Raw genomic sequence first — 55653 nt, 5'->3', positions numbered from 1 at the left:
GAAACCAGCCAGCGAACGTTGGAAAGGTCGACCGCCGAAGCGTCGGCACGGTTCGAGTCGAGTGCCTGGAATACGTTGGCCTGGGTGTCGATCTGCATCACCTCAGCTTCCGGCAGCACCTTGTGCACGGTCGTTTCGGCATCGACGTTTTGCAGGATGGCGATCCGAGCGCCGCTGCCCTTGGCTTTCAGCTCGTCATAGGTCTTTGCCGGCGAATCCGGCTGCGTCATGAGAGCGACGCCTTCGACGTAATAGGGGCGCGTGAAGTTGATCAGCTGAGCCCGGGCACCGGAAATCGTCATGAACTGGAGCGTGATATCCACTTTCCCGGTGACGATGTTGGGGATGCGCTGCTGAGCGTCCTGCTTGACGAACTCCACCTTGGTCGGATCGTCGAACAGGGCCTGCGCAATGATACGCCCCATGGTGATGTCCATGCCAACGAGCTCGCCGGCATCGTTCTCGAAATGCCACGGCGCATTCGTGCTGCCCGTGCCGACGATCAGGTGTCCCCTGTCCAGCACGGTCCGCAAGAGGCTGTCGCCAGCCGCCTGCGCGGCTGCCTCTTTCGGGTTCAGCGCAACCGAGGCGACTGCTGCGCCAAGCGCCGCTCCACCCAGTCCCAACTTCAGGAAATCGCGACGTTCTGTGCCTGCTGTCATTGATACCTCCGCATTGTCAACAAGTTCCCTCATAGCCTTTCCGGCTTGCCAAGTCTTATATACTGGACTAGACTCTTATATTTAGGACGATACATCACTGCAGGTGTATTGGCAACGGGCATTGGGGAGCAGGCATGGATGGTCGCGTGGCTAAAACCCGCGTTGCCCGAGGGCCGCGAGAGCGTGGAATCGACAGGGTCCTGAAGCTGTTCTCGTTCCTGCAGGCCAATGGCGGCCCAGCACGGCTTGCCGAATTGCCGCAAGCCTTGGCTGCTCCGAAGTCGACGATCTATGACCTGGTCAACATCCTGGTCGAATCAGGACTGCTCGAACTTAGGGGCAAGGACGGCCAGGTCTATTTCGGCAAACTGATGCATCTCTATGGGGCGAGTTACCTGCGGGCCAACGATATCATGGCTCGCGGCCGGGAGATGGTGGACGGGCTCGCGAAAGAAACCGGCGAGACAAGCGAATTCTGCACAAGGCTGCGCGGCAAGCAGGTCATCGTCCATGCCCGCCCCGGCTCGCGCCCGCTGCGGATCAGTTCGGAGATCGGATCTCAGATCCCGATCCCGTGGACGGCATCAGGCCGACTGATGCTGTCGCATATGTCGCTGGCGGAGATCGATGCGATTCTCGATCCGGAGGACCGCAGGATGCCGAACGGCGCACCGGTCGATCTGGACGCTTTTGTCGCTGAATGCCATGCTTGCCGGGATCGTCCCATTGCGAGGACGATTGGCACGATCAACAGCTTCACCCAGTGTCTGGCAGCGCCGATCATCAATCACTCGGGCTCTGTGGAGGCGACGATCTGCTTCGTGCTGCCGATCGACATTCCGGAAGAAAAGAAGAACGATTTGGAAGCAAGGCTGATCGAGGCATCGAAGACATTGTCCTTGGCGGGCCTCAAAGATCCTTCGGAAGCCGGCTAGCCTGCGCGTTGGCGAGGCATGAGAAGGACGCGAGAGCGTACGAGCCAGCTGATTTTCTTCATTGATCCTTTGACGACCTTGCCTCATGACGTGCATGTCTAAGGCATCGATGCGGCTCGCCACCATCCACGAGACAGGGATGGCGCTGAACCGCACCGCTGCCGAAGCCATCATCGGACGCGAAAACGCCTGAGTGCCGGCGCATTGGGACGCAAGCAAGGGATGAACAGGAAATGACCAGCGGGACCGGCGAGGCTGACCTGCAATTTCCGATTCTGATCGGCGATATCGGCGGCACCAATGCCCGCTTCGCGATTCTGCCCGATGTTGGCTCCCCGTCGATCGAGTTCCCCAATGTGCGGACGGCCGATCACCCGACGATCGACAATGCGATCCGCGATGCGATCCTGACTGCAACCACTGTCAGGCCGCGTTCGACCGTGCTTGCGGTGGCGGGGCCGGTCAATGGCGACCATATTCCGCTCACAAACTGCCCCTGGGTCGTGAAGCCGCGCGAAATGCTGGCAACGACAGGCGTGTCCGACGTCGTCGTGCTCAATGATTTCGAGGCGCAGGCACTCGCTGTCGTGGCGCTCGGCCCCGAACACATGGAGAAAATCGGCGGCGGCGAAGCCGTGCCGGAAGCGGGCCGTGTGGTGCTGGGCCCCGGGACCGGCCTGGGCGTCGCCGGGCTGATCCGAGCCTGCGGCCGCTGGATTCCTGTCCCCGGCGAGGGCGGTCATATGGATATCGGCCCGCGCAGTCCTCGCGACCTCGAGATATTTCCGCATCTGGAGAAGATCGACGGCCGCATCTCCGGCGAGCAGATTCTGAGCGGGCGCGGGCTCGTCAACGCTTACCGGGCCGTCGCCGCGGCAAGCAATGCGACGGCCCGCTTCACGCTCCCCGCGGAGATCACGGCGGCTGCGCTCGCCAAATCCGACCCGATTGCGGAGGAAGCCTTGTCCTTCTTCGTGACCTGCCTCGGACGAACGGCTGGCGACCTTGCTCTGGTATTCAAGAGCCATGGCGGCGTCTTCCTGACCGGCGGCATCGCCCAGAAGATCGTGCCGGCGCTGAAGGCCAACAATTTCCGCATCGCCTTCGAGGACAAGGCGCCCCACGCGGCCATGATGCGCGCCATGCCGATCTACGTGATCACCCACCCGCTGGCGGCACTTGCCGGCCTTGCCGAGTTCGCGCGCCGGCCCGAGGAGTTCAGCATTCAGACCAAGGGCAGGCACTGGTCGTCGCAATAATGCAACGGGGCAAGCCTATTCCGCCAGCGGGACAGAGCATGATTCCGAAAAAGCTGCAGAGTTTTTGGATGAAAAAACAAATAGCTAGCGCAGAATGAACGACTCCGGTCCAATTCATCCCGCTCTAGGCAAGACAGAACGATCCCGCTAATAGAAGCCGCAACAGGAGCGCCGATCGGTCTCCCGAGTTGCAACGCCTTGAAGGGCCGAGCCCGCATTTGAATTCCGCAAGACCAAAAAGACCGGGCAGGGACCCCGGCGAGATCATCTCGGTGATCCGGCGCGTGCTCGCCGAGAATGGCCGCGAATATATCCCGCACTACCTTTTCGCCATCGGCTGCCTTCTGGCGATTGCCGCAACCACGGCCTTCAGCGCCTGGATCATGCGCGACGTGGTCGACGAGATCTTCTACCGCCGCCGGGCAGATCTCATCGCACTCATTTGCGGCGCGATCGTCGTCGCCTTCGTCATTCGCGGGCTCGCCACCTACGGCCAGTCGGTGGTGCTCGCGAAGGTCGGCAACAACCTCGTCGCGCGCTATCAGCAGCGACTGTTCGACCACCTGATGAAGCTCGGCGTCGGCTTCTTCAACGAGCATCGCTCCGCCCATCTCGCGGCGCAGATCAACCAGAACGTCACCGGCATACGCGACCTGCTCGGCATGACGATCACCTCGGTCGCGCGCGACCTCGTGTCGCTCGTCTCGCTGATCGTGGTCATGGTGGTGCAGGACTGGCTGCTCTCGATTATCGCCTTCATGATCGGCCCGCCGCTTGTCTTCACCGTCAACTACCTGATGCGGCGGCTGAGGCGGATTACGCGTGAATCGGTCGAAGTGAACTCGCGGCTGATCGGCGCCATGCAGGAAGCCACGCAAGGCATCACTATCGTGAAAGCCTTCACAATGGAGAACGAGCTGTCGGCCAAGATGGCTGGGCTGATTTCGCACGCCGAGCACCAGGCCAACAAGATGGCGCGGGTCGCCGAGCGTGTGTCGCCGATCGCCGAGGTGCTGGCCGGCTTTGCCGTCGCAGGCGTCGTCGCCTATGCGGGCTACCGGGCGCTCTATGGCGACCAGCCGCCCGGCGCGGTGTTCGCCTTCATTACCGCGCTGCTTCTGGCCTACGACCCGGCCCGGCGGCTGGCGCGCGTTCAGGTCGGCCTCGAGCGTTCGCTGGTCAATGCCCGCATGATCTACGAGATCCTCGATCTGCAGCCGCATCAGCGCGACATGCCCGGCGCCAGGCCGCTCGCGGTCAGCGCCGCGGAAGTCCGTTTCGACCATGTGACCTTCGCCTATCACCAGGGCACGCCTGTGCTCGAGGATGTGAGCTTCACGGCGGCAGCCGGAAAGACGACGGCGATCGTCGGCGGCTCGGGCGCCGGCAAGACCACGCTGGTTGCTCTGCTGCAGCGCTTCTACGACCTCTCCGGCGGCAGCATATTGGTCGACGGGCAGGCCATCGCGGAGGTCAGCAAGGACTCGCTCCGCCGCTCCATCGCCTATGTCTCGCAGCAGCCCTATTTGTTCGAAGGCACGATCCGCGACAATATCCGCTACGGCCGCCCCGACGCGAGCGACGCCGAAGTGGAGGAAGCGGCGCGGATCGCGCAGGCTGACGAGTTCATCCGCGGCCAGCCGCGCGGCTACGAGACCATGGTTGGCGAAAACGGCGTCACGCTTTCCGGGGGGCAGCGCCAGCGCCTTTCGATCGCCCGGGCCATCGTGCGCAACGCGCCGATCCTCGTGCTCGACGAAGCGACCTCTGCCCTCGACAATGAATCGGAAGCGCGGGTGCAGGCTGCGCTCGCCGAAGTGATGAAGGGCCGCACGACGATCGTGATCGCACATCGCCTTTCCACCGTCATCAATGCGGACCACATCGTCGTGCTTGCCCATGGCAAGCTTGTCGAGGAGGGCACGCATCACGAGCTGATCGCCAACCCGCAAGGCACCTATGCCCGGTTCCACGGCGTGCAGAGCGACAAGGGCCTGGGGCTCGTCGACGACCTCAAGGTCGCACCCATCGCCGCCGCGGGGAGCGCCAGGAGGAACAAGAGATGACCGACATGCGTCTCGTGGTGGTCGGAGCGGCCGGCCGCATGGGCCAGGCGCTGGTCCGCACCATCCATACCACCCACGGCGTCACCGTTGCAGCCGCGATCGAGCGGCCCGGCTCGCCACATCTCGGCAAGGATGCCGGCGAGATCGCCGGCGTCGGCGCGATCGACGTGCCGATTTCAGACGATCCGCTGCCGGCCTTCGCCAAGGCCGAGGGGGTGCTCGACTTCAGCACGCCGGCTGCCACCGTCGAGTTCGCCGGCTATGCCGCGCAGGCCCGCATCGTCCATGTCATCGGCACGACCGGCTGCACGGCAGATGACGACGCGAAGATCGCTGCCGCGGCGCGCCACGCCACGATCGTAAAATCAGGCAATATGAGCCTCGGCGTTAACCTGCTCGCCGCGCTCGTCGAGCAGGCGGCGAAGGCGCTCGACCCGCGCGATTTCGACATCGAGATCCTCGAAATGCACCACCGCCACAAGGTCGATGCGCCCTCGGGCACGGCATTGCTACTCGGCGAGGCCGCAGCGGCCGGGCGCGCTGTCGCGCTTGCCGAGAACAGCGTGCGGTCGCGCGACGGCCATACCGGGGTGCGCCCGACCGGCGCGATCGGCTTCGCCACGCTGCGTGGCGGTTCGGTGGTCGGCGAGCATGAGGTGATCTTCGCCGGGACCGGCGAGCGCATCACTCTGTCCCACCAGGCCGAGGATCGCGGCATCTTCGCCCGCGGCGCGGTGAAGGCCGCGCTCTGGGCGCGCGGCAAGAAGCCCGGCCTCTATTCGATGCGCGACGTGCTCGGGCTGACCGGAAGGTGAGGCAAGAGGCTTTGACGGCTCACAGCTAGAGCCTTCCATTTCCAGGTCGGCGCCGCCCCTCACCTGTATCCTCTCCCCGTGAACGACGGGGAGAGGGGTCACCAGCGTAGCGAATTGTTTTCCTGGCCAGTCAGATTTTTAGTTCCAAGGGGCGAAGCGCCAACGTCGCCGCCCCCTCCTCGTCCTTACGGGGAGAGGGTAAGGGTAAGGGTGAGGGGCAGCGCCGGCGTCAAGCGATTTGCAGAACGCGCCAGGCTGAGCCGAGTCCAGGCTCGACAGTCGCAGCACTGGCCATTATGCGTTGGCGCGCTATCCTCCCAAACCCACTCCAAGCGCAGAGATCAGGAAAATGTCCGGCACCCTCGTCCTCGTCCGCCATGGCCAGAGCGAATGGAACCTCAAGAACCTGTTCACCGGCTGGCGCGATGTCGGGCTCTCCGAGCAAGGCATCAAGGAAGCGAATGACGCCGGCAAGAAGCTCGCCGAGCGCGGCTTCAAATTCGACATCGCCTATACTTCGGCGCTCTCCAGGGCGCAGGTGACCTGCCAGCGGATTCTGGATGCGGTCGGGCAGAGCGGGCTCACCACCATCAAGGACCAGGCGCTCAACGAGCGCGACTATGGCGATCTCGTCGGCCTCAACAAGGATGACGCGCGAGAGAAGTGGGGCGAGGAGCAGGTCCATGTCTGGCGCCGCTCCTACGACGTCCAGCCGCCGGGCGGCGAGAGCCTCAGGGACACCGGCGCACGGGTCTGGCCCTATTACATGCACGAGATCCAGCCGCATGCATTGCGCGGCGAGACCGTGCTGATCGCCGCTCATGGCAATTCGCTGCGCGCGCTGATCATGGCGCTGGAGGGCATGTCGGGCGAGGAGATCGTCAAGCTCGAGCTCGGCACCGGCGTGCCGATGATTTACCAGCTCAATTCCGACTCGACGCTGAAGTCGAAGGAAATCCTCTAAAATCAACTAAAGTCGGGTGTTCTGCGCAGTGCAGCAAAAACCGCGTTGACACCCGCAGCCCGCCCGCCTACATCAGCGCCCGTCGGCCCAGATGGCGGAATTGGTAGACGCGCAGGTTTCAGGTACCTGTGCCGCGAGGCGTGGAGGTTCGAGTCCTCTTCTGGGCACCATCAACTTGGCGATACGCCAGGTTTCCCAAAACGGCCTCGGTATCATACGGGTCCCTTCTGTACATCCCGATATACACGTAGGAGCCACTGCCCGTGGCAATCCAGGTGAAGCGCACGCTGGAGCCGGCGGGCTGACAATGCCTTCGCCGACCGCGCGAACTGTCCTTCGCTGCCACAGTCCTCCGCTAAATCAGGTCGGCGAGCGTCTTGATGAAATCTGTGTACTGGAAGGGTTTCGTGAGATGAGGAAGGGTCCGGTACTCCCGACGGAGGCCCGACCTTTCGTACCCGGTCAAGAACAACACCGGTATGTCCGCGGCTTGCAGCGCATCAACAACCGGATACGCGTCGCCATCCTGCAGCGCCACGTCAACCACCGCAATGTCGAACCCATTCTCGCGGACAAGGGTGGCTGCCTTGATGATGGTACCGGCCGGTCCCACGACCTGGGCACCAGCGTTCTCCAGTGCTTCGCCGATGTCGAGGGCAATCAGGTACTCGTCCTCGACAACCAGCACACGGCGGCCCGCAAGTTCACGGCGAAGCGGCTGGTTCGACAACACGAACAACTCCCCTGCTCTGGCGGGTCCACCGCCTTTCAATTCAGGCGCGCGCTGACACGCGCTGGCTCCAGCCTGCTCTCTTGCGCGACCACCTCGCCCACAGCGAGACGAGCTTTTCGCCGGCCGGCCGCAGGTGTGCTACACTTTCCAGGCAAAGGCGCTAGCCAAATGGCTTTGCGTGCCGCAGCCCGAGCCCGTCTTTGCCACAAAGTGCTGCCGCCAAATCCTCGGTCTCAACAACGCCGTTGTTGAACAGCGCCATTATTCGTCGGCCCACCTGCTCATAAGCTGGCGTTCCAGGTTCGATGTCGGCAGCACCGCAATGCTCTTCGAGCATCGTGGTCAGAACTTGAAGTTGCTCCGGGGTGGCGATGCCAATGAGTTCTTGGAGCAAGATCTCGGCCGCCATTCCCGGGGGTTCGATCGCCGGAGCGCTGTCGACAATGATCGTCAGGCCGTCCAACGCGCAGTGCAGTCCACGTTGCTGGGCGTGGTGAAGCACCATGCTCTCGATGTCTTCGAGGGCAATATTCTCGTGGACGTTTCGACAGCGCACCTCCTCGGCTACCGCCGCGATACGAACCACACCATGCAGCCTGGCAGCCTCTGCCACGCCGTTGGAGATGTCTGAAATCAGTTTGGATGAAGGCGGGAGCATAGCTGCCTCCCTATAGCAGTGAGGAACATCACCATCATTCATGATGAACTCGTTTCCTCCGGTTGGCAAGAGGATATCGAAAAAATAATAGCAAAATCAAATAGTTAGTAGAATAACCCTTTTGCGGCCTCTGCTACGTCATAGTCTAGTCAGCGTCAGCAGCACTCCACGCTTTCGCCTCTCTTGAAGTGAAATATGCCGTTCACTAGGTTTACTCATACGGCGTCTACTACTCATTCGACGCCTTGGAGGGCTGCAATGGCTGACCTCGAACGCCCAGAGCGCTTGCAGATCATGCTCAGTGCTGATGAATTGCAGGCGGTTGAGAACTGGCGGTTCAGCAGACATATGCCGAGCCGTGCCGCTGCAGTTCGGGAGTTGCTGAGACGCGGGTTGGCTGCAGAAGGCTTTCTGACGGCTGGAATTGGCTCCAAGTCTCAGGAGTTTGGGGTGATTAGCGACGAGAGCAGATCGGACCAGAGCTGACTTTGCCTTCCGGCCCATCCCTGAGACGCGCCAACGCAAGATCGTGGGGTTGGCCAGCTTCGAGAAATCTTTAGCGCGAGTTTTCCTCAGAGACTGATCGACGTCGAATGAGCCGGGCACCCCGTCCCTGTAGCTTGAACCTTCAGGCTGTAAGAGCTGACATCGTTCAACGGACGATCTGGTCAACGGACATAACCATTCTGTGAGACGGGAGCAGCCAGTTTCCCAGACCGTCATTGTCCCGCATCCGATCCTGCGGCCGCTGTTGGTTGGGGGCAGTGATACTTGGTTTGTCGAAAAGGGGAACCTTTTGCGACCCCAAGCAGTTGGGACGGTTGGGGATGGAGAGGTGTATGCCCAAAATTTCGGCTGCGGGGAGCCCGGCAGCAGACCGCTTGGCGCCCTCCGTTCTCCTCGTGGAAGACGAGTTCCTGATCCGCTTGGACCTGGCCGATGCGTTTCGACGCGCTGGCTGGACGGTCTATGAGGCCGCGTCCGGGGAAGAGGCGATCCATTTTCTCCGCTCCACCATTGTGGTCGGCCTGGTCCTTACTGACGTCAGGATGCCGGGGGCGGTGGACGGCACAACATTGGCAGGTTGGGTCAGGCGAGAACGACCGGCTGTGAGAGTTGCCGTGATGTCGGGCCACTACGAGCCGAGCGTTGAGGAGCTATCTCTCTGGGACGCCTTCTTTACGAAGCCGGCTGCCCCGGAGCTGCTGGTGAAGCAACTGGACGAGCTGGTCGACGGAACCGGGCAAGACGCTCAGCGTTCCCCCAACGATGGAGGCACCCAACCAGCAGCCTGAGACAATTCTGGTCGTAGACGGTGATGTGATCACCCGGACGGTCATTGCGGACTACCTGCGCCAGTGCGGCTACCGGGTCATAGAAGCGGTAAACGCGTGGGAGGCAGAGCAAGCATTGAACCAGGAAGGTTTCGACGTCGACATTATCCTCTCTGACGTCGACCTGCCGGGGGAAATGAATGGTTTCCAGCTAGCGAGTTGGGTTCGTCAAAACATGCCTGACGTGAAGGTGATACTCTCTTCGGCTGTCGAGCGGACGGCGAGCGCCGCAGGTGATCTTTGCGAGGAGGGGCCCCATCTGGCGAAACCATATGATCCCGCCACGGTCGTGGACCATATCAAGCGGCTGAGAGGTGGATCGGATCGCTCGTAGATCTTGGAGGAGAACGCCAAGTCGGCATACGCGTCGTTCGGCCCGTCGCTTCTTCGAGGGCAGGCCCCCTCAAAGCATATCAAGCTCCAGTGGTTGCTCCTTCCCCGTAGCGTGCGGAGAGGACATGCGGCGGCTCCGAGGGATCGCTCGCCGCCAGCCGGCCAGACGGTGCACGGCTGGGGTCGAGCGCATAGCCGTTCGAGACGAGCTGTGGCGGAGATCGATCTGGTTCGACAGGCACCGATGTTGGCACGCAGCCCCTCCCCTCACTGCTTAGCTTGTTGCACTACCCTTTCACGAACCAGCGAGGCTGTCACGCGTCAGCCGCCGCTGCGGCCCGTTCCGGCATGACGCTGCCGCGTCGGTAGGGCTTCAGTGTGCGACCCTTCGGATCGAAGGCGAGGTGCAGCTTGCGTTTGAAGAAATGGCTGTGGTCGACCCGGCCGATATTGACGAGCGCGGAATCCGGCATCTCCTCATCGAGCGCAGAGAAGATCAGACTGCATGTGTCGGCCTCGAGCGTATCGAATGCCTCGTCGATGACCACCCATCGCGGTTTGTGCAGAAGAAGCTGGGCAAATGCCAGCAGCCGCTGATCGTCGTCGCTGAGCTCGCGATCCCAGCGCGCCAGGTGATCGAGATTGGCGGCGAGGCGGCTGAGGCCGACTTTGGCGAGCGCGGCGGTGAGATCGGCCTCGGCAAAGGCCTCCATTCCGCGCGGATAGGAGAGCACTTCCCGCAGCGTTCCGCGCGGGAAATAGGGTGTGCGCGGGATGAAGGTCACCGGCTCGCCGGTCGGCAGGCCTATGGTTCCGCTTCCCCACGGCCAGAGGCGGGCGATCGCTCTGAAGAAGAGCGTTTTTCCCGCTCCGGGCGCGCCGGTCACGCAAACGCGTTCGGTCGGAGCTATCTCGACATGGGCTTCGGTGAGCCTGGTGCATCCGGATTGGGACGCGACCTCGACGTGATCGAAGACCAGGCTGTCGGCCGCTTCCGTGAAAGCGATCCGCTTCTCGACCTCGTGCAGCTCATCGATCTTCACGATGGCCGAACGGAAGGCCGTCACGCGCAAAAGGGTCGCGCGCCAGTCGGCGATGCTGCTGATATTATCGACGAACCAGCGGAGTGCGGCGTGCACCTGATTGAATGCACCGACCGCCATCATCAGGCCACCGAAGGTCAGGTCGCCGGCAAAATAGATCGGCGCGGCGATGATGAAGGGTGCGACGACGGTGATCCAGCCATAGCTCGCCGTGACCCAGGTCAGCCTTACCGTTGCGATCAGTATTTGCCGGGTCGCCAGCAGAACCGAGCCCAGATCGAGCTCGAGCCGGCGCCTTTCATCCTGTTCGCCTCCGGCGAGCGAGATCGCATCGACGTGCTCGTTGACGCGCATCAGCGAGAAGCGCAGGTCGGCTTCGCGGCCATATCGGTCGCTGTTCAGCCTGACCAATGGTCGCCCGACCAGCCAGGAGAGCCACGAGGCCGTGCCGGCATAGATAAAGGCTGCCCAGACCATGTAGCCCGGTATTTCGAACGCGCGGCCGGAAATGTGGAACACGAAGCCTGACGACAGCGACCATAGCACGCCGACGAAGCTGACGAGCAGGATGGTGGCCTGCAGCAGCCCTACCCCGAGGTCGGTCGACAACTCGGTGAGATGACGCGCATCCTCATGCAGGCGCTGGTCGGGATTGACGCCGATCGCGCCGGCATTGGCGAGCCGGAACGCGCGCCGCGGCTGCATCCACACGCTTATCAGGTCGCCAACCAGACCCTCGCGCAGCTTGATGCGGAGCATCTGGTTCAGCCAGGTCTGGGTGACGTTGAGGATCAGCAAGCAGCCCGCGATCCAGGCGAAGATCATAAGCTGGTGGAAAAACGCGTGAAGATCGCGCCTTTCAAGCGCATCGTAGAAGGGCTGGTTCCAGCGGTTGAGCATGACCTGCCCGACCGCCGTCGCTATTACGATGACGAGGATCCCCAAGCCGAGCCCAATCAGGACGTTGCGGACAGGGGAAGCCATGAAGGCGCGGCGCATCATCATCAGCTGATCGAAGAAACTGTCTTCTCCCATGGCGCGGGGATCCAAGGCCTTCGCCTGGGGATCGGCCTTGGCGTTCATCTTGTCCGCCATCGATGCGGATCCTTTCCTGGGTTGGACTGACCGGCACCCGGGCGGAGTCCGACGGGCGGAGTCCGGCAGGAGCGATCACCCTCGATATGGAATGCCCGCGAAGCCCGGGCAACCTGTTCCGATCGCCAGCGCCATCAATCCTGCCGCGAACGAATGACGGGGAAAACGAACCGAGGGCGGACATGGCAAGCTCCGACATGGCGGGGCCGAGCAAGCTCGCCGGGGGTGAAGCTGGCCTCCCCTCAACCGGGATCGCTGTAATCACCAGAGAGCCCGAGCGCGCAAAAGATAATCTGTGCAATAGTTCGCGCGTCCTGCGATACGGGCGAGAATCCGACGACCAATCGCTAATAAAATGTTAAAACAATTTGTAGACGATCTTCCCCAAGATCACCTTACGAACTGTTTCGTCTTGTCACGAAACGTGTCGGCTCCGCCACGGAACCGCCGCTGGTCTGTCACATCCACTGCCACAATTCGCCCTACCCGCTCTAATTGTCAAACGGAGAGTGGGACACCCAATGTCGAACAAAGCCCTCGCGGCTTCAGGCCTCGCGCTTGCGTCGGGCCTGGTGCTTGCTGCCTCCGCGCTGCCTGCTTCAGCCCAGTGCGGCCGCGCCTCCTGGTATGCGCTGCATTCCCGGACTGCTTCCGGCGAACGCATGAACCCATCCGCCATGACAGCGGCTCATCGGAGCTTGCCGCTCGGCACAAAGGTCAAGGTCACCAATCAGAGCAACGGTCGTACCGTCGTCGTTCGCATCAACGACCGCGGCCCGTTCGTGAGGGGTCGCATCCTCGATGTTTCACGCGGCGCTGCTCAGCAGCTCGGCTTCGTCTCGTCGGGCCACACCAGCGTCTGCATGATCAGGTTTTAGGGGGAAGCCTCGCCGCAGCGGCCGCGGCGATCGCAGCGGCGAGGCTCAGGCCCCATTCGGCGCGGCAATAGGCGCGGAAGTCGAAGCAGGGCAGGCCGGGGCAGACCTCGAATTCGATGAGGTGCACCGTGTCGTCACCTTCGACGCGGAAGTCGGCCGAGAACACGTCCTTCAGGCCGAGACCGTTCATCAGCACGGCGGCGATCTGTCTGATCCGCTCGGCTGCGGCCGGTTGGGCCTCGCAGACTGCGACCAGCGTCGGCTCGGTGTAGCGCCCTCCGGCCTTGGCGGCCGCACCCGTCTCGCCGTAGAGCGCGAGACTGTCTTCCATCGTCTGGAAGTCGCTGCCGGAATCGACGAAGAAGATGCCGAGCCGGTCGACACCCGCATCAGGCTGCGCCGCAAGGAAGCTGGCTCGAACGTTGCGGCCGGCGACATAGGGCTGCACGACCACGGCATCCCGGTAGCCGTTGAACACCCGACGGCTGAGTTCCAGCGCGTAATCCGGTTCGGCGCATCTGGAGTCCGGCCAGATGCCGATCTTCGAACCGAGGCGGTTCGGCTTCACGAACCACCCTGCACGCGAAGGCGGCGGCGGCGCGATCCATTTCCCGTTCAGTGCCAGGCCGCATTCGGGCGAGGGCAGGCCAAGCGCGCTCAGCACCGCGCCGGACCGGAACTTGTCCTGGCACAGCGCGAACAGCGTGTCGTCGGAGCCGATCGTGCGGAAGCCGCCCAGCCGGGCTAGCGCAGGTGCGGCGCCGCCGCGGAAATAGGCAATGCCGTCAGTCAGCGTCCATACCAGCGTGTGCGCCGGGTCGCGTCTGGCGAGGGCGGCGGCTTGGTCCAGCTCGACCGGCGTGAAGGCCATGCCAAGCTTACTGCATTCGTCGGCAATCTCGGCGAATTCCAGCGCGAGATCGGTCGATTGCGCGAGGTAGGAGGTTATCTCCAGCGCACGCTGAGGCGGATAGCCGTCGGCTACAAGGCGCGCCTGGCAGGCTGCCTCGGGCTCGTAGACGAGAAGGAGTTCGCCTCGCTGCTCGGCCATGGTTATTTGCCCCCCTTTAAAGCCTTCTGCTTTCAGGTTGGCGCTGCCCCTCACCCTTACCCTCTCCCCGTAAGGACGGGGAGAGGGGGGCGCCAACGTCGATCACCCCCTCTCCCCGTCCTTAACGGGGAGAGGGTAAGGGTGAGGGGCAGCGCCTGCGTCCCGCGATTTGCAGAACCCGCTAGCCACGCCGAGAATGGCCTTCTGTTCAATCAAAGCTAGCGCGAATTCGACCTCGGCAAGACGCCGATGCGATAGGCGCAGCTCAAATCTGCACGTTCGGCTCGAAGCGGCCGCGCACCTCTATGTCGAGCAGGAATGTCTTGCCGGCTTCGGGGTCGATGGCGCGTGCCGCGGCGTCCTTGCCCTTCCAGGCGGATGTGACGGCGATCCGCGACGCGTCCGGCCCGACGAAGGCCGGGCAGGAGGATTGCTGCGCCGGCACCGGAATGGAGCGGACGAGCTGGCCGGCCGGCGAATAGGCGTCGACGCGCGCGCCGCCCCAGCGGGCGTTCCACAACGCCCCGTCGGCATCGACGACGGAACCGTCCACCCAGCCATCGGCATCCTTGCTGTCCACGAACACGTTCGGCTCGCCGATCGGGAAGCCAGTCGAGGGATCGCAATCCACACGATGGATGATGTTGGGGCGCTTGCCGGTGAAATAGGCGGTCGCGCCACCCGGCGAGAAGCAGATCGAGTTCGGCACCGTGATCTTGTCATAGAGCCGGCGGATCTCGCCCCTCGAGAACCAGTAGATCGCACCGGCCGGCGAACCCTCGTCCTTGGCCATTGTGCCGATCCAGAAGGAACCCGAGGGATGCACGCGCGCATCATTCGAGCGGTTGAGCGGATTGTCGGCTTCGAGCGCAGTGTGCAGCGTGAGCCGGCCCGTTTTGATGTCGCGCACATAGAGGCCGTCCTCGGCGACGAGCAGCTGGCGTTCCGCGTCGATCGTCGCGATGGCGCTGCCCATCACCGGCAGATCGTGAACGATGGTCGGCCCGTCCGGAAACTTCTTCTCGAGCAGCTTCTTGCCGACGATGTCGAACCAGAAGAGCTTGCCGGTTGCCGGATCGTAAGCCGGGCCTTCGCCAAGCTCGCAGACCACATCCGAGAAAATCGTTGCCCCTTCGGCTGCCATGTTCATCCCTCTCCGAAAACGCTGTCCCAAGCCGCGACTGCCGCCTTTGCCCGGTTGCCCACATCGGCCGCGCTCATGCCGGGCTTGTAAAGGCTCGAGCCGAGGCCGAAGGTCCTGACGCCGATCCTGGCAAAGTCGGCGAAATCGGCTTCCGAGACGCCGCCGACCACGCCGACCACCACGTCTTTCGGAAGCACCGCGCCGATTGCGGCAATGCCTTTCGGTCCGAGCACGCTCGCCGGAAAGAATTTCAGCGCCGACGCCTGCGCCTTGATTGCGGTAAAAGCCTCAGTCGGCGTGAAGACGCCGGGCATGGTGACGATCGACAGCTCGGCGGCGCGGGCAAGGACGTCGGCATCCACATTCGGCGCAACCAGAAGCCTGCCGCCGGCATCTGCCAGCCGGCTGACGTCGGCAACCGTCAGAACCGTGCCGGCGCCGACCAATGCGGTCCCGGGCAATTCCTCTATGATCGTCTCGATCGAACGGAACGGGTCGGGCGAGTTGAGCGGCACCTCGATCGCCTCGATGCCGGCTTCGAACACGGCGCGGCCGACGGCCTTCGCCTCATGCGGCTGAAGGCCTCGCAGGATGGCGACGATGTCGCGTTTCAGCTTAGGCCAGGACGCGCTCATGCTTCTTTCCTTCGCGTGCCGTCGAGGAAGTTGCGCCGCGCGGCCTCGGCCAGTCCGCGGCGCGCGGCCGTATCGGCATCGACCAGCGTCGCCGAGAAGCCGGCGCGCTTCAAGGCTTCCGAATAGAGGTCGCCAAGCGGGCCGGATACGACGAGGACCAGTTTCTTCTGCTCACCGAACATGCCCTTCGCCGAGGCGACCTCGCTGCCGATCAGCAGGCCCGACAGAGCTGCCGAGGCCTCGGCAGGCCGCATGTCGAGGAGCAGCGTCGACGCGCGGATACGAAAGAGCCGCGAGGCGGCATCGCCCGGATTGGCCAGTCCGTCGTCGAGCCAGGCGCCGAAGACGGCGTCGCCGGGCGCTACGCGGGCAGGCTCTGCGCCGACGGAATGGCGCAGGATCGAATGCCCGGCCAAGACGGAGAAAAGTTCGCCCGTCATCCATGTCGAGAAGCGCTTGATTGCTCCGCTCTCGAGCTCGACCCATTTCGAATGGGTGCCGGGCATGCAGACGATGAGATCATCGCCCTTATGAAGTCCGGCGACGCCGGCAAGCTGCGTCTCCTCGCCGCGCATCACGTCGGGCCGGGCGGGGTCGCGTTGCGCCACTCCCGGCACCATGCGGACGTCCCGTCTGGTTCCCGGCACCGCAACGGCGCTCGTGAAGATCTCTGCAAGCGACGCAGGGGTCGGCACATAGGGCGCCTCGATCCAGCCCTGCCGCGATCCCGCCATGCCGCAGATCACCACCGGCAGAGAGGAATCTGCGCCCATCGCCTCGAGATGACCTTCGAGCACCTCCGCGAAACGGTCGCGCGACAGAGAGAGAAGACCCTCTTCGCTGCGCCGTTCCGCAATGACTTCGCCGGCTTCATCGAGCAGCCAGGCACGAAAGCGCGTGGTGCCCCAGTCGACCGCTGCGAAAGCCGGCGCGGGTTGCGTCACAGATAGCCTCCGTCCACGATCAGCGTCTGCGCCGTCAGCATGCGCGAGGCGTCGGAGGCGAGGAACAGCACCGGTCCGACGAGATCGTCGGCCCGCATCACTTCCTTGATGCTCTGCTTGGCGACATGGGCGGCAAGCGCCTCCTCGGTCACCCAAAGCGCCTGCTGCCGCTCGGTGATCACCCAGCCCGGCGCGATGGCATTCACCCTGATGCCGTCGCGGCCGAGCCGCCCGGCAAGGCCTTTGGTGAGGCCGATGACACCGGCCTTGGCCGCCGTGTAGGACGGCAAGTCCGGGTGATTGATGAGAAACGAGGTCGAGGTGAAGTTGACGATCGAGCCGCGGCCCGCCTTCTTCATACCCGGCGCCACAGCCTGCGCGGTGAAGAATTGCGGGCGCAGGTTGATCGCCTGGTTGTTGTCCCAGAACTCGACGGAAACGTCTTCCACCGCGTGGCGGTCGTCGAGCGCCGCATTGTTGACGAGGACGGTGACGTCCCCATGTGCGGCGGCCGCCTTTGCCACGGCCGCACGCAGGGCCTCGATGTCGCGCAGGTCGGCCTTGATGAAGAGCGCCCGAGCGCCCAGCTCGTTTTCGAGCCGGTCGGCGAGCGCGTTGCTCGGCCCTTCAGCGATGTCGATGAAGGCTACCTTTGCTTTCTGGCGCATGAAGCCTTCCGTAAGCGCCGCGCCGATGCCCGACCCGCCGCCGGTGATCAGCACCGAGGCCCCTTCGAGGTCAGCAAATTTCGCGGATGGCATCATGCCGGCATCTCCCCAATCCTCTATTTCGGTGCGCAGCCCTTGAACGAGAAAGGCCGCGACGTAAAGCCCCGTCGATGGACCCGGTCAGACTGCGGCTTTTCTGCGGGTTTTCGGGCGCAGCCACTCGGGAAGCCAGTCGCCATGCGCGGCGACGAGCTGATCCACCAAGTCCCATATCTGGCCGAGATCGAGCTCGGCCGCCGTGTGCGGGTCGAGCATGGCCGCGTGATAAACGTGCTCCGGGTTCTCCGTCACAAGCGCCGCTACAGTGAGCTCCTGCAAGTTGATGTTGGTGCGGATGAGTGCCGTGAGCTGCGGCGGCAGCGCGCCGACATGGGTCGGCTGAATGCCGTTGTGGTCGACGAGGCAGGGCACCTCCGCCGCACAGGCGGCAGGCAGCGAGGTGATGCACTGGTTGTTGCGCACATTGCCGTAGATGACGGACGGCTCGCCGGTCCACACCGAGTTCATGATCGATGACGCATATTCGCGCGAGGACTTCACCTCGATCGTGTCGGTGTTGCGATACTCCTCGGCCTGGGTCTTCCACCGCTCGATCTGCTCGATGCAGCGCTTGGGATATTCGTCGAGCGGGATGCCGAACTTCTCAATCAGGTCCTCGCGGCCGTCCTTGATGAAATAGGGCGTGTATTCGGCGAAATGCTCGGAGCTCTCGGTGACGAAATAGCCGAGCCGCATCAGCATCTCGTAGCGCACCTTGTTGGGGCAGCGCGGGTTCCAGCTGCTCGGCTTCGGGAATCGCCCTTCGAGATAGCCGCGGCGCAGCGCCGGATAGAGATCGCTGTACGAGCCATCCGGCTGGCGATGCTCGAAATTCAAATAGAAAGCCATATGGTTGATGCCCGCCGCGCGATAGCGGATTTCCTCGATCGGGATGTCGAGATCGCGGGCAAGCTCCTCGGCCGTGCCTTGCACCGAGTGGCACAGTCCGACCTGCTTGATCTCTGGGTATTTCTCGGCGATCGCCCAGGTGTTGATCGCCATCGGGTTGACGTATTGCAGCATCACCGCATCCGGACAGACCTCGAGCATGTCCTCGCAGATCTTCCAAAGATGCGGCACGGTGCGCAGCCCGCGCATGATGCCGCCGACGCCGAGCGTATCGGCGATGGTGTGCCTCAGGCCGAAGCGTTTGGGCACCTCAAAGTCGATGACGGTTGCCGGCTCATAGCCGCCGATCTGGAAGGCGACCACTACGAAATCGGCGCCGGCGAGCGCCTTCTTCTGATCAGTATGGGTCTCGACCTTTGCCGACGCACCGAGCGATTTCACCAGCTTGCGGGCGACAATCTCCGATTCCTCCAGCCGCGCGGGGTTGATGTCCATCAGTGCGATAGTCGCGCCGGAAAGAGCCGGGCGCTGCAAAGTGTCGCCGATGATGTTCTTCATGAAGACGGTCGAACCGGCGCCGATGAAGGCAAGCTTGGGATCGCTTTTCATGTCGGGCTCCAGCTAGTTCCATTATTTGGAACGCAATTTGACTATTCAGAATTATTCCGATCAAGTAGTTTCACTGTCAAGAACGGACACCGTCAAGCGCCGGGCACAACCGGAGGAGAAATGACGAAATCCGGCGGGGAGAACGCAACGCGAACAAATGCTACCGGAACTCTGGGCAAGGCAATCGACGTGCTCGAAGCGGTTGCCGCTTCACCGACGCCACTTCGCTTCACCGACCTGCTCGGCCTCGTCGACCAGCCGCGCGGCACGCTCCACCGGCAAGTTTCGAACCTCATCGAGGAGGAGCTGCTCACGGTGCGGGCCGATCATTCCTACGAGCTCGGCATCAAGCTCCTGAAACTTGCTTCGCTCGCGTGGTCCGCCAACCAGTTCCGCGCCATCGCCGAGCCGCATTTGCGCCACCTCCACGAGGCGACCGGCGAGACCGTCCATCTCGGCGTCCTTCAGGGAGTCGAGGTGATCTATCTCGACAAGGTGGAGGGCCGCCAGGCGGTGCGCATGCACTCGCAGATCGGCAATGCCTCGCCGGTCTACTGCACCGGGGTCGGCAAGGCCGCGCTTTCGGCGCTGCCGGATGCCGAGCTCGAAAAGCGCATCGCGACGATGATCTTCCATCGCCATACCGAAAGCACGTTGGCCGACCGGGCGGCCCTTCGCGCCGAAATAGACGAAATCCGCCGCACCGGCATCGCATTTGACCGCCAGGAGCACGAGCCCGGCATCCACTGTGTCGCCGCCCCCATCCATTCGCGTGACCGCAGCTTCGTCGCCGGCGTGTCGGTGACCGCGCCTTCCTACCGCATCGGGCTCGCGCGGCTCGCAGAATGGGCACCGCTGGTCACGCAAGCGGGACACGCAGTCATGGAAGACATGGCTGCCCGGCTCGGCCCCAAAGCTTGAAGCAAACGAAGACCCGCCACTTATCCCTAAGCGGTTCTTGTCTGCCAGGCAGGCTCGTCTGCGCGGTAGAGCGTCTCGCGCAAAAAGCCCAGCGTGGCATCGGCGTCGGCCGGCTTGCCGAAGAGATAGCCCTGGCCTCCGCTGCAACCGAACTGGATCAATCTCTCGGCCTGCGCCTCCTCCTCGATGCCCTCGGCGACGACCTCCATGCCGAGACCAGCGCACATGGCGAGGATGGCACGAATGATATGCTCCGAGGGCCGATCGTCGAGGATCGAGGAGACGAAGGCGCGGTCGATCTTCAGCTTGTCGAAGCGGAAGTCGCGCAGCCGTCCGAGACTTGACTGGCCGGTGCCGAAATCATCGAGCGAAACCCTGATCCCGACACGGCGGAGGTCGTTGACGATCTTCTCGGCCGAAGCCGGATCGGTCATCAGGCCGGTCTCGGTGATCTCGATCTCGAGCCGGGCCGGATCGAAGCCGGTGCGATTGAGGATCGCCAATATGTGCAGGCCGGTGTTCTGGTCGACGAGTTGCGACGGCGACAGGTTGAAGGAGAGAAACAGTTCGTGCGGCCAGCTCCGAGCCGCCTCTGTCGCCTTGCGCAGCACCAGTTGCGACAGCGGCCCGATGATGCCGCGCTCCTCCGCGATCGGGATAAAGACCGAGGGCGGCACGTGGCCGAGGTCGGGGTCAGTCCAGCGCGCGAGCGTCTCGAAGCCGACCACCCGGCGGTCATGCAGGTCGACGATGGGCTGGAAGTGCGGCTCGACCTCGCCGGACGATACGGCACGGCGCAACGCCTGCTCGATGCGGGTGACGCGTTTTGCCGCCTCCTCCATCTCGCGCGTATAGACCACGACGCGGCCGCGGCCGGAACGCTTGGCCTGGTAGAGTGCGGTCTCGGCCTTGTTGACCAGGATCTCCGTCGTCTCGTCGCCGGAATAGAAGAGCGAGCAGCCGACAGAGGCGGAAAGGCGCGCGGTGCGCTCGCCGACGTCATAGGGCGCCGACAGGATCTCGATCAGCATCCTGGACTTTTCGCTGGCCGCTTCCTCGCTGAACACCATCGGCAGCAGGAAGGCGAACTCATCGGCGCCGACGCGGGTGACGGCGGACTGCCCTTGCATCGCGGCGTGCAGCCGCATCGCCGCCTGGATCAGGATCTCGTCGCCCGCCTTGTGACCGAACAGGTCGTTGATCGGCTTGAAGCCATCGAGATCGAGAATCCCCACGGTGAACGGGGCCGGGTCGTCGGCGCGCTCGGCGATCAGACGGTCGACCTTGTCGAAGAAGCGCCGCACGTTTCCGAGCCCGGTCAACGGATCGGTGAATGCCAAGTCCGAAGCCGTTTCTCTGCCGGTCTGGCTGCCGCCAAACATCATGGTCATTATTGTTCCCGCCCTTGCCAGGCCTTTTCGCGGGACAATGGCAGCAAAGCGTTTAAGAAAACGTATCGCCACGTATATTTGTTTAAGATTCCCGCGGTCATGCGGATGACCGGGAAGCCAAATGTCGCCAGGTCATGGCATCTACAGCGCGATGAATTGGACGGAGTCATTCATCCCGCCATAGCTCTTGTGTTTTGCAGCATGATCTTATCGAAAGTCCGCAACTTCTTGTCGCACCGACCTTCGGTTCGCGACCATTCTCTAGAGCGGCTGACGCCCCGATAAATCCGGGCTGCCGCTCTATGTGTTTGTTTTTTCCGCATTTGTGCGACGCCAAGTGATTCCACTTGGCTGCAAAATGCTCTAGCGGACACGGTAGATTTCGAGCGCCTGGCCGGTCGGCCCGGAGAGCTTTTCAAGCCAGGCAGGCGTGCTGCCGCCGACGAGCGTCGCCAGTAAGCCTGCAGGCGCCCAGTGTTGGAACGCAGCGGTCTCGCCATTGCCGCGGCAAATTGCGACGAGCCCGACATCATTGTCCCGGATGATCTTGCGCGCCTCGTCCTCGGTGCCGGAGAGGGCTTCGAAGGCGATGAGGTCGCCGTGAACGTTGCGGTGATAGGGGCCGGCGAGGACGCGATGATGCGTATGGACGAGGATCGGCGCGCCGAGGTTCGAGATGGCAAGGACGGTGGTCGCCGGCATTGCGGCAAGGGCGGCAAAATCGCCTGGCGTGTCGCAGCTTGCGGCCGATGCCGCCTTCGAGGAACCGGGGCCGCCGAATGCGCCAACAAGGGCTGCGGCGGACACATGCCAGATGAACGGTATCGAGATCAGCCAGGCCAGCACCATCTTGAAAGTGGCCCGCCTGACGGAGGCTGCGACCCTCTCGCGCCAGCTGCCGATCCATGCGACGAGCGGGATGACGGCAAGAGGAAGCGCAAAGACGGCGCCGCGCACCTGCCAAAGGCTGACGGCGAGGGCGGCACCCAGGAAGGCGGCGACGATGATTTCGGTGCGAGCAGCACCCCTTCTCCAAACGCGCAGGGCCAGAATGACGAGACCGATCAACGGCGTCACGTAATAGCCCATCGCCATCGCCGGATCCTTCATGGCGAGCTTCCAGAAGGGCTGCGCCTCTTCGATGGCATCGAGCCAGAACTTCTGGAACTTCGGGTCGACGCCGGCATAGGGTGCGGCCACGCATTGCGGGAAGAAGACCACAGTGATGGCGCCGACGGCGATGCCCAAGAAACAAAGGCTGACGAAGCGGCTGAGCAGTGTCTTGCCCAGCGATCGGATGCCGGAGGCGATCGCCAGGCCGACGCCGGCAATCAGTGCGACAGTGAATTGCGGGGTCGAATAGGCGTCACATTGCGGCGCAAGCCACGCATCGGGTGGCACGGTGCCTATGAAAGCCACTATTCCGAGACCGGCCAATCCCAAGCCGAAGCCGCATGCCCTATGTGCCTCCTCGTCGCCGCGGACGAGAAACCCGATTGCGGCGGCAAGCCCGGCCACGGCGACATAGGGCAAAGTCTCCATGCCCACCGCCAGCATCAGCGCAGACGCAACGCCTGCTGCCAGCCCCGATGCAAAGCCTTCTGATCCAGAGCCTCGTCCGGCAACGAGCGCGCTGAGCGCCGCGAGCGTCAGCACGAGCTGGACATTGTGATGATCGATATCGGCGGGCGCGAAGACACCGATATAATACAGCGTGCCGCCGCCGACGAAGAGCGCCGGTAGAAGCGACCATTCGCCGCCAAGCGCCCGCGCGATCCTGACGATGAATGTCATGGCGAGCACCAGCAGAATTGTCGGCCACAGGACGAGGGCGACGGTCTCGCCCCGTGCCATGCTGCCCGTCAGGGCGGACGCGGCGAGGATGATGGCAGCGATCGGCGTGTCGACGATCCGCGACCAATGCATCACGAAGCCGCCGGCGGGGCCCATGCGGTACTGATGCAGGTCATACCAGCCTTGGCCCGCAATCAAATCGCGGACCTCGACCAGCCGCAGCAGGCTGTCATTGTCGCCGTGCGAGTCGGAGAGCGTCGAAAAGCCCTGCACGGCATACAAGCCGAGCATGATGAGCGCGACGATGGCGGCGGGCACGAAATCGGCTCGCCAAGGTTCCCACGGTTCGAGCCTTTCAGGCGTTGCTGTGTCGAGAGCGGTCATTGGCGTCCTATTGGGGCGTCCTGTTGGCGAGCGCCCAATGTAGCCCTGCAGCTTGAACAGACCGTAAAGCGTGGGGTTTCGTCAGCCGCGATACGGGAAAACCCAACTCGACGAAACCATGTAGCTCGCCCCGCCCGCTGCGATGGTCGTCGCCATCGACATGGCGAGCGGCGACATGGCGAGCCACTCGACAGCTGCGTGCGAGACAAGGCCGGAGAATATGGCGCATCCCGCCTGGAGGGCGAGATAGCGGCGGAAGGAATTGCCGTGATGCTGCCGGTCGCCGAAGGTCCAGCTGCGGTGCGCCGTATAAGCGATGGCAAAAGCCACGGAATAGGCGAGCACGCTTGCTGAGAACGGCGACAGTCCCATCGAGACCAGCAGGAAGCTGAGCACGAAAACCAAGCAGGCCGCGCCTACGCCCACCATTACAAACCGGACCAGGCGCACGCCCGCAAGGGCGCGGATCATTGCGCAAACGCCCTTTGGCCGGCTCCACGCAGGGCGACGGGGGTGTCATCGAGCTTCGAACGTTTCACGGGGATCTCCAGGATCCCGAGCAGGAAAGCCGAGAAGAACATCTGGAAGGCGATCACGATCAGTGTCAGGCCTAGCACGACGACGCGCGGAATCTCAGCATCTGTGAGGGGGCCGAAGCCGAGGCTCGCCCATTTGACCATCGCATAGCCGAAGAAGAGAACGCCGCCGAGGAAGCATATGCCGGCATCGACTGCGAGTCGGTCGGTGCTGATGACCCTGGTCAGCCAGTCCGAGCGTGGATTGTCCGGAAGGATGCCGGTGATCGCAGCGTAGTAGCGCGACAGCACGCCGAATGTGATGAGCTGAACCCCGGTCATCGCCATGAAGCATGCGGCAACGAAAGTATTGAGGTCGAGCGAAAGGTTGTCGGCAAGGCGCAGCGGTCCGAACAGAAGCGCGAGGGCCAGAAATCCGCCAAGTCCGCACAGCGTAGCGCCAGGGATGAAGAACAGCCAGCGCGGGTTGTACATCAGCAGGAATTTGAGATGGCGCCAACCGTCGCGCCACGTCTTCAGATGCGGCGGCCGGCTGCGACCGTCTTGTCTCAGTACGGTCGGCACCTCCTCGATGCGCAGGCCGGCTAGCGCGCTACGCACCACCATTTCGCTGGCGAACTCCATGCCGGTTGTCTGCAGATTGAGCGCGCGGATCGCCTCGGCATTGAACCCGCGCAGCCCGCAATGGAAATCGCCGGTCCCGATGCGGAAGAACAGCCGGCCGAGAAAGGAGAGCACCGGGTTGCCGAGATATCTGTGAAGCGGCGGCATGGCGCCGGCCTCGATGCCGCCCATAAAGCGGTTGCCCATAACCAGGTCGGCGCCGTCGCGCAGATGATCAAGGAAAGCGCCAAGCGTCGAGAAGTCGTAGGAGTCGTCGGCGTCGCCCATGACGATGAAACGCCCGCGAGCGGCCGCAATGCCGCCGAGCAGAGCCGCCCCATAGCCTTTCCTGGCCACGTTGACGACACGGGCACCCAAGGCGGCAGCGATCTGCTGGGAGCCGTCCGTGCTGCCATTGTCGGCGACAAGCACTTCACCGGCGACGCCTTCCTCGCTGAGGAAATACTTGGCCTTGCGTATGCAGGCCGCCAGCGTCTCGGCCTCATTGAGGCAAGGCATCAGGATCGTCAGCTCGACCGTTTCCGGGGCGATCTCCCCCAAAGGGGCAACAACGTTCATCTCGGTTTTGTCCAGCGCTTTTTCCGTGCGACGCACTCATTCTCCGAGTCCCGGATGGCATTGTGGCCGGCAAAGCTTAAGAAACCTTCATTAGACGAATGTCGCGATTGCCGCTGCGGCAGGCATGGCGAAGATGATGGCATCCGCCTCAATTCATCGAGGGCGGAGACAGACAGGATTGCGAAACTTCAGGGAGGAGAATTCGATGCATGACGTCATCGCAAATGCATTCCCATGTCGTGCCGCCTGCAGAAGACTGCTCTTCGCGTCAGCAATCGCCCTGGGCAGTTCCTTGGCCTTCACGGCACATGGAAGCGCTGCGGACAAGGCGGGCTGGATCGGCACTTGGACAGCCAGCGCCCAGCCCGCCTGGACGTCGGACTTTCCCCTCCCTCTGGGCTTTCCGAGCAATCTCTATCAGCAGACAATCCGACAGGTTGCCCGTGCCAGCATCGGTGGAAACAAGGTGCGCGTCGTCCTCTCGAACGAATACGGCAAGGTGCCGCTAAAAATCGGCGCGGCTCATATCGGGCTTACGGCGGAAGGCCCGAACGTTCAGCCGGGCTCCGATCGGGCCCTGACATTCGGCGGCACGGGCTCAATTACCATTCCCCCTGGCGCGCCGGTCGTCAGCGACCCGGTCGAGTTGACGGTGGCTCCGCTTTCGAAGCTTTCCGTCAGCCTGTACTTCCCGGAAACTGCGCCGACCGACACGATGCATTGGGACGGGCACGAGACGGCATTCGTAGCGGTCGGGAACAAGGTGGCGGACCCGGAACTGAAGCCCGACTCCAAGCAGACGCAACGGGTGTTCCTGTCGGAGATCCTGGTGGATGCCCCTGCCGATGCGCGAGCGATCGTCACCTTCGGCGATTCCATCACAGATGGGGACGGCTCGACGGTGGACGGCAACGACAGGTGGCCGGACCATCTTGCCGAGCGGCTGAAGGAGGCCGGCGGCGCCCCGGTGGCGGTGCTGAACCAGGGCATTTCCGGTGCGAAGGTGCTCTCGGACAGGATGGGCACCAATGCGCTCGCCCGTTTCGAGCGCGACGTGCTGAGCCAGCCCTATGCCGACACGGTCGTCCTGATGATGGGCATCAACGACATCGGCTGGCCGGGTTGTGGCCTGGCGCCCAACGATCCCGAGCCAACGGCCGAAGACATCATCGCCGGCTACAAGCAGCTGATCGCAAGGGCGCATGACGACGGCATGCGCATCATCGGTGCGACGCTGACGCCCTTCGGCGATGCCTTCAAGGGCGGCCCGTTCGACGGATACTATACGCCGGAGAAGGAAAAGATTCGGCTGGCGGTGAACGACTTCATCCGCAGCAGCAGCGCGTTCGACGGCGTCATCGACTTCGACAAGGTGATCGTCGATCCGCAGAAACCGGGCTACAGCAAGGCCGAGTACGACAAGGGCGACCACCTGCATCCGAACAAGGCAGGCTATGAGGCGATGGCCGCATCGATCGACCTCAAGCTGCTCGCGAAGCCCCAATGAGCTCGGCCTGCGGGCGCTCTGGCTCGGCCCAAGCGCCCGCCCGAGAAGGCCTATGCCAGCAATAACAGTGGCAGGATAAGAAGCGGCGAGATCGGAGCTCCGATCGCATTCAATAGAACAACAATCTGCGGCAGCGCCCATGCCGCGATCACTAAGAAGCCCGCGAAGAAGGAAGCAGGCCCTTCCCTCGAACCGAAGCGACGGACCATCAGCAATGCCCCGCAAAGCAGCAGCGCCAGGTCGTAATTGTGCAAGTAGGGCGTCATCAGCACCGTTGCGATCAGCAGCATCGCACTACGTCGAACGCCGTCCTTCACCTGCCAAAATCGGATGACGAGCACGATGAGGACCAGCGCGGCGAAGCCTGCGTGGACTGAAGACGCCAGCGATGAGTTGCCTGTGACGATGCGCAACGACATGAACATCGAGGGGATCATCGTCATGAAGGGGCCGCTGCCAGCCCGCTCGAGGGTCCCCAGGGTGGGCAGTGTATCGTTGAGATAGTCGCGCCATGGCTCCGGACCGAACAATGCGGCAGCCAGGGCAATCAGGCCGATGACAATCACGGCCGTCCACGCGATCATCCGCCATCGGCCCTGGAAGGCCCAGAGAAGCGGCAGCAGAAAACCGAACTGCGGCTTGATCGTCAGCAGCGCGCCAGCCGTAGCAGAAACCGGGTCGCGTCCCGGGCGCGGCGAAAGAGCCAGCAGAAGGAGGCCGGTCGCAAGGCTGCCGGTCTGTCCGAAGTATAGGTTCAAGAGGGTAGCTGGGGAGGTCAGAAGGATTGCGATCTCAAGGCGGTCGAAACCGAAGCGTCGTGCGCCGGTCGTCAACACGATAAGGCCGATGGCGGACCATACCGCCAGCGCTGCATAGTAGCCGAGCAAGCCGAACGGCCAGACGAACAGCAGCGACAGCGGCGGATAGGCCCACAAGCGCAGGCCGATATCCGCTCCATCTACGAACGTCCGCTCGTAAGCCATGAACCTGCCGACTTGATAGATATCCGCAGTCCGGTCCGCGAGAATGAGTTTGGCCGTGGTCCACAAATTGATGAAATCGCCGCCGACGGGAGTGCCGTCGGGATAGAGCCGGCCGGCGATTCCGACGGTCTCGCCGTATTTGACGATGCAGAAACCGACGAGATGAACGGCTCCGAGTACCAGCAGGGCAAACTTTAGCCTATGCTCCGCTCCGGCCATGCTGGTTTCTCCGGCGGCTCCTTGCTGTCGCGATTTTGCGGCGTAGTCGGTCACTGTCGTCGGCCGATGGCATTGGCTGGTCAGTGGCCAGTCTGGCGAGAAAACGTGTCGATTCGGTTAGGGGGGCGATGTCCGGCTGGCACTTCGGGTCACCCTGGTGATTGGCAGGCCGCTGCCGACGCGATACATGCTTGCCGCGAAAGCCAACGCATTGCAGGGAAGACCTCATGTCGCTCAAGATCGCTGTGCAGATGGACCACGTCTCGACGATCACAATCGCCGGCGACACGACCTTCGCGCTGTCGCTCGAGGCGCAGCGGCGCGGCTACCAGCTGTTCCACTACACGCCCGACCGGCTGACCTTCGACAACGGCAAGGTCTTCGCACGTGTCGAGGAAATGCGACTGCGCGAAGAGAAGGGTAACCATTTCTCGCTCGGAGAGCCGGCGCGCACCGATCTGTCGGAGATGGACGTGGTGCTCCTGCGCCAGGACCCGCCCTTCGACATGAACTACATCACCACCACGCATATTCTCGAACGCATTCACCCGAAGACGCTGGTGGTGAACGATCCGGTCTGGGTGAGGAACAGCCCCGAGAAGATCTTCGTCACCGAATTTGCCGAGCTGATGCCGGAGACGCTGATCACCAAGGATCCTGAAGAGGTCGCAGCCTTCCGCCGCAAGCATGGCGACATCATCATCAAGCCGCTCTACGGCAATGGCGGGGCCGGCATCTTTCACCTCGCCGAGGCCGACCGCAACCTTGCCTCCCTGCTCGAGATGTTCGGGCAGATGTTCCGCGAGCCCTACATCGTGCAGCGCTATCTCAAGGAGGTGCGCAAGGGCGACAAGCGCATCATCCTGATCGACGGCGAACCAGTCGGTGCCGTCAATCGCGTCCCCGCCGAGCACGAATCGCGCTCGAACATGCATATAGGCGGCCGCGCCGAGAAGACGGACCTGACGGAGCGCGAGCGCGAGATCTGCGCGCGCATCGGCCCGGAGCTGAGGCGGCGCGGCTTCATCCTGGTCGGCATCGACGTGATCGGCGACTACATGACCGAGATCAACGTCACCTCGCCGACCGGCATCCGTGAGATCGCCCGCTTCGGCGGAGACGATGCTGCCGCGCTATTCTGGGATGCGGTGGAGAGAAAGCTGGCCTCGGGCTGATCCGGCGTTCCGCCTTCGACGCGAGCCAGATTGGCTGCCGGGCAGCGGTATGTTCTCGTCTTGTTCTTGATTTGCTCACGGAACTATGCTTGTTTGCCTTCCGTGCAGGTAAACCTGTTCCGCGCGGCAATCGCGGGATTTGTTTTCGCAGCATGATCTTATCCGAGAGGCCCACAGCTCTTTTGCTGCGCTGATCTTCGGTTCGGGATCATGCTCGAGATCTTACGGCATGATCTTGTCCGAAAAGTCTGCGACTTTTCGGGATCATGCAGCATGAGGGGGCGGCATGGTCTCGCGCGTTCAGACGATCGCGTTTCAGGGCATCGAGGCGGTACCTGTCGATGTGCAGGTGATGGTGGCGCCCGGGAAGAAGAACATCCACATCGTCGGCCTGCCCGACAAGGCCGTCGCCGAGAGCCGCGAGCGGGTGCAGGCCGCCCTCCACGCTTCCGGCCTGTCCATGCCGGCGAAGAAGGTGACGGTCAATCTCGCGCCTGCCGATCTGCCGAAGGAAGGCAGCCACTACGATCTGCCGATCGCGCTCGGCCTGATGTCTGCGCTGGGCGCGATTCCCGGCGATGCGCTGGCCGGTTATGTGGTATTGGGCGAGCTGTCGCTCGACGGCACGATCGCGCCGGTCGCCGGCGCTTTGCCGGCAGCAATGGGCGCGAACGCGGCCGGGAAGGGTCTGATCTGCCCGGCCGCATCCGGGCCCGAGGCAGCCTGGGCAGGGTCGGACATCGACATCATTGCGCCGCGCAGCCTGATCGCCATCGCCAACCATTTCCGCGGCACGCAGCTGATCGCGCGGCCCGAGGCAAAGATCCATCAGCCCGCAGGTGACCTGCCGGACCTTGCAGACATCAAGGGACAGGAGAGCGCCAAGCGCGCGCTGGAGGTCGCTGCCGCCGGCGGGCACAATCTGATGATGGTAGGCCCTCCGGGATCGGGGAAATCGATGCTGGCGCAGCGGCTGCCCTCGATCCTGCCGCCACTCTCGCCACGCGAGCTGCTCGAAGTCTCGATGATCGCGTCGGTGGCCGGCGAGCTCGCCGAAGGCAAGCTCACCAACCGGCGTCCGTTCCGCGCCCCGCACCATTCGGCCTCGATGGCGGCGTTGATCGGCGGCGGCCTGCGCGTCCGACCGGGAGAGGCCTCGCTTGCGCATCACGGTGTGCTATTCCTGGACGAGCTGCCGGAGTTCCCGCCGCAGGTGCTCGATTCGCTCAGGCAGCCGCTCGAAACCGGCGAGTGCGTGATCGCGCGCGCCAACAGCCGCGTCTCCTATCCGGCGCGCATCCAGCTGATTGCTGCTATGAACCCGTGCCGATGCGGCATGGCCGGCGAGCCGGGCTATCGCTGCCTGCGCGGACCGCGCTGCCAGGCCGACTACCAGGCGCGCATTTCCGGCCCGATGCTCGACCGCATCGACCTGCGCATCGAGGTGCCGGCAGTCTCGGCCAGCGACCTGATCAAGCCGGCAAGTGCTGAGAAGAGCGCAACGGTCGCGACGCGTGTCGCGCAAGCCCGCACGATCCAGCGCGATCGCTTCGCGGCGCTCGGACTTGGCGGCATCACAACCAATGCGCAGGCGCCGACCTCGGTCGTCGAGGAGATGGCGGCGCCTGACGCTGCGGGGGTGACGCTGTTGCGCGATGCGAGCGAAAAGCTCGGCTTCTCCGCCCGGGCCTATCACCGCGTCCTAAAGGTGGCGCGCACGCTCGCCGATCTCGACGGCAGCGAGAAGGTTGGCCGCATTCACCTCGCCGAAGCGATTTCCTATCGTATGACCGGAGAAAGGCTCGCGCAGGCAGCGTGAGGCGGGAGCAGGTTCGTCAGCGACCTCACTGAACCGAGCCGACCAGCGGAGCGGAGTCTTCGCGGATCGACACCCAGCGACCGGTATGGTTGGTCGACTGACGCTTGAGATAGCGGTAGCCGGTTGCCTCCCAAGGCTTCACCGTTTCGCTGAGGTTGTCGAGGATGTAGTCGCCCTGGTCGGTCCGGACGGTCAGCACCGCGTGGCCTTCTCCGTCCGGCTTGCGCACGACAGTGATCAGGAGGTCCGAGAGCGAGATGCCCTCTTGGGAGAGCTTGCGGCGCTTCTCCAGCGCATAGTCTTCGCAATCACCATAGCCGTCATCAGGATAGGCCCACACTTCGTCCTTGCCGTAGTGATCGAGATCGCTCATCGCCTTCACGCTCGTGTTGACAAGCGTGTTGACGCTGTCGATCTCCTTCCAGGCGGCCTCCGTGAGGTGCAGCGGGCCGGGGTCGCGCAGCTTGATCGAGCATTCCGCCGGATTTGCCTTGCAGAATTCGTAGTGGCCAATGGGTTGCGAGGTGAGCCCGCCGGTCAGCATTGCCGACGACCTTTCGGCGGCAGGAGCCCCCGACACCACCATCATCATCAACCCGAACGCCAGCACCTGCGGCCTTCGGGAAGCTTTCGAGCGGAACATGCCCCCGACCCTCGCCACTTATTAACAAAGCGTTAAATGCGAATTGCCGGCAAAAGACAAGTAATCCGTTGGGATGATGGTTACCGCGTTCGGGATCGCGGCCATTTTGCAACAACAAGCCGAGGCGAGAGGGGCTGACGCTCGGATAATTCCGGGCCGGCTGCAAGAATGCTCCAGGGGCCCAGGCGCCTGCGCCTTGCGAAGCGGAGTCAGGCAGCCTTTCGAAATCACGAGACCAGATCACGAGACCAGGCGCGGCGTCGACCGTTTGCGGCTGCGCCCATAGCTCGCCTGAAAATCCAGTATGCGCGGCACGATCTCGGAACGGAAGCGCGAGCCGTTGAAGACGCCGTAATGACCAACAGCCGGTTGCAAATAGTGCGCGCGCATATTGTCGGGGATGTTGACGCAGAGGTCGTGCGCGGCTCGGGTCTGGCCGACGCCGGAAATATCGTCGTTCTGGCCCTCGACAGTCAAAAGCGCGACGCTGCGGATGGCTGCCGGGTCGACCTTCTCGCCGCGATGCGTCATTTCACCTTTCGGCAGTGCGTGGCGCACGAACACAGTCTCGACCGTCTGCAGGTAGAATTCCGCAGTGAGATCCATCACCGCCAGATACTCGTCATAGAAGTCGCGGTGCTTCTCGGCACTGTCGCCGTCGTTCTTCACGAGGTGCATGAAGAAGTCCTTGTGGGCGATGATATGCCGGTCGAGGTTCATGCTCATGAAGCCGGAAAGCTGCAGGAAGCCCGGATAGACGTCGCGCATGAAGCCGGGCGCCGGCCACGGCACCTGCATGATGACGTTTTCGCGGAACCAATCGATGCCGCGCTCCTCGGCAAGCTGGTTGACCGCTGTCGGGTTGCGGCGCGTATCGATGGGGCCGCCCATCAGCGTCATCGTCGCCGGGACCAGGCGATCGCCGCGTGCTTCCATCAATGCGACGGCCGCCAGAACGGGCACGGACGGCTGGCAGACCGCCATCACTTGAACGTCGGGCCCGAGCGTATGGAAAATGTCGATCAAATAATCGATGTAGTCGTCGAGGTCGAACTTGCCGTCCGTCACCGGGACCATGCGGGCGTCTGCCCAGTCGGTGATGTAGACATCCGCGTGCGGCAGCATCGCCTCCACCGTGCCGCGGAGCAGCGTGGCGTAGTGGCCGGAGATCGGCGCCACGATCAGCAGCTTGCGATCGGCCTGCCGGTCCGCAGGCAGAGCGCGCTCGAAATGAATGAGATTGCAAAAGGGGCGCTTCCAGACGACCTTCTCGCTCACCTCGACGGTCTTCCAATCGACGGTGGTGGTCTTCAGGCCGAATTCCGGCTTGCCGTAGCGGCGCGTCGAGCGCTCGAAGAGTTCGGCCATGGCCGCGACGGAGCGGCCGAGCTCAGTGTGTGAGAAGGGATTGAGCGGACTGGAATAGAGCAGCCTGATCGCGTCGGCGTAGGCCCGCGCCGGCTGCAGCGCGGCGTGGTTCATTTCATAGAGCTGGTAGAACATGGGAAGCTCCGGTCACGCCACGAGATCGTTAACATGCAAAAGTTAGCGATTGCCTGCTGCAATGCAATAGGTCACGTAAGGTGAATTAGTCCTACTTTTCGCTCAAGCTGTTGAAAACCAAGCCTCTCACGGGATAGCCGGCTCAGCGTATCGCGATTCCGCAACGCCAAAAGACGGCGATTTGTTCAGACAAATCGCCGTGTGGTGATTCGAAATTCGCCGCCATCAGAGCGGCGTGCGATCAAATTGAATTTTTTTGGCTGCTGAACTTCGGCTTGAGATCATGCTCTGGGATGAGCAAATTGGGACGACTATTCCACGCCTTCCACCAGCACCATCTCGGCGTCGGCATATTTCAGCCGGATGGCGCGGGCGGCCTGGTATTCGGGGGAATGATAGCAGTCCTGCGCTGCCTTGAGCGACGGGAACTCGATCACGACATTGCGGGCTCGCTCGCGGCCCTCTGTCTGCTCATAAGCGCCGCCGCGCGCGAGCATCCTGGCGCCGTATTTGTCGAAGGCGATCTTCGATGCTGCGACATAGTCCTTGTAGCCTTCCGCGTCGCGCACATCGACATGCGCGATCCAGTAACCCTTGGCCATCAGCGTACTCCTACCGCGTCTTTCATCTGTGCAAGGATTGCGCGCGCTGCCGCGGCCCTGTCGACGGCGCCGACGATCGGCCGGGCGACGACAAGATGGCTTGCGCCGGCACGGATCGCATCGGCCGGCGTCATCACCCGCTTCTGGTCGCCGGGGTCGCCGCCGAGCGGCCGAATGCCGGGTGTCACCACCGCAAGTTCCGGTCCAACGATCTTGCGCACTGCAGCAGCCTCACCCGCCGAGCAGACGATGCCGCCCATGCCGGCGCCAAGTGCCTGTTCCGCGCGGCGCAGCACCAGCGTGTGGGGGTCGTATTCATAGCCGGCGTCGATCATGTCCTGCTCGTCCATGGAGGTGAGCACTGTGACGGCCAGCAGGCAGAGGCCAGAGCCGCGAGCCGCCTCGACCGCCGCGCGCATCGCCTTCGGATAGGCGTGCAGCGTCAGCATGGTGACGCCCATCTTCACGATGTTCTCGACGCCCTTCGCAACGGTGTTGTCGATGTCGAGAAGCTTCATGTCGAGGAAGACCTTTGTCTCCCCGCTCGCCAGCTCGCGGGCGAAATCGAGCCCGCCGGCGAAGGCGAGCTGATAGCCGATCTTGTAGAAGGAGGCGACGCCGTCGAGGTCGCGCACGATCTTTTCGGCCTCGGCCACGGTCGGCACGTCGAGCCCGACAATAAGGCGATCGCGCAGCTCAGCTTCCATCTCGAACGCCCTCGAATCGTTCCACCGGGGTCCAATCGCAGAGCAGGCGCAGGCCGGCAAGGGAAAATGCATAGATGTTGCCGCCGCCGGCGGGCTGATCTTCGGCACGCGAGATCGGCCGCTGCCCAAGGTGGCATTTCAAGAGCGTGCCGACGGCCCCGTGTCCGACGAAGAGTATCTCTTTCCCGCGGTCGTTATCTTCCAGCACGCGCCGCACGGCCGTGACGATGCGCGCCTGCGCGTCGGCTGCGCGCTCCCATCCATTCCAGCTGACAGTGGGCTCGGCGAAGAATGCGTCGGCTGCCCGCTCGAAAGCGAGCGGCTCCAGAAACCCAGTCGAGGAGCGATCGTTTTCGCCCATATCGGGAAAAACCTCGCATGGCACTTCGAGCGATTCGGCAATGAGGCGGGCGGTCTCGATCGCCTTCCGTTCTTCGCTGGCGACGACTCGCTTCAAACCCTTCAGCCACGGGCGGCCAAGGAGCGCTTCGATGCGCTCTCTACCTCTGCTTGAAATGTTCCACTCCGGAACCGGAACCGCCGGATCAATCTCGACCTGAGGGTGGGTGAGATAAAGACCGATCAACTCAGTTCTCTGCCCTCGTGGAAAGCATGCGGGCGTGCTCGATGAGCGTTCTGCAAAGTCGCGTCATGCCCTTGCGCAGCCGCTCCTCCTTGAAGCTGCCGTCCTCCGCGAAGGCGTCCGCGCCGTGCGGCACGGACACCTGCGGCGCGATCACCTCCATCTGGATGTGCGACAGCACGGCACGCAGATGGTTGGCACTGCGGATGCCCGCGAAATGGCCGTCGGAGGAGGAGCAGATGCCGACCACCTTGCCGGGGTAGGGATTGAGCGGCTTGCCGTTGTCCCTGTGAATGCGGCTCACCCAGTCGATGGTGTTCTTGAGCAGCGGCGGCATCGACCCATTGTACTCCGGCGTGCAGATCAGCACCGCGTCATGGGCCGCGATCAGCCTCGCCAGCTTGAACGCATTCTCGGGGATGCCCCTTTCCTGCTCGAGGTCCTGGTCCATGATCGGCAGCGGATAGTCGGCCAGCGAGATGCGCGTCACTTCCGCGCCCTGGATCGCAAGCTCCTTCTGCGCCGCGTCGGCCGTCTTTCCGCTATAGGCGCCGGTCCTGACCGAGCCGGCGAATACCAATATCTTCGGAACGACGATCACCCACAGCCCTCCTAGCCTCACCCGCGCAGGCGAAATCAAGCTGCGAGCTGCGGTAATGTCAACCGGCGACGAGCCGCCGGTACACCCAAAGCTGCGTCGGGGGGATGTTGCGCAGCACGAAGTCGAAATGTTCGACCTTGTAGTGACCGCGCCCGGCAGGCACCGGCGAGAGCGGACCGTAGGTGAGCTGCATGATCGGCCGGCCGGCCGGGATGCGGTTGAGCAGATCCTCGATATAGCCAACCCGCTGCTGCACCGGGAAGTTGAGCAGCGGCACGCCGGAGACGACGGAATCGAAAACCATGCCACGCTTGTCGCCGAGCGTGGCATCGAGGTCGAACGCGTTGCCGTGGATGACGTTGACGCCCGGAAACTGGGCTCTCAGATGGCAGACGAAATCTTCCGAATATTCGACCAGATAGAGGTTCTCGGGTTTCACGCCGCGGGCGAGTATGGCCCGCGTGATGACGCCTGTGCCCGGGCCGACCTCCAGAACCGGAAGGCCTGAGTCGGGATTGACCACGGAGGCCATGCGGCGTGCGGCGATTGAGCTCGTCGGCACAATCGAGCCGACCGCCTTGGGCTTGTCGATCCAGCCTTTGAAGAATTTCAGTTCGTCGTCGAACTTGTCGGCGAGAGCCTTTCGCAATCCTTGTTGGCGCGCCATCCGGCACCTCCCGTTCAGCGTCAGTTCGACGTCGCATCGAAACGCGGTCGAAGCAAGCCGCGTTTCTGAAAAACCCGTGGATGCCGTTCTGTCGCGCGCTGCTATTCGCCGAAAGATTCGAAGAAATCTTTCATGCGGGCGAAGAAGCCGCTCGACTGCGGGCTGTTCTCCGTAGAAGAGATCTGCTCGAATTCCTCCAAGAGCTCACGCTGTCGTTTGGTGAGATTCTGCGGCGTCTCTACGGCGACTTGGATATAAAGATCGCCGACCGCAGGCTGACGCATCACCGGCATGCCTTTGCCCTTGAGGCGGAACTGGCGACCGTTCTGTGTGCCTTCGGGCACCTTCACGCGTGTCTGCGTGCCGTCCAGGGTCGTTACTTCGAAGGAGCCGCCGAGCGATGCCGTCGTCATCGAGATCGGCACCTTGCAGTAGAGATCGGCGCCGTCGCGCTGGAAGAGCTCATGCGGCCTCACGGCGAGGAAGATGTAGAGGTCGCCCGGCGGTCCACCGCGCAGGCCCGCCTCGCCCTCATTGGCGAGCCGGATCCGCGTGCCGTCCTCGATACCGGACGGAATGTTGACGGATAGCGACCTTTCCTCGGTGACACGGCCCTGGCCGGCGCATTTCTGGCAAGGGTCCTTGATGATCTGGCCGAGACCGTGACATTGCGGGCAGGTCCGCTCAATGGAGAAGAAGCCCTGGCTTGCACGTACGCGACCTGCGCCCGAGCATGTCGGGCATGTGGTCGGCGAAGTGCCCGGCTTGGCGCCGGAGCCAGAACATTCGGTGCAGGATACCGAGGCCGGCACACGAATCTGCGCGGTCTTGCCGGTATAGGCCTCCTCGAGCGTGATCTCCATGTTATAGCGTAGGTCCGCGCCCCGCTCACGTCCGCCGGACGAGCGGCGTCGGCCACCACCCATCATGTCGCCGAAGATGTCCTCGAAGATGTCGGCGAAACCGCCGGCCGCGAAACCGTGGGCGCCGTTCATGCCGCCATTCTCGAAGGCGGCGTGGCCGAAGCGGTCATAGGCGGCCCGCTTCTGCGGGTCCTTCAGCGTCTCATACGCTTCGTTGATTTCCTTGAATCTGTGCTCGCAAGCCTGGTCCCCGGGATTGCGGTCGGGGTGGAACTGCATCGCCAATTTGCGAAACGCGCTTTTGAGCTCCTTCTCATCGGCGTTCCTCTGCACGCCGAGCGTTTCATAGAAATCAGCCTTCATGGTTTCCCGCTGCTTCGATTTTTATCGCCCGCAAGGTGTCGATCATCAGGCATTTCGCCCCGATTTAGTAAAGGTCATACCCGGTTGCCATAGCTCGCGCGGCTTTGCTCAACAAAATTTACGTAACGGAAACCCGATAGTTTGTCCGAAACCGATACGCGAAAAGGCCCGGCGCGGGCCGGGCCTTCTTCAAACCGCCCATCGTTCAGGCGGATTTCTTCTTGCCGTCCTCGTCGATTTCTTCGAAGTCGGCGTCGACAACGTCGCCATCCTTCGCAGCATCAGCCTTGGCGTCGGCTTCCGCGGCCTCCTTCTGGGAGGCCTCGTACATCGCCTGGCCGAGCTTCATGGAGACCTCGGCGAGCGTCTGCGACTTGGCGTTGATATCGTCGACGTCGTCGCCTTCGGCCGCCGTCTTCAATGCTGAGATCGCATCGGCGATCGCCGTGCGGTCGGTCTCGGAGACCTTGTCTCCATATTCCTTGAGCGACTTCTCCGACGAATGGACAAGCGATTCGGCCTGGTTCTTCGCCTCGACCAGCGCGCGGCGCTTCTTGTCCTCGGCGGCATGAGACTCGGCGTCCTTCACCATCTTCTCTATGTCGGCATCGGAAAGACCGCCGGAGGCCTGGATACGAATCTGGTGCTCCTTACCCGTGCCCTTGTCCTTGGCGGACACGTTGACGATACCGTTGGCGTCGATGTCGAAGGTGACCTCGATCTGCGGCACGCCGCGCGGAGCCGGCGGGATGCCGACCAGATCGAACTGGCCGAGCAGCTTGTTGTCGGCCGCCATCTCGCGCTCGCCCTGGAAGACCCTGATCGTGACTGCCGACTGGTTGTCCTCGGCAGTCGAGAACGTCTGCCCCTTCTTGGTCGGGATCGTGGTGTTGCGCTCGATGAGCCGCGTGAACACGCCGCCCAGCGTCTCGATGCCGAGCGAAAGCGGGGTCACGTCGAGGAGCAGCACATCCTTCACGTCGCCCTGCAGCACGCCGGCCTGGATCGCCGCACCGAGTGCAACAACCTCATCCGGATTGACACCCTTGTGCGGGTCCTTGCCGAAGAACTGCTTCACGACTTCCTGGATCTTGGGCATGCGGGTCATGCCTCCGACCAGCACAACCTCGTCGATCTCGGCAGGCTTCAAACCAGCGTCCTTGAGCGCGGCGCGGCAAGGCTCGACCGTCTTTTGCACGAGATCGTCCACCAGCTGCTCAAACTTGGCGCGGGTCAGCTTCATCGTGAGGTGCTTCGGGCCGTTCTGATCGGCCGTGATGAAGGGCAGGTTGATCTCGGTCTGGGAAGCGGACGACAGCTCGATCTTCGCCTTCTCAGCAGCCTCCTTGAGGCGCTGCAGCGCGAGCTTGTCGTTCTTCAGGTCGATGCCCTGCTCTTTCTTGAACTCCTCGGCCAGGTAGTTGACGAGGCGCATGTCGAAATCCTCGCCGCCGAGGAAGGTGTCGCCATTGGTCGACTTCACCTCGAACACGCCGTCACCGATCTCGAGGACGGAAATGTCGAACGTGCCGCCGCCGAGGTCATAGACGGCAATCGTCTTGCCTTCCTTCTTCTCCAGCCCGTAGGCGAGAGCGGCAGCAGTCGGCTCGTTGATGATGCGCAGCACCTCCAGCCCGGCAATCTTGCCGGCATCCTTGGTGGCCTGGCGCTGGGCGTCATTGAAATAGGCCGGAACGGTGATGACGGCCTTCTCGACCTTCTCACCAAGATAGGCCTCTGCCGTCTCCTTCATCTTCTGAAGGATCATCGCCGATACCTGCGAGGGCGAATATTTCTTGCCGTGGACCTCGGTCCAGGCGTCGCCATTGTCGCCCTTCACGATGTTGTAGGGGACAAGCTTCTTGTCTTTCTCCACGGTCGGATCGTCGTAGCGGCGGCCGATCAGGCGCTTCACCGCAAACAGCGTTCCCTCGGGATTGGTGACCGCCTGGCGCTTTGCCGGCTGGCCAACTAGGCGCTCGTCGCTGTCGCTGAACGCCACGATCGAAGGCGTCGTGCGCGCGCCCTCCGCATTCTCGATAACCTTCGCGTCCTTGCCATCCATCACGGCGACGCAGGAATTGGTGGTTCCAAGGTCGATACCGATTACTTTTGCCATTTTCTTCTCTCCGCTAAGCAGGCCGTCAGGACCCTACGAGGCGTTCCTTGACAGCCCCTGTTACTTGGGATTTTCCGCATCGAACCAGCGGTTTGCCGGCCGAACAGAATTGCGGCGTATATAAGAAGGGCGTTTCTGGCGCGCAAGCCGTAGAGTAGCCCTTTGCTCGCGTTCAAAAGCGTCGGAAATCCTGAGTTTTCCGCCCTTATTTTCTGCTGTCAGGCGAACCGTATTCACTTGTGCCTAACTGTTGTGCCCAACTGTCCCAGCGCTTGGCTCCCTGCGGCGCAGACAAATGCTGCCGGACTCGGAAACCGGCCCGCCGCACTCCATATTGTCAGGCATGAGCATGCCCGCAAAGATCGACTACTTCGCTCACCGGCGTAACCGCATCCTGAACGCGATGCACACCTGGCTGCTCGCCAGCGGGGCCCTGCTTCTGCTCGCAGTCACTGCCTGGGCGTTCGGCGGCACGGTCGGCATCGTATATGCGGTCATCTTCGGCGGCGTTTCCGTCTGGGCGATGCGCAGGATCAGCCCTAAAATCGTGCTTTCGATGTATAGAGCACGCGAGGTGAGCGAGGCCGAGTTTCCGACCGGAGTCGGCATTGTATCCGAACTTGCGCGCCGCGCCGGCCTGCCGGCCGTGCCACGGCTCTACGTGATTCCCTCGCGCCTGATGAACGCCTTTGCGGTCGGCCGCCGCGACCAGTCCGCGATCGCCATCACCGACGCGCTCGCCAGAACTCTGCCACAGCGTGAGCTTGCCGGCGTGCTGGCCCATGAGGTCAGCCATATCGCGCATGAGGACGTGAAGGTAATGGCGCTCGCCGACATGGTGTCGCGCTTCACCTCGCTGATGTCGACGGTCGGCCTGATTTCGCTCTTCTTCAATATAGGCAGCTATGCGACCGGTGTGGCGGGGAGTGTGCCGTGGCTCGCGGTCGCGGTGCTGCTCGCTTCGCCGACGGTCGGCGGGCTGATCCAGATGGCGCTGTCGAGGACGCGCGAGTTCGATGCCGACCTCGGCGCGGCGCTACTCACCGGCGATCCGGACGGGCTCGCCTCAGCGCTGACACGGCTGGAGCGTGCGCAAGGGCGCATCTGGGAGAACATTTTCCTGCCGGGGGGCCGCATCCCCGATCCTTCGGTGCTGCGCACCCACCCGCTGACTGCGGACCGGATCGCGCGGCTCAGGGCCCTGAGAGCCGGCGCGGGAGTCGTCCCTGTCTTGCCGCTCGGCGGCCCAGTGAAGCAGCGACCTTCCTTCGTGCCGAGGATCAGAACCGGGCCGCGTCTCGACAGCTTGCATTTCGGGGGCTTCGGTGCGCCGCTGCTGTTGGCCGCGGATGCCGACAGCACCGCGCCGGCTTGCGACCACCCTCTCAACGCGCCCAGAGGCAATCCACGACTGCATTTGCGCGGCGCGGTATGGTGGTAGCAGCAGCTTGCTTCCTTTCGAAGCTCAGTCAATCCTGCGCGCGAAGCTGACGATCGGGGACCACGATGCTTGCGCCGAAAGCAACTCGAGTCATGCGCATCACCGAGCGGCATATCGCTGCGGTGGAGCGGAGGATCGCCGATCCGGGGCCGCTGCTCATCGCCGGTTTCCGCCCGGCGACGGATGCGGATTACGATGAAACGGTGGACCGGATCATGGCCTCGGCGCCGGCAGGCGATTTCTGGGTCTTCGCCTATGGATCGCTGATCTGGAATCCGGCCTTCGACCTCGTCGAGCAGCGGCTCGCCGAGGCGCGCGGCTGGCGCCGCTCCTTCTGCCTGGGCTGGGACTATCGCTTCCGCGGCAACCGCGAACAACCCGGTCTGATGCTGGCGCTCGACCGCGGCGGTCTCTGTAAAGGTGTCGCCTACCAGCTCCCGGCCGACGCGCTGAAGCCCAATCTCGACAGGCTGATCCGTCGCGAGATGAGCATGGTGCCGAGCGCCTTCCCGCCGCGCTGGATCAGGGTGACGACAGCGACCGGCCCGCTCACGGCGCTCACCTTCGCGATGAACCGCAAGAGCGGCCGCTACATCAACGGCCTCGACGACGATGAGCTCGCTGAAATACTGGCGACCGCCTGCGGCTTCCGCGGCTCGATGGCCGAATATCTGTTCGCCACCGTGAGGCATCTCGAAGAGCTCGGCATCCACGACCGCCACCTCTGGAAGATGCAGGAGCTGGTCGCCGAGCGCATCGAGCGCGCTCACGGCATATGAACGGTCAGACAGCCTCCCACCCTTCCTTGTCGCCGGCGCGGAAGATTGCGTCGATAACCTTCTGGTTGGCGACCGAGCTTTCCAGCGTGAAGATGTCTTCCTTGCTGCCTTGGGCAACCCGCGCGAAGGTCTCGACCTCGAGCTGGTATTGCTGTGTGCCCGGAAAGCGGAACACAGTCGCCTCGGTGTGGCCCTGGTTGTGCAGCTCTATCTTGTGGTGCTCGTAAAGGCCGGCATTGAAGGGCGATCGTACCTCGATGAAGCCTTTGTCACCGTGGAAGACCATGAGCTGACGGTTGGCAAGCTGGGTCGAGAGGTAGAAGGAGAGCTCGAACTCGCCGAAATCTGCGCGGATCGAGGAATAGATGTCGGTGCCGAATTTCTTGTCGCGTTCGATCGTCGCCTGCACGCGGCTCGGCTCCTTGCCGGTCACGAAGCGCGTCGAGACCGTGGGATAGACGCCGATGTCCGGCAACGCGCCGCCGCCCAGCGAGAGCACGTTGCGCATGTTGTTCGGATCGACATTGTAATAGGAGAAGGCACCCTGGACATGGCGCAGCCCGCCGATCGCCCCGGAGCGGACGAGGTCGCGCACCTTCAGCCATTGCGGATGATAGGTGACCATGAAGGCCTCCGAGATCAGCACCTTTTTTCTGTCGCGGAGTTCGATCAGCTGCAGAATGTCCTTGGCGTCCAGCGCCAGCGGCTTCTCGACCAGCACATGCTTGCCGGCCTCGGCGGCCTTCGCCGTCCACTCGACATGCTGGGAAGTCGGGAGCGGGATGTAGACGCCGTCGACCGTGTCGGAGGCGAGCAGCTCCTCATAGGAGCCGAAGGCGTGCGGTGCGCCGAACCTGTCGGCGATGGAGCGGGCGCGGGCGAAATCACGGCTGGCGATTGCCGACAGCACCCCGTTCTCGGCCTGCACGATTGCCGGGATCACCTGATCGCGCCCGATCTTCGCCGTCGACAGAACACCCCAGCGGAACATGACCTCTCTCCTCTTTGCTCAGCGGTGTGCGAAGCTAGCCGCGCGGCCATGAAAAGGAAAGGCGCATGAGGAGCGGAACGACGGTTCCGCTCGACGCCTGGCCGCTACCATGGAACCACCGTGATCTCCGGCCAATTGCGCTTTGCGCGTGCGCCCTTCTCTTCATGGGTCGCGCGGTTATCGAGGGCCCGATTGGGCGCCACGCGGAACGACAAAATATGGTCGAGGCCGAAGGGGGCGTAGAGGCTCAACTGCCCATCATGTTCAAGCCGAACGCCTACGGCGTGAGTCTCGGATGCGAAATGCCGGATCGCATGATCGGAGCTTACATATTTCGGGCAAGCCTGTCCGAATCTTTGGGGATACCAGAGATGGACGCGCGCCTGGTTCCGTATCTCCACGGGAACGGGCATATCAGCAAACATCGCCGCGCCGGCGCGAATGATCTCGTCTTCCGCCTCGTAGGACAGATCGGCTGTATCGAAATAGAAGAGGTCGATATCCTTGATGCCGTGGCCCGACGGCCGCCCCGTCAGGGCGTTCCACACCGTGTTGTACAGGACTCCCGACACGATACGCCAGTCGGGCAGCGCAAGTGAATGGGCGCGCGCCAGCGCGTCTCGAACAAGTGGCTCCGCCCACACGATATCCAGAAAGACCTGCCGTTGTCGATCGAACGGCAGGCCCGCATAGCGCAGATGGTCCACGCGCGCGCTCCTGACGAATCGAGCGGAAGCGTAGCTATTTGCCTGCCCGGAAGAAATCGACAAAAGCTCTCAGCGCCGGCCGCATCTGGCGGCGGCTCGGGTAGTAGACATGGAACCCATCGAAAGGCGGGCACCAGTCCTCCAGAACGCGCAGGAGCCCGCCGTCCGCGATTGCGTCCTTCACATAGTCCTCGAAGATGAAGGCAAGGCCGGCGCCGTCCATTGCGGCCTGCACAATGAGCCGGTCCTCGCCGACGACCAGCGGCCCCTCGACCGGCAGCTCGATTTCCTCCCCGTCCTTCTCGAACTCCCAGCGATAGATCACACCGCTCGAGAAGCGGAAGCGGAGGCAGCGGTGCTGGATGAGGTCGCGCGGATGCTGTGGGCGCGGCATCTTTTCGAAATAGGACGGTGCTCCGACGACCGCTCCGCGGATCGCGGGTCCGATGCGGACGGCGATCATGTCGCGCTGCAGGCTCTCGCCGAGCCGCACGCCGGCATCGAAGCCGCCCGCCACCACATCCGTGAAGCGATCCTCTATGACGAGGTCGAGCATGATGTCGGGATAAGCTTTGGCGAAAGCGCCGAGTTTCGGCGCAAGCACCAGATAGGCCGCGGTGCGCGGCACGGTGAGCCGCAAGTTCCCTGCAGGCACGTCACGCGCTTCGATTGCGGTTTCGAGCGCCCGGTCGATTTCGGAAAGGGCGGGGCGCAGCCTCTCCAGAAGCCTTGCGCCTGCCTCCGTCGGCGCGATGCTACGGGTCGTGCGGGAAAGCAGGCGAACGCCGAGGCTGCTCTCCAGGTTCGATACTGCGTGGCTGACCGCCGAAGGCGCAATGCCAAGCTCCCTGGCCGCTCCGCGAAAGCTTCCGTTTTGTGCAACGGCCGCAAGCACTGCGAGTTGCGAGAGATGGCTTCGGGTCATTTGATTGATCTATAAATTAGAACAGCCCGTGCAGACTTATCCCGATTATCGAACGGGAGGCAACGGCCTACCTAGGCTGCATCGCAGAGAGCAAGGAGCATGTGATGCAAGCCCGCAAACTCGGAACAGACCTCAACGTCCATCCCGTCGGCCTCGGCTGCATGGGCATGAGCTTCGCCTATGGCGGCCAGGACGAAAAGGACGCCATTGGAACGCTCCATCGCGCCGTCGAGATCGGCGTCAATTTCTTCGACACCGCTGAAGTCTATGGACCGTTCGACAACGAGATCCTGGTCGGCAAGGGCCTGAAGCCGTTCCGCGACCGGGTGACGATCGCCACCAAATTCGGCTTCAAGATTTCTGACGAGGGCGTCGGCCCGCAACGCATGGTCGGCATCGACAGCCGGCCCGAGCATGTCAGGGAGGTCGCCGAGGCTTCCCTGAAGCGCCTTGGGGTCGATGTGATCGACCTTTTCTATCAACACCGCGTCGACCCCAACGTGCCGATCGAGGACACGGTCGGCGCCATGGCGGACCTTGTGCGCGAAGGCAAGGTGCGGGCGCTCGGGCTGTCGGAGGCAAGTGCCGCCACGATCCGCCGGGCGCATGCGGTCCATCCGATCGCAGCGGTCCAAAGCGAGTATTCGCTGTGGAGCCGCGATCCCGAGGACGAGGTGTTGCCTGTCTGCCGCGAGCTCGGCATCGGCTTTGTCCCTTACAGCCCGCTCGGCCGGGGCCTGCTGACCGGCGCGATCCGCAAGCCCGAAGCTCTGAGCGCAGACGATTGGCGTCGAGGGCTGCCGCGCTTTCAGCCCGAAGCCATGCAGGCCAATGCGATGCTGCTGGACATGCTCGAAAGGATTGCTGAGGAGAGGGGCGTCACGCCGGCGCAGCTGGCGCTTGCCTGGGTCCTCGCGCAGGGGGACTTCATCGTGCCAATCCCCGGCGCGCGCAAGATCCGCCATCTCGAGGAGAACACGGCTGCTGGCCAAATCGTCCTGACTGCGGGCGAAATCGCGGCGATCGGCGACGCGCTCTCGCCCGAGCGCGTGACCGGCGACCGCTACAACGAGCGGGAGCTGGCACTGGTGAACGGCTGAGCCGAAATTGAGGAGGCGCTGGACGGTTTGTCGTTCAGCGCCTCCTGGTCAAGTCCTGGAATATCAGGCCCGCAATACGCCGCCGGTCTGTTTGGCGACGTTGTCGACGATCTTGGTCGCCAGCGCCTCGAAATCCTCGTCCGTCAGCGTCCGCTCGGTCGGCTGAATCGCAACCTCTATGGCGATCGACTTCCTGGTTGCGCCCAGCGCCTCGCCCTCGAATACGTCGAATACGGTGACCCCTGTGATCAGGTTGCGGTCGGCAGCAGCCGCCGCCCGCATCAGCGACCCGGCTTCGACGCCCTTGTCGACCACGAAAGCAAAGTCGCGCTTCACTGCCTGATAGGGCGACAGTTCGAGCCGCGGCTTGGTGCGGGTCGGCTTCTGCTTCGGTTCGGGGATCGCGTCCAGATAGATCTCGAAGCCGGCAAGCGCGCCCGATACGTCCAGCGCCTCCAGCGTCTTCGGGTGGAACTCGCCGAAATGCCCGAGCACCGTCTTCGGGCCGAGCTTGATCGTGCCGGAGCGGCCGGGATGATACCAGGATGGCCCACTAGCCTCGACCTGCAGCTTGTCGACGGGCGCGCCGGCCGCCTCGAGCGCCGCGAAGGCATCCGCCTTGGCATCGAACACGCCGACCGTCGCAGAATTTCCCGCCCAGTGCCGGCCCGCACCGTCGAGCTTGGCCGTGCCGCGCCGTACACCTGCCGCCACGCGCCGCTGCTTGTCCGGCGTATCGCCCTCATAGATGCCCGATACTTCGAACAAGGCTACGTCGCCCAGCCCCCGGTCGGTGTTGCGCTGCGCGGCCGCGAGCAAGCCCGGCAGAAGCGAAGGCCGCATGTCGGACATGTCCGATGCGATCGGATTCGAAAGCTTCAGCGCCGGCGCGCCGCCACCGAACAGTTCCGCATGCCTGGCCGGGATGAAGGACCAGGTCACCGCCTCCATCATGCCGCGCACGGCGAGCGCACGCTTGGCCGCGCGTGTGCGGATCTGCAGGGGGGTGAGGATCCTGCCGTTGACGGAGCCGTGGCTCGCCATGGGCTGCGGCGCGATCATGTCGACGCCGTGGATGCGCATGACTTCTTCGACCAGATCGGCCTTGCCGTCGATATCCGGCCGCCAGGAGGGTACCGTCACGTCCACGACATAGCCCTGGTCCCTCGTCGTGAAGCCGAGCCGCGAGAGGATCTCGATGCTCTCCTCACCGGGCACGTCGAGACCGGTCAGCCGCTTCACCTCGGGCGTCGGGAAGATGATCACCTTGGGCTCGTGACCGGCATAACCGACAACCTCCGCCTCGGTCGGCGTACCGCCGCACAGATCGAGCACCATGCGTGTCGCGAGTTCCAGTCCCGGCACCATGAACTCCGGATCGACGCCGCGCTCGAAACGGTAGCGCGCATCCGTGATGATGCCGAGGTCCCGGCCGGTGCGGGCGATGTTGAGTGGCTCCCACAGAGCCGACTCGATCAGCACGTCCCTGGTGTCGGCATCGCAGCCGGAGTGTTCGCCGCCCATGACTCCGGCGATCGATTCGACGCCGTCTCGGTCGGCGATCACGCACATCTCCGGCGTCAGCTCGTATTCGCGGCCGTCGAGCGCCAGCACCCTCTCGCCGGTCCTTGCGCGGCGCACGACGAGATTGCCCTTGACCTTGGCCGCATCGAACACGTGCAGCGGCCGGCCGCGATCGAAGGTGATGTAGTTGGTGATGTCGACCAGCGCATTTATGGGGCGCAGCCCGATGGCGAGCAGGCGCCGCTGCAGCCAGCGCGGCGAAGGGCCGTTGCTGACGCCACGCACCAGCCGCAGAGCGAAGCCGCGGCAAAGCGAAGGCGTATCGCTGAAGTCGAGGCTCACCTTGACCGGCGTCTCCCCCTCGCCCGGAACGGGCTCGACCGGCGGCGTTTTCAGCTGGCCCAGCCCGGAAGCTGCGAGGTCCCGGGCAATGCCGTAGACGCCGGTCGCATCCGGCCGGTTCGGCGTCAGGTTGATCTCGATCACCGGGTCGTCGAGATGGGCCCAGGCTGCGTAGCTCTCGCCAACCGGCGCCTCTTCCGGCAGGTCGATGATGCCTTCATGGTCGTCGGAAAGCTGCAGCTCGCGCTCCGAGCACATCATGCCGCGGCTTTCGACGCCGCGTATCTTGCCGACCGACAGGGTGATGTCGGTGCCCGGTATGTAGGTGCCGGGTGCGGCGAAGGCGCCGACAAGGCCGGCCCGCGCGTTCGGCGCGCCGCAGACGACCTGCACCGGCGGACTACCGTCGCCTTTGTCGACCATCAACACCCTTAGCTTGTCGGCGTCGGGATGCTTCTCGGCGGTGAGCACGCGAGCGATCACAAAGGGCTTCAGCGAAGACTTGTCGTCGACCGCTTCGACCTCGAGGCCGATGGCGGTGAGGCGCTCGACAATCTCGCCGAGCGAGGCGTCGGTCTCCAGATGATCCTTGAGCCAGGAGAGTGTGAATTTCATGATATCGTCTCGTCGGGTCTCGGCACGCTTGTCTTCAGATGTCGCTCAAGCCCGTCCGGCATGTGCACGTAGGGCAATTGCTCGCGCACATAGGCGTGCAGCGTCGGCTTGTAGTTCGAGGGCATATCCATCGCGCCCAGCATGAAATAGATTTGGTTGTCGAGGCGCTGGTCGTGATAGGCGATCGGCGAGCCGCAGACATTGCAGAAGCTGCGTGTCACCGCGCCGTTCTCATAGGTGCTGAGGCTCTTGCCGCCGAGGCTCACCTCGTCGGCGCGGAAGCCGACGAAGGCAGCGACGGGCGCACCAGTCGCACGCCGGCAGTCGCTACAGTGGCAGTAACTCACCGACAGCGGTTCGCCCTTGGCCTCGAAGCGGACCGCGCCGCAGCGGCAGCCACCGGAGTTGGGAAGAAGATCAGCCATCTGTTGTCTCTCGGTTTCCGCCCCCCGCAGGACTTCGACCAAGCGAAACTCTTCGCCGACGGCGCTGGTTGCCCGGAGCATAGGTTTACTCAGCTGCCAAGGATGGAGGGACGGCGCCCGGAGCCTTACGACCCTTCAACATGCCGTCGATCGAGAGGTCCTCATCAATTTCCGGCCAGTGAACTCCGTCCAACATCAACTCGACCGTATTGCGCTGCGCGGGCGTCGCTTTCAGCAGGCGCGGATACCACCAAAGTGGCGTGGAAACCTGCCTTCCATCCGCAAGCAGCACATGCAGGTGATGCAGATCACACCATGCCTCGATCGGCCGGTCCTTTTCCGGATAATCAGGCGAAGAATTCATTCCATGCCTCCAAAAGGCGCGATCGGTTTTCGGACACTATGGCAATTATACGACCCAACTCGACATCGCTGAAACCGCCGTTCTTGGCTACACGCACTTCTTGCAACCAGATTTTCGCCTTGCGGTCTCCGTCATCGATATGAACATGCGGCGGCTCGTGCCCGTCTCCCGAGAAGAAATGAAAGCGATAGCCGGCCTCTCTTAGAACGGTCGGCATCGCCTCTACGAACTCAACCCGCCGAACAGCGTCGGCATGTCGAGCGGGCGGAAACCGTAATGGGTGAGCCAGCGGACATCGGCGTCGAAGAAGTCGCGCAGGTCCGGCATGCCGTATTTCAGCATGGCGATGCGGTCGATGCCCATGCCCCAGGCAAAGCCTTGATATTCGTCGGGATCGAGCCCGCCATAGCGCAGCACGTTCGGGTGCACCATGCCGCAGCCAAGGATCTCGAGCCAGTCGCTGCCCTCGCCGAAGCGGATCTCGCCCGGCCGCGAGCGGTCGCACTGGATATCGACCTCCAGGCTCGGCTCGGTGAACGGGAAGAAGCTCGGCCGGAAACGCATCTTCACGCTCGGCACCTCGAAGAATGCCTTGCAGAACTCTTCATGCACCCACTTCATGTTGGCGACGTTGGCCGTCTTGTCGATGACCAAGCCTTCGACCTGATGGAACATCGGCGAGTGCGTCGCGTCCGAATCCTGCCGGTAGGTCTTGCCCGGAATGATGATGCGGATCGGCGGCTTCTGCGCCTCCATGGTGCGGATCTGCACCGGCGAGGTGTGGGTGCGCAGCAGCTTGCGCTCGCCGTCCGGTCCGGGCGGGAAGAAGAAGGTGTCGTGCATCTCGCGCGCCGGGTGCCCTTCCGGGAAATTCAGCGCGGTGAAATTGTAGTAGTCCGTCTCGATGTCCGGCCCCTCGGCAACGGCGAAGCCGAGATCGGCATAGATCGCGGTGATCTCGTCGATCACCTGGCTGATCGGGTGGATACGCCCGCGCTCGGCCGGCGAAGGCCGGACCGGCAGCGTCACGTCGACCGTCTCGGCGGCAAGCCGTACGGCGATCGCCGCCTCGCGCAGTTCCGCCTTGCGCGCGCCAAGCGCCTCCGTGACGCGGTTCTTCAGCCCGTTGATCGCCGGGCCCATGACCTGGCGCTCCTCCGGGCTCATCGTGCCCAGCGTCTTCAGCATGTCCGAGACCGAACCCTTTTTGCCGAGCGCCGCTACGCGCACCGCCTCGAGCGCCGGCTCGTCGCCCGCCCTTGCAATGTCGGCCATCAGCGCAGCCTCGAGCGCGCCAAGGTCACCTTGTTTTTCGTTCACGGCGAGATCCATTTCATCGTCTCCGTCCTGCCGCGGAGCCTCGTGCCTGCATCATCGGCTCCGGTAACAGAAAAACCCGCGCCAGCCCTGCCAGCGCGGGTTTCCCAATCAACAGTCTTTTCGAAAGCTTGGGAAGGCGCTGGCTAAGCGACAGCGCTCTCAAAAGCATTCGGCGTGGTGTTCTTCAGATATTCGAGCGCGACCTTGGCCTTGGCGACAAGCGCACCGAAAGCCTGCGGCTCGTGGATCGCCATATCGGACAGCACCTTGCGGTCGATCTCGATCCCGGCCTTGTTCAGGCCATCGATGAAGCGGCCATAGGTGAGGCCGTGCTCGCGCACCGCCGCGTTGATGCGCTGAACCCAAAGCGCGCGGAACGAGCGCTTGCGGTTCTTGCGGTCGCGATAGGCGTACTGCTTCGACCTCTCCACCGCCTGCTTGGCGATGCGGATGGTGTTCTTGCGGCGGCCGTAAAAGCCCTTGGCGGCTTTCAGGACCTTCTTGTGCTTGGCGTGGGCGGTAACGCCTCTCTTTACGCGTGCCATGTCATGATCTCCTTAAACGCTTCGAAGGCAGGGCTCAGAGGCCGCCGCCGTTCGGCAGAAAGTTCTTGATGACCTTCTTGGCATCAGGTTCGGCGAGAACCATCGTGCCGCGGGCATCGCGAATGAACTTGTTGGTGCGCTTGATCATGCCGTGGCGCTTGCCCATTGCCTGCGCCCTGACCTTGCCGGTCGCGGTAATCTTGAACCGCTTCTTCGCGGAAGATTTGGTCTTCATCTTGGGCATTTTGCTTTCCTTAAATTATTGGGGCGCGTGATTGCGCCGATCGCGTCATCGGGCGGACCAAAGCCCGAAAAGCAAACGGAACCGCCACGGCATGCCCTGCCGGGCGGTTCGGAACGCGGCCTTATAGCGATGGTCTCAACAAAGCGCAACACCCCGAAACGAGCGTCGCGCCCCAGATATCAAGGCGTCAGCGCGGCGCCAGCACCATCATCATCTGGCGGCCTTCGAGCTTCGGCTCCGCCTCGACCTTGGCGATCGAGGCTGTCTCCTCGCGCACCTTGTTCAGAAGCTGCATGCCGAGCTCCATATGCGCCATCTCGCGGCCGCGGAAGCGCAGCGTAAGCTTGACCTTGTCGCCTTCCTCGAAGAAGCGCCTCACCGATTTCATCTTCACCTCGTAATCATGGGTGTCGATGTTGGGGCGCATCTTGATCTCCTTGATCTCGATGACCTTCTGGTTCTTGCGTGCCTCTGCGGCCTTCTTCTGGTTGGCGTATTTCAGCTTGCCCAGATCAAGGATCTTGCAGACGGGCGGATCCGCATTGGGAGCGATTTCGACGAGGTCTAAGCCGGCCTCCTCGGCGAGAAGCAGTGCGTCGTTGATGGAGACATCGCCGCGGTTGTTGCCGTCGGCATCGATGAGCTGGACGCGGGGGACCCTGATATCCCGGTTTGAGCGCGGGCCTTCCTTCGTGGGCGCCGCGGCCTTGAATGGTCTGCGAATGGTCGGTTCTCCTTAGTCTGTTAATGATAGCGGTTCAGTCCGAACAAACCTTGACGCCTATGTCGTTCGGATCGAGCCGGTGTCAATAGCACAGCATGCGCCAAGAATCATCCGTTCAATGGAAGTAGATTAAGCGATCGTGACAATGCCAGCCCGGCGCTTTTCCTGGCAGCCCGACCGTGGCAGAAGGAGGCTCCTGCCGGAGTTCATTTCCACCCAGAGCCACATATGAGCCAGGACATCAGCGAAACGATCGAGGTCGGCGGCCTGCCGATCGCCGTACGCCGGCAGGAAGGCCGCGCGCCGGGCATCATCTGGCTCGGCGGCTACCGTTCCGACATGACCGGCACGAAGGCCGAAGCGCTGTCGGCCTTCGCGCGGGAGAAGGGCTTCGCCTTTCTGCGCCACGACTACTCGGGCCATGGCGCGTCCGGCGGCGACTTTCGCGCAGGTACGATCTCGCGCTGGCTCTCCGAAAGCCTCGCAGTGTTCGAGCGCTTCGCCGCGCCGCGCGCGATCCTGGTCGGTTCCTCCATGGGCTCCTGGATCGCGCTGCGCATGATCGAGGAATTGCGCAAGCGAGGCGCGGGCGGACGCATCGATGGAGTGGTGCTGATAGCACCGGCACCCGACTTCACCGCCGAACTGATCGAACCGCAGCTCAAGCCCAGGCAGAAGCGGGGACTCGCTGAGCAAGGCTATATCGAGGAGCCGTCCGCCTACTCGCCCGAGCCGAACGTCTACACCAAGTCGCTGATCGAAGACGGCCGGGCGAACCTGGTGCTCACCGGGCCGATCGACACGCATTGCCCGGTTCACATCCTGCAGGGCATGGCCGATCCGGACGTGCCGCATACCCATGCGCTCAAGCTCGCCAGCCTGCTGCCGTCCGACGATCTCACGGTCTCGCTCATCCCGGACGGCGACCATCGGCTATCGCGGCCACAGGATCTCGGCATGATCCTCAATGCGATCGAAGCCATGGCGGGGACCTGAAGCACGATGCGGCTCTCCGTTCCCGTCTCCGCCTTCGTCGCAGCCATTGTCGGCTTCGGCGGCACGCTCGCGCTGATCATCGCAGCCGCAAACGCGGTCGGGGCGAGCCGTATCGAGACGGCGAGCTGGGTGACGGCGATCTGCCTCGCGATGGCGTTCGAGTCCGTCTGGCTTTCCTGGCGCACCAGGATGCCAGTGATCACAGCCTGGTCGACGCCGGGCGCGGCCCTCGTAGCCGCCAGCTCGGGTTTCACCATGGCCGATGCGGCCGGCGCTTTCATCCTTACGGCGCTGCTGTTGATCGCCACCGGCCTGTTCAGGCCGCTGACAAGCCTGATTTCGCGGATCCCAGCTTCCGTAGCTTCGGGAATGCTTGCCGGCATCGTCGTCGGTTTCGCGACCAGCGCGGTGAAGACCGTCACTGCGGATCCGGTGCTCATCCTGCCGCTGGTCGCCGCGTTCTTCGTGATCCGCCTCGTCAACCCGGCACTTTCGGTGCTGGCCGTACTCATCGGTGGTGGGATCGCGGCGTTCCTGCTCGGCCGCGTCGGCAGCCTGCCGGCGCCCGAGCTTTCGACCCTGACCCTGATAAATCCGGCCTTCTCGCTGTCCGCGACGATCGGCCTTGCCATACCGCTCTATCTGGTCACCATGGCTTCGCAGAACCTCTCCGGTCTGGCCGTGCTCAAGGCCGCCGGCTATGAGCCGAAGCCGGGGCCGATCATCGCCTTCACCGGCTTCTTCTCGCTGCTGTCTGCGCCATTCGGGGCGTTGACGACCAATCTCGCTGCGATCTCGGCCGCCATCTGCACCGGACCCGACGCGCATCCGGACCCCATGGAGCGCTGGAAAACCGGGCCATTCTATGCTCTGGCCTATCTGATCTTCGCGGCTTTCGGCGCCTCGCTGGTGGCGGTGTTCGCGGTGCTGCCGCAGAGCCTGATCGTGCTGGTCGCCGGGCTGGCGCTGATGGCCCCGCTCGCCAACGCGCTGTCGATCGCGCTCAGGGACGAGCCGGAAAGAATGGCGGCAACCACCACTTTTGCGGTCACCGCGTCCGGCATAGTGCTTTTCGGCATCGGTGCAGCCTTCTGGGGGCTTCTTGCCGGGCTGGCCGTGCTTGGCCTCGACGCTTTCAAAAAATCCTAGGCTTTGCAGGCGGTTGTCGGATTTTGGATGAACCGGCCTTGAATCGCGTTTTTCGCCTATCCATTTCGATTTTGTGCAGCCCGCATCGGCTGTTCAACGGAAGGAACGGGAGAAAATGAACACGAGTGCACTGATCCGTCCGGCCTGGACGCCGGCGACCATCGCGCTGATGGTGCTGGGCTTCGTGGTGTTCTGGCCGCTCGGCCTTGCCATGCTCGCCTATATCATCTGGGGCGACAGGTTCGACGGGTTCAAGCGCGACGTCAAGGAAGCCAAGAACAGCTTCTTCGGAGGCTGCCGCGGCCGCCACGCCCGTCGCCACGGCTTTGGCCGTACCGGCAACATCGCCTTCGACGAATGGCGTGAGAAGGAGCTGGAGCGCCTGGAGGAAGAGCGCCGCAGGCTGGACGAGACGCTCAAAGAGTTCGACACCTACCTGCGCGAGCTTCGCCGCGCCAAGGACCAGGAAGAGTTCGACCGATTCATGAACCGCGCCCGCAACAATGAGCCGAAGGGCAACGACAAGCCACGCGACTCCGGGCCACAGGGCTCCGGACTGCTGGACGACGTCTGATCGCCCCCTGATGAATCCTCAGACGTAATAATATTACCGAACGGCGTCCTTTACGGGCGCCGTTCTTCATTTTTGTTGGCCTGCCGCTCGAATCGCATATTGTGGTTCCATGCCGTTCGTTCTGCATTCTCCCCGCCTGAAAAAGAGGCCGCCGGTCGAGGAACGCCTGCACGAAGTTGCCGGCCGCTCGCTGCCGCTGAAAATCGTTGAAAATCAACGCGCGCGGCGGCTGACCCTGCGCATCGATTCCGGCGGCCGCGGACTGCGCATCACCATACCGCCCGGCCTGGCCCGGCGCGAGGTCGAGCGCTTTCTCAGCAACCATCAGGGCTGGCTGGAGCAGCGGCTTGCCAAGGTGCCGCTCCGACCCCACGTTCGGCCGGGCATCAAGCTGCCCGTTCGGGGCGTGCCGCATCTGATCGTGCATCATGCCGGCACCCGCGGCACGGTCGAGGTGAGCCGCGACAATTCCGGACCGATCCTGATCGTGCACGGCGACCGCCAGCACTTACCGCGCCGGCTGGCCGACTTCCTCAAGCGGGAAGCAAAGCGGGAAATCAACCGCCTGGTGGAAAAGCACACGGCTACAGTGCGAAGACGCGCCAAATCGGTGCGTTTCAAGGATACGTCGAGCCGCTGGGGCTCGTGCACCGCCGACGGAGGCCTCTCCTTCTCATGGCGCATCATGATGGCGCCGCCGGAGATTATCAACTATCTGGTCGCCCATGAAGTGGCGCATCTCAAGGAGATGAACCACGGCCCGAAATTCTGGAAGCTGTGCACGCAGCTTTGTCCGGATACCGAGCGCTGCCGCGACTGGCTGAAGCGCAACGGAGGCGCGCTGCAGGCCATCGTATTCGAAATGAGCGAGTAGTGGGGCTTCCACTCGACTCGCCGGCCGTCCCGCGCTAATCCCGCCCCATGGCGCTCGACATCAAGATCTGTGGCCTGAAGACCGAAGCCGCGCTCGAGGCAGCGCTCGCCGGAGGGGCAGCCTGTGTCGGCTTCATCTTCTTTGCGAAAAGCCCACGTCACATCGAGCCGGCCGAGGCCGGGCGGCTGAGGCAGCTGGCAGTCGGCAGAGCGAAGGCGGTAGCAGTCACTGTCGACGCGAGCGATGAGACGCTTGATGCGATCGTCGAGAAAATGCGGCCGGACATTCTGCAGCTGCACGGAAGTGAAAGCCCGGAGCACGTCGCCTCGCTGAAGGCCCGCTACGGCATTCCCGTGATGAAGGTGTTTTCCGTGCGCGGCGCATCGGACCTCGAAGCGATCAGCCTCTATCGCGGCGTTGCCGACCGCTTCATGTTCGACGCCAAGCCGCCCGCAGGTTCGGAACTGCCGGGCGGCAACGGCATTCCCTTCGACTGGACCATCCTTGGCAGACTCGATCCGGAGCTCGATTACCTGCTCTCCGGCGGCCTCAATGCCGGCAATATCGGAGAGGCCCTGCGGCTCGCCAATCCACCCGGCATCGACATATCGTCGGGCGTCGAGAGTACCCCCGGCGTGAAAGAACCGGCGTTGATCGAGGCCTTCTTCCGGGCGGTGA

At 63.3% G+C, this 55653-nt stretch carries 56 protein-coding genes and 1 tRNA gene (2 of these 57 only partly in view); 22 read left to right on the top strand and 35 right to left on the bottom strand.

Annotated features, from left to right (window positions below):
• Window positions 1–662, bottom strand: the 5' portion of a protein-coding gene (locus tag SAZ10_RS22815; protein WP_318611685.1) for a transporter substrate-binding domain-containing protein. It extends 217 nt beyond the left edge of the window; 662 of the gene's 879 nt are visible here — the first part of the coding sequence; the start codon lies at window positions 660–662; the stop codon falls past the left edge of the window.
• A gap of 146 nt (window positions 663–808) precedes the next feature.
• On the opposite strand from SAZ10_RS22815, the gene SAZ10_RS22810 reads away from it, so the two are divergent.
• The 6 genes from SAZ10_RS22810 to SAZ10_RS22785 all read left to right on the top strand — a co-directional run bounded on the left by SAZ10_RS22810 (window position 809) and on the right by SAZ10_RS22785 (window position 6871).
• On the top strand, window positions 809–1597 hold the full coding sequence (locus SAZ10_RS22810; RefSeq protein WP_318611684.1) for an IclR family transcriptional regulator: 789 nt from the start codon (window positions 809–811) through the stop codon (window positions 1595–1597).
• A 233-nt stretch (window positions 1598–1830) separates the two neighbouring features.
• The gene (locus tag SAZ10_RS22805; RefSeq protein ID WP_318611683.1) at window positions 1831–2856 is read left to right on the top strand and encodes a glucokinase; all 1026 of its coding nucleotides are present in this window, start codon (window positions 1831–1833) and stop codon (window positions 2854–2856) included.
• Between the two features lie 218 nt (window positions 2857–3074).
• Window positions 3075–4922, top strand: a complete 1848-nt coding sequence (locus SAZ10_RS22800; protein ID WP_318611682.1) for an ABC transporter ATP-binding protein — start codon at window positions 3075–3077, stop codon at window positions 4920–4922.
• On the top strand, window positions 4919–5737 hold the full coding sequence (dapB, locus tag SAZ10_RS22795; protein ID WP_318611681.1) for a 4-hydroxy-tetrahydrodipicolinate reductase: 819 nt from the start codon (window positions 4919–4921) through the stop codon (window positions 5735–5737). The genes SAZ10_RS22800 and dapB overlap by 4 nt, the downstream gene beginning before the upstream one ends.
• A 349-nt stretch (window positions 5738–6086) precedes the next feature.
• On the top strand, window positions 6087–6701 hold the full coding sequence (locus tag SAZ10_RS22790) for a 2,3-bisphosphoglycerate-dependent phosphoglycerate mutase (RefSeq protein ID WP_318611680.1): 615 nt from the start codon (window positions 6087–6089) through the stop codon (window positions 6699–6701).
• A gap of 85 nt (window positions 6702–6786) precedes the next feature.
• Window positions 6787–6871, top strand: a tRNA-Leu gene (locus SAZ10_RS22785).
• A gap of 185 nt (window positions 6872–7056) precedes the next feature.
• Here the strand turns inward: SAZ10_RS22785 and SAZ10_RS22780 are convergent.
• Together SAZ10_RS22780 and SAZ10_RS22775 are read right to left on the bottom strand one after the other, a co-directional pair.
• A complete protein-coding gene (locus tag SAZ10_RS22780) occupies window positions 7057–7434 on the bottom strand; it encodes a response regulator (protein ID WP_318611679.1) in 378 nt (125 codons plus the stop codon).
• A gap of 160 nt (window positions 7435–7594) precedes the next feature.
• Window positions 7595–8134 carry a hypothetical protein gene (locus SAZ10_RS22775; RefSeq protein WP_318611678.1) on the bottom strand — a complete coding sequence of 180 codons (540 nt, stop codon included), beginning with the start codon at window positions 8132–8134 and terminating at the stop codon, window positions 7595–7597.
• 216 nt (window positions 8135–8350) lie between these two features.
• Here SAZ10_RS22775 and SAZ10_RS22770 point away from each other — a divergent pair, with 216 nt between their 5' ends.
• The 3 genes from SAZ10_RS22770 (at window position 8351) to SAZ10_RS22760 (ending at window position 9760) form a co-directional block, all read left to right on the top strand.
• The gene (locus SAZ10_RS22770) at window positions 8351–8578 is read left to right on the top strand and encodes a hypothetical protein (protein ID WP_318611677.1); all 228 of its coding nucleotides are present in this window, start codon (window positions 8351–8353) and stop codon (window positions 8576–8578) included.
• A 353-nt stretch (window positions 8579–8931) separates the two neighbouring features.
• Window positions 8932–9387: a response regulator gene (locus SAZ10_RS22765; protein ID WP_318611676.1), complete on the top strand. Its 456-nt coding sequence runs from the start codon at window positions 8932–8934 to the stop codon at window positions 9385–9387.
• Window positions 9362–9760, top strand: a complete 399-nt coding sequence (locus SAZ10_RS22760; RefSeq protein ID WP_318611675.1) for a response regulator — start codon at window positions 9362–9364, stop codon at window positions 9758–9760. The genes SAZ10_RS22765 and SAZ10_RS22760 overlap by 26 nt, the downstream gene beginning before the upstream one ends.
• A gap of 313 nt (window positions 9761–10073) precedes the next feature.
• Here the strand turns inward: SAZ10_RS22760 and SAZ10_RS22755 are convergent, their stop codons facing one another.
• Complete coding sequence (locus tag SAZ10_RS22755) at window positions 10074–11897, bottom strand: ABC transporter ATP-binding protein/permease (protein WP_318611674.1); 1824 nt, start codon at window positions 11895–11897, stop codon at window positions 10074–10076.
• Window positions 11898–12418: 521 nt separating this feature from the next.
• Between SAZ10_RS22755 and SAZ10_RS22750 the strand changes: the two genes are divergently transcribed.
• Window positions 12419–12775 (top strand): septal ring lytic transglycosylase RlpA family protein, encoded by a 357-nt coding sequence (locus tag SAZ10_RS22750; RefSeq protein ID WP_318611673.1) that lies wholly within the window; start codon window positions 12419–12421, stop codon window positions 12773–12775.
• Here the strand turns inward: SAZ10_RS22750 and SAZ10_RS22745 are convergent.
• From SAZ10_RS22745 to SAZ10_RS22720, 6 genes are all read right to left on the bottom strand, one after another.
• Window positions 12765–13826, bottom strand: coding sequence for a D-alanine:D-lactate ligase-like protein (locus SAZ10_RS22745; protein ID WP_318611672.1), 1062 nt, complete (start codon window positions 13824–13826; stop codon window positions 12765–12767). The genes SAZ10_RS22750 and SAZ10_RS22745 overlap by 11 nt on opposite strands.
• Window positions 13827–14091: 265 nt before the next feature.
• Window positions 14092–14970, bottom strand: a complete 879-nt coding sequence (locus SAZ10_RS22740) for an SMP-30/gluconolactonase/LRE family protein (RefSeq protein WP_412535284.1) — start codon at window positions 14968–14970, stop codon at window positions 14092–14094.
• Window positions 14971–14972: 2 nt separating this feature from the next.
• Window positions 14973–15605: a 2-dehydro-3-deoxy-6-phosphogalactonate aldolase gene (locus tag SAZ10_RS22735; protein ID WP_318611670.1), complete on the bottom strand. Its 633-nt coding sequence runs from the start codon at window positions 15603–15605 to the stop codon at window positions 14973–14975.
• A complete protein-coding gene (locus SAZ10_RS22730; protein ID WP_318611669.1) occupies window positions 15602–16549 on the bottom strand; it encodes a 2-dehydro-3-deoxygalactonokinase in 948 nt (315 codons plus the stop codon). The genes SAZ10_RS22735 and SAZ10_RS22730 overlap by 4 nt, the downstream gene beginning before the upstream one ends.
• Complete coding sequence (locus SAZ10_RS22725) at window positions 16546–17313, bottom strand: SDR family oxidoreductase (protein ID WP_318611668.1); 768 nt, start codon at window positions 17311–17313, stop codon at window positions 16546–16548. The genes SAZ10_RS22730 and SAZ10_RS22725 overlap by 4 nt, the downstream gene beginning before the upstream one ends.
• A gap of 84 nt (window positions 17314–17397) precedes the next feature.
• The gene (locus SAZ10_RS22720) at window positions 17398–18774 is read right to left on the bottom strand and encodes an alpha-glucosidase/alpha-galactosidase (protein ID WP_318611667.1); all 1377 of its coding nucleotides are present in this window, start codon (window positions 18772–18774) and stop codon (window positions 17398–17400) included.
• A 120-nt stretch (window positions 18775–18894) separates the two neighbouring features.
• On the opposite strand from SAZ10_RS22720, the gene SAZ10_RS22715 reads away from it, so the two are divergent.
• A complete protein-coding gene (locus SAZ10_RS22715) occupies window positions 18895–19695 on the top strand; it encodes an IclR family transcriptional regulator (RefSeq protein WP_318611666.1) in 801 nt (266 codons plus the stop codon).
• Between the two features lie 26 nt (window positions 19696–19721).
• Here SAZ10_RS22715 and SAZ10_RS22710 read toward each other — a convergent pair whose 3' ends face one another.
• From SAZ10_RS22710 to SAZ10_RS22695, 4 genes are all read right to left on the bottom strand, one after another.
• Window positions 19722–21086 carry a putative bifunctional diguanylate cyclase/phosphodiesterase gene (locus tag SAZ10_RS22710; RefSeq protein WP_318611665.1) on the bottom strand — a complete coding sequence of 455 codons (1365 nt, stop codon included), beginning with the start codon at window positions 21084–21086 and terminating at the stop codon, window positions 19722–19724.
• Between the two features lie 363 nt (window positions 21087–21449).
• A complete protein-coding gene (locus tag SAZ10_RS22705; RefSeq protein WP_318611664.1) occupies window positions 21450–23264 on the bottom strand; it encodes a GtrA family protein in 1815 nt (604 codons plus the stop codon).
• Window positions 23265–23345: 81 nt separating this feature from the next.
• Window positions 23346–23735: a GtrA family protein gene (locus SAZ10_RS22700; RefSeq protein WP_318611663.1), complete on the bottom strand. Its 390-nt coding sequence runs from the start codon at window positions 23733–23735 to the stop codon at window positions 23346–23348.
• A complete protein-coding gene (locus SAZ10_RS22695) occupies window positions 23732–25018 on the bottom strand; it encodes a glycosyltransferase family 2 protein (protein ID WP_318611662.1) in 1287 nt (428 codons plus the stop codon). The genes SAZ10_RS22700 and SAZ10_RS22695 overlap by 4 nt, the downstream gene beginning before the upstream one ends.
• A gap of 169 nt (window positions 25019–25187) precedes the next feature.
• Between SAZ10_RS22695 and SAZ10_RS22690 the strand changes: the two genes are divergently transcribed.
• Window positions 25188–26489 carry an SGNH/GDSL hydrolase family protein gene (locus SAZ10_RS22690; protein ID WP_318611661.1) on the top strand — a complete coding sequence of 434 codons (1302 nt, stop codon included), beginning with the start codon at window positions 25188–25190 and terminating at the stop codon, window positions 26487–26489.
• A gap of 50 nt (window positions 26490–26539) precedes the next feature.
• Here the strand turns inward: SAZ10_RS22690 and SAZ10_RS22685 are convergent, their stop codons facing one another.
• Window positions 26540–27691 carry a glycosyltransferase family 87 protein gene (locus tag SAZ10_RS22685; protein WP_318611660.1) on the bottom strand — a complete coding sequence of 384 codons (1152 nt, stop codon included), beginning with the start codon at window positions 27689–27691 and terminating at the stop codon, window positions 26540–26542.
• 227 nt (window positions 27692–27918) lie between these two features.
• On the opposite strand from SAZ10_RS22685, the gene gshB reads away from it, so the two are divergent.
• Window positions 27919–28866, top strand: coding sequence for a glutathione synthase (gene gshB, locus SAZ10_RS22680; protein ID WP_318611659.1), 948 nt, complete (start codon window positions 27919–27921; stop codon window positions 28864–28866).
• Between the two features lie 286 nt (window positions 28867–29152).
• On the top strand, window positions 29153–30685 hold the full coding sequence (locus tag SAZ10_RS22675; protein ID WP_318611658.1) for a YifB family Mg chelatase-like AAA ATPase: 1533 nt from the start codon (window positions 29153–29155) through the stop codon (window positions 30683–30685).
• Between the two features lie 25 nt (window positions 30686–30710).
• Here the strand turns inward: SAZ10_RS22675 and SAZ10_RS22670 are convergent, their stop codons facing one another.
• The 9 genes from SAZ10_RS22670 to dnaK all read right to left on the bottom strand — a co-directional run bounded on the left by SAZ10_RS22670 (window position 30711) and on the right by dnaK (window position 39336).
• On the bottom strand, window positions 30711–31328 hold the full coding sequence (locus SAZ10_RS22670; RefSeq protein ID WP_412535278.1) for a transglutaminase-like cysteine peptidase: 618 nt from the start codon (window positions 31326–31328) through the stop codon (window positions 30711–30713).
• 240 nt (window positions 31329–31568) lie between these two features.
• Window positions 31569–32831, bottom strand: coding sequence for a polyhydroxyalkanoate depolymerase (locus SAZ10_RS22665; RefSeq protein WP_318611657.1), 1263 nt, complete (start codon window positions 32829–32831; stop codon window positions 31569–31571).
• Window positions 32832–33142: 311 nt separating this feature from the next.
• On the bottom strand, window positions 33143–33433 hold the full coding sequence (locus SAZ10_RS22660; protein ID WP_318611656.1) for a DUF1330 domain-containing protein: 291 nt from the start codon (window positions 33431–33433) through the stop codon (window positions 33143–33145).
• Window positions 33433–34140 carry an orotidine-5'-phosphate decarboxylase gene (gene pyrF / locus SAZ10_RS22655; protein ID WP_318611655.1) on the bottom strand — a complete coding sequence of 236 codons (708 nt, stop codon included), beginning with the start codon at window positions 34138–34140 and terminating at the stop codon, window positions 33433–33435. Before pyrF ends, SAZ10_RS22660 begins: the two co-directional genes overlap by 1 nt.
• A complete protein-coding gene (locus SAZ10_RS22650; RefSeq protein WP_318611654.1) occupies window positions 34130–34726 on the bottom strand; it encodes a histidine phosphatase family protein in 597 nt (198 codons plus the stop codon). The genes pyrF and SAZ10_RS22650 overlap by 11 nt, the downstream gene beginning before the upstream one ends.
• A gap of 1 nt (window position 34727) precedes the next feature.
• Entirely contained in the window at window positions 34728–35324 is a 597-nt protein-coding gene (locus SAZ10_RS22645) for an NAD(P)H-dependent oxidoreductase (protein WP_318611653.1), read from the bottom strand.
• Between the two features lie 58 nt (window positions 35325–35382).
• Window positions 35383–35991 carry a phospholipid N-methyltransferase PmtA gene (gene pmtA, locus SAZ10_RS22640; RefSeq protein ID WP_318611652.1) on the bottom strand — a complete coding sequence of 203 codons (609 nt, stop codon included), beginning with the start codon at window positions 35989–35991 and terminating at the stop codon, window positions 35383–35385.
• 101 nt (window positions 35992–36092) lie between these two features.
• Window positions 36093–37217: a molecular chaperone DnaJ gene (dnaJ, locus tag SAZ10_RS22635; RefSeq protein WP_318611651.1), complete on the bottom strand. Its 1125-nt coding sequence runs from the start codon at window positions 37215–37217 to the stop codon at window positions 36093–36095.
• A gap of 205 nt (window positions 37218–37422) precedes the next feature.
• Entirely contained in the window at window positions 37423–39336 is a 1914-nt protein-coding gene (gene dnaK, locus SAZ10_RS22630) for a molecular chaperone DnaK (RefSeq protein ID WP_318611650.1), read from the bottom strand.
• A gap of 349 nt (window positions 39337–39685) precedes the next feature.
• Here dnaK and SAZ10_RS22625 point away from each other — a divergent pair, with 349 nt between their 5' ends.
• Both SAZ10_RS22625 and SAZ10_RS22620 read left to right on the top strand, forming a co-directional pair.
• Entirely contained in the window at window positions 39686–40777 is a 1092-nt protein-coding gene (locus SAZ10_RS22625) for a zinc metalloprotease HtpX (protein ID WP_318611649.1), read from the top strand.
• A gap of 65 nt (window positions 40778–40842) precedes the next feature.
• Complete coding sequence (locus SAZ10_RS22620) at window positions 40843–41556, top strand: gamma-glutamylcyclotransferase (protein WP_318611648.1); 714 nt, start codon at window positions 40843–40845, stop codon at window positions 41554–41556.
• A 4-nt stretch (window positions 41557–41560) separates the two neighbouring features.
• Here the strand turns inward: SAZ10_RS22620 and SAZ10_RS22615 are convergent, their stop codons facing one another.
• The 3 genes from SAZ10_RS22615 to SAZ10_RS22605 form a co-directional block, all read right to left on the bottom strand.
• On the bottom strand, window positions 41561–42547 hold the full coding sequence (locus tag SAZ10_RS22615; protein ID WP_318611647.1) for a Gfo/Idh/MocA family oxidoreductase: 987 nt from the start codon (window positions 42545–42547) through the stop codon (window positions 41561–41563).
• A gap of 104 nt (window positions 42548–42651) precedes the next feature.
• The gene (locus SAZ10_RS22610) at window positions 42652–43254 is read right to left on the bottom strand and encodes a nucleotidyltransferase family protein (RefSeq protein ID WP_318611646.1); all 603 of its coding nucleotides are present in this window, start codon (window positions 43252–43254) and stop codon (window positions 42652–42654) included.
• Window positions 43255–43288: 34 nt separating this feature from the next.
• A complete protein-coding gene (locus tag SAZ10_RS22605; protein ID WP_318611645.1) occupies window positions 43289–44179 on the bottom strand; it encodes a LysR family transcriptional regulator in 891 nt (296 codons plus the stop codon).
• A gap of 104 nt (window positions 44180–44283) precedes the next feature.
• Here SAZ10_RS22605 and SAZ10_RS22600 point away from each other — a divergent pair, with 104 nt between their 5' ends.
• On the top strand, window positions 44284–45279 hold the full coding sequence (locus SAZ10_RS22600; protein WP_318611644.1) for an aldo/keto reductase: 996 nt from the start codon (window positions 44284–44286) through the stop codon (window positions 45277–45279).
• Between the two features lie 63 nt (window positions 45280–45342).
• Here the strand turns inward: SAZ10_RS22600 and pheT are convergent, their stop codons facing one another.
• The 8 genes from pheT to infC form a co-directional block, all read right to left on the bottom strand.
• A complete protein-coding gene (gene pheT, locus SAZ10_RS22595; RefSeq protein WP_318611643.1) occupies window positions 45343–47760 on the bottom strand; it encodes a phenylalanine--tRNA ligase subunit beta in 2418 nt (805 codons plus the stop codon).
• Window positions 47757–48185: a GFA family protein gene (locus SAZ10_RS22590; RefSeq protein ID WP_318611642.1), complete on the bottom strand. Its 429-nt coding sequence runs from the start codon at window positions 48183–48185 to the stop codon at window positions 47757–47759. The genes pheT and SAZ10_RS22590 overlap by 4 nt, the downstream gene beginning before the upstream one ends.
• 85 nt (window positions 48186–48270) lie before the next feature.
• Window positions 48271–48549, bottom strand: coding sequence for a DUF2442 domain-containing protein (locus tag SAZ10_RS22585; RefSeq protein ID WP_318611641.1), 279 nt, complete (start codon window positions 48547–48549; stop codon window positions 48271–48273).
• Complete coding sequence (locus tag SAZ10_RS22580) at window positions 48533–48766, bottom strand: DUF4160 domain-containing protein (RefSeq protein ID WP_318611640.1); 234 nt, start codon at window positions 48764–48766, stop codon at window positions 48533–48535. The genes SAZ10_RS22585 and SAZ10_RS22580 overlap by 17 nt, the downstream gene beginning before the upstream one ends.
• A gap of 5 nt (window positions 48767–48771) precedes the next feature.
• Entirely contained in the window at window positions 48772–49824 is a 1053-nt protein-coding gene (gene pheS / locus SAZ10_RS22575) for a phenylalanine--tRNA ligase subunit alpha (protein WP_412535283.1), read from the bottom strand.
• 188 nt (window positions 49825–50012) lie between these two features.
• Entirely contained in the window at window positions 50013–50414 is a 402-nt protein-coding gene (rplT, locus tag SAZ10_RS22570) for a 50S ribosomal protein L20 (RefSeq protein WP_318611638.1), read from the bottom strand.
• A gap of 34 nt (window positions 50415–50448) precedes the next feature.
• Window positions 50449–50658: a 50S ribosomal protein L35 gene (gene rpmI / locus SAZ10_RS22565; protein ID WP_318611637.1), complete on the bottom strand. Its 210-nt coding sequence runs from the start codon at window positions 50656–50658 to the stop codon at window positions 50449–50451.
• A 187-nt stretch (window positions 50659–50845) separates the two neighbouring features.
• Window positions 50846–51382: a translation initiation factor IF-3 gene (gene infC / locus SAZ10_RS22560; RefSeq protein ID WP_318611803.1), complete on the bottom strand. Its 537-nt coding sequence runs from the start codon at window positions 51380–51382 to the stop codon at window positions 50846–50848.
• A gap of 228 nt (window positions 51383–51610) precedes the next feature.
• Here infC and SAZ10_RS22555 point away from each other — a divergent pair, with 228 nt between their 5' ends.
• The 5 genes from SAZ10_RS22555 to SAZ10_RS22535 form a co-directional block, all read left to right on the top strand.
• Window positions 51611–52378, top strand: coding sequence for an alpha/beta hydrolase (locus SAZ10_RS22555; RefSeq protein WP_318611636.1), 768 nt, complete (start codon window positions 51611–51613; stop codon window positions 52376–52378).
• A 6-nt stretch (window positions 52379–52384) separates the two neighbouring features.
• Window positions 52385–53527, top strand: a complete 1143-nt coding sequence (locus SAZ10_RS22550; protein WP_318611635.1) for a benzoate/H(+) symporter BenE family transporter — start codon at window positions 52385–52387, stop codon at window positions 53525–53527.
• 115 nt (window positions 53528–53642) lie between these two features.
• On the top strand, window positions 53643–54101 hold the full coding sequence (locus SAZ10_RS22545) for a DUF2852 domain-containing protein (protein ID WP_318611634.1): 459 nt from the start codon (window positions 53643–53645) through the stop codon (window positions 54099–54101).
• Between the two features lie 109 nt (window positions 54102–54210).
• On the top strand, window positions 54211–54975 hold the full coding sequence (locus tag SAZ10_RS22540; RefSeq protein ID WP_318611633.1) for a SprT family zinc-dependent metalloprotease: 765 nt from the start codon (window positions 54211–54213) through the stop codon (window positions 54973–54975).
• 47 nt (window positions 54976–55022) lie between these two features.
• Window positions 55023–55653, top strand: the 5' portion of a protein-coding gene (locus SAZ10_RS22535) for a phosphoribosylanthranilate isomerase (protein ID WP_318611632.1). 29 nt of this gene lie beyond the right edge of the window; the window shows 631 of its 660 coding nt (coding positions 1–631); the start codon lies at window positions 55023–55025; its stop codon lies off the right edge, out of view.

It is taken from the genome of Mesorhizobium sp. BAC0120, from assembly GCF_033542235.1.
Lineage (GTDB): Bacteria > Pseudomonadota > Alphaproteobacteria > Rhizobiales > Rhizobiaceae > JAWRCU01.
Note: the sequence above shows the minus strand (reverse complement) of the source record. Positions and strands in the feature narration are given on the sequence as shown.

Excerpts from the sequence above, each read along its gene's own strand:
- SAZ10_RS22805 (WP_318611683.1), top strand. The coding sequence starts at position 1,831 with ATGACCAGCGGGACCGGCGAGGCTGACCTGCAATTTCCGATTCTGATC.
- dapB (WP_318611681.1), top strand. The coding sequence starts at position 4,919 with ATGACCGACATGCGTCTCGTGGTGGTCGGAGCGGCCGGCCGCATGGGC.
- SAZ10_RS22790 (WP_318611680.1), top strand. The coding sequence starts at position 6,087 with ATGTCCGGCACCCTCGTCCTCGTCCGCCATGGCCAGAGCGAATGGAAC.
- SAZ10_RS22775 (WP_318611678.1), bottom strand. The coding sequence starts at position 8,134 with ATGAATGATGGTGATGTTCCTCACTGCTATAGGGAGGCAGCTATGCTC.
- SAZ10_RS22770 (WP_318611677.1), top strand. The coding sequence starts at position 8,351 with ATGGCTGACCTCGAACGCCCAGAGCGCTTGCAGATCATGCTCAGTGCT.
- SAZ10_RS22765 (WP_318611676.1), top strand. The coding sequence starts at position 8,932 with ATGCCCAAAATTTCGGCTGCGGGGAGCCCGGCAGCAGACCGCTTGGCG.
- SAZ10_RS22760 (WP_318611675.1), top strand. The coding sequence starts at position 9,362 with ATGGAGGCACCCAACCAGCAGCCTGAGACAATTCTGGTCGTAGACGGT.
- SAZ10_RS22755 (WP_318611674.1), bottom strand. The coding sequence starts at position 11,897 with ATGGCGGACAAGATGAACGCCAAGGCCGATCCCCAGGCGAAGGCCTTG.
- SAZ10_RS22750 (WP_318611673.1), top strand. The coding sequence starts at position 12,419 with ATGTCGAACAAAGCCCTCGCGGCTTCAGGCCTCGCGCTTGCGTCGGGC.
- SAZ10_RS22745 (WP_318611672.1), bottom strand. The coding sequence starts at position 13,826 with ATGGCCGAGCAGCGAGGCGAACTCCTTCTCGTCTACGAGCCCGAGGCA.
- SAZ10_RS22740 (WP_412535284.1), bottom strand. The coding sequence starts at position 14,970 with ATGGCAGCCGAAGGGGCAACGATTTTCTCGGATGTGGTCTGCGAGCTT.
- SAZ10_RS22735 (WP_318611670.1), bottom strand. The coding sequence starts at position 15,605 with ATGAGCGCGTCCTGGCCTAAGCTGAAACGCGACATCGTCGCCATCCTG.
- SAZ10_RS22725 (WP_318611668.1), bottom strand. The coding sequence starts at position 17,313 with ATGATGCCATCCGCGAAATTTGCTGACCTCGAAGGGGCCTCGGTGCTG.
- SAZ10_RS22720 (WP_318611667.1), bottom strand. The coding sequence starts at position 18,774 with ATGAAAAGCGATCCCAAGCTTGCCTTCATCGGCGCCGGTTCGACCGTC.
- SAZ10_RS22715 (WP_318611666.1), top strand. The coding sequence starts at position 18,895 with ATGACGAAATCCGGCGGGGAGAACGCAACGCGAACAAATGCTACCGGA.
- SAZ10_RS22710 (WP_318611665.1), bottom strand. The coding sequence starts at position 21,086 with ATGACCATGATGTTTGGCGGCAGCCAGACCGGCAGAGAAACGGCTTCG.
- SAZ10_RS22705 (WP_318611664.1), bottom strand. The coding sequence starts at position 23,264 with ATGACCGCTCTCGACACAGCAACGCCTGAAAGGCTCGAACCGTGGGAA.
- SAZ10_RS22700 (WP_318611663.1), bottom strand. The coding sequence starts at position 23,735 with ATGATCCGCGCCCTTGCGGGCGTGCGCCTGGTCCGGTTTGTAATGGTG.
- SAZ10_RS22690 (WP_318611661.1), top strand. The coding sequence starts at position 25,188 with ATGCATGACGTCATCGCAAATGCATTCCCATGTCGTGCCGCCTGCAGA.
- SAZ10_RS22685 (WP_318611660.1), bottom strand. The coding sequence starts at position 27,691 with ATGGCCGGAGCGGAGCATAGGCTAAAGTTTGCCCTGCTGGTACTCGGA.
- gshB (WP_318611659.1), top strand. The coding sequence starts at position 27,919 with ATGTCGCTCAAGATCGCTGTGCAGATGGACCACGTCTCGACGATCACA.
- SAZ10_RS22675 (WP_318611658.1), top strand. The coding sequence starts at position 29,153 with ATGGTCTCGCGCGTTCAGACGATCGCGTTTCAGGGCATCGAGGCGGTA.
- SAZ10_RS22670 (WP_412535278.1), bottom strand. The coding sequence starts at position 31,328 with ATGTTCCGCTCGAAAGCTTCCCGAAGGCCGCAGGTGCTGGCGTTCGGG.
- SAZ10_RS22665 (WP_318611657.1), bottom strand. The coding sequence starts at position 32,831 with ATGTTCTACCAGCTCTATGAAATGAACCACGCCGCGCTGCAGCCGGCG.
- SAZ10_RS22660 (WP_318611656.1), bottom strand. The coding sequence starts at position 33,433 with ATGGCCAAGGGTTACTGGATCGCGCATGTCGATGTGCGCGACGCGGAA.
- pyrF (WP_318611655.1), bottom strand. The coding sequence starts at position 34,140 with ATGGAAGCTGAGCTGCGCGATCGCCTTATTGTCGGGCTCGACGTGCCG.
- pmtA (WP_318611652.1), bottom strand. The coding sequence starts at position 35,991 with ATGGCGCGCCAACAAGGATTGCGAAAGGCTCTCGCCGACAAGTTCGAC.
- dnaJ (WP_318611651.1), bottom strand. The coding sequence starts at position 37,217 with ATGAAGGCTGATTTCTATGAAACGCTCGGCGTGCAGAGGAACGCCGAT.
- dnaK (WP_318611650.1), bottom strand. The coding sequence starts at position 39,336 with ATGGCAAAAGTAATCGGTATCGACCTTGGAACCACCAATTCCTGCGTC.
- SAZ10_RS22625 (WP_318611649.1), top strand. The coding sequence starts at position 39,686 with ATGCCCGCAAAGATCGACTACTTCGCTCACCGGCGTAACCGCATCCTG.
- SAZ10_RS22620 (WP_318611648.1), top strand. The coding sequence starts at position 40,843 with ATGCTTGCGCCGAAAGCAACTCGAGTCATGCGCATCACCGAGCGGCAT.
- SAZ10_RS22615 (WP_318611647.1), bottom strand. The coding sequence starts at position 42,547 with ATGTTCCGCTGGGGTGTTCTGTCGACGGCGAAGATCGGGCGCGATCAG.
- SAZ10_RS22605 (WP_318611645.1), bottom strand. The coding sequence starts at position 44,179 with ATGACCCGAAGCCATCTCTCGCAACTCGCAGTGCTTGCGGCCGTTGCA.
- SAZ10_RS22600 (WP_318611644.1), top strand. The coding sequence starts at position 44,284 with ATGCAAGCCCGCAAACTCGGAACAGACCTCAACGTCCATCCCGTCGGC.
- pheT (WP_318611643.1), bottom strand. The coding sequence starts at position 47,760 with ATGAAATTCACACTCTCCTGGCTCAAGGATCATCTGGAGACCGACGCC.
- SAZ10_RS22590 (WP_318611642.1), bottom strand. The coding sequence starts at position 48,185 with ATGGCTGATCTTCTTCCCAACTCCGGTGGCTGCCGCTGCGGCGCGGTC.
- SAZ10_RS22585 (WP_318611641.1), bottom strand. The coding sequence starts at position 48,549 with ATGAATTCTTCGCCTGATTATCCGGAAAAGGACCGGCCGATCGAGGCA.
- SAZ10_RS22580 (WP_318611640.1), bottom strand. The coding sequence starts at position 48,766 with ATGCCGACCGTTCTAAGAGAGGCCGGCTATCGCTTTCATTTCTTCTCG.
- pheS (WP_412535283.1), bottom strand. The coding sequence starts at position 49,824 with ATGGCCGACATTGCAAGGGCGGGCGACGAGCCGGCGCTCGAGGCGGTG.
- rplT (WP_318611638.1), bottom strand. The coding sequence starts at position 50,414 with ATGGCACGCGTAAAGAGAGGCGTTACCGCCCACGCCAAGCACAAGAAG.
- rpmI (WP_318611637.1), bottom strand. The coding sequence starts at position 50,658 with ATGCCCAAGATGAAGACCAAATCTTCCGCGAAGAAGCGGTTCAAGATT.
- SAZ10_RS22555 (WP_318611636.1), top strand. The coding sequence starts at position 51,611 with ATGAGCCAGGACATCAGCGAAACGATCGAGGTCGGCGGCCTGCCGATC.
- SAZ10_RS22550 (WP_318611635.1), top strand. The coding sequence starts at position 52,385 with ATGCGGCTCTCCGTTCCCGTCTCCGCCTTCGTCGCAGCCATTGTCGGC.
- SAZ10_RS22545 (WP_318611634.1), top strand. The coding sequence starts at position 53,643 with ATGAACACGAGTGCACTGATCCGTCCGGCCTGGACGCCGGCGACCATC.
- SAZ10_RS22540 (WP_318611633.1), top strand. The coding sequence starts at position 54,211 with ATGCCGTTCGTTCTGCATTCTCCCCGCCTGAAAAAGAGGCCGCCGGTC.